Origin of the sequence: Streptomyces sp. NPDC001222, assembly GCF_042896945.1 — a bacterium.
Classification (GTDB): Bacteria; Actinomycetota; Actinomycetes; order Streptomycetales; family Streptomycetaceae; genus Streptomyces; species Streptomyces gibsoniae.
Genome location: NZ_JBIAXT010000028.1, coordinates 1 through 56,244, shown reverse-complemented (window position 1 = coordinate 56,244; position 56,244 = coordinate 1). Strand labels below are relative to the sequence as shown.

General features: G+C 68.3%; 57 protein-coding genes and 1 tRNA gene (1 of these 58 only partly in view). 10 read left to right on the top strand and 48 right to left on the bottom strand.

Translation table 11 applies throughout. From position 1 onward, the window contains the following. The 4 genes in view from ACFY2Z_RS30400 to ACFY2Z_RS30385 are tightly spaced (at most 50 nt apart) and all read right to left on the bottom strand, a layout consistent with a single transcriptional unit that may run on beyond the window. A protein-coding gene (locus ACFY2Z_RS30400) for a hypothetical protein (protein ID WP_390747278.1) crosses the window boundary here: on the bottom strand, positions 1–58 show its 5' portion. It extends 359 nt beyond the left edge of the window; 58 of the gene's 417 nt are visible here — the first part of the coding sequence; its start codon is at positions 56–58; the stop codon falls past the left edge of the window. A 50-nt stretch (positions 59–108) separates the two neighbouring features. Continuing rightward, on the bottom strand, positions 109–1,572 hold the full coding sequence (locus ACFY2Z_RS30395) for a sensor histidine kinase (RefSeq protein ID WP_390747277.1): 1,464 nt from the start codon (positions 1,570–1,572) through the stop codon (positions 109–111). Further along, entirely contained in the window at positions 1,569–2,267 is a 699-nt protein-coding gene (locus ACFY2Z_RS30390) for a response regulator transcription factor (protein ID WP_390747276.1), read from the bottom strand. Before ACFY2Z_RS30390 ends, ACFY2Z_RS30395 begins: the two co-directional genes overlap by 4 nt. Positions 2,268–2,277: 10 nt before the next feature. After that, entirely contained in the window at positions 2,278–2,859 is a 582-nt protein-coding gene (locus tag ACFY2Z_RS30385; RefSeq protein ID WP_390747275.1) for a hypothetical protein, read from the bottom strand. Positions 2,860–3,015: 156 nt separating this feature from the next. On the opposite strand from ACFY2Z_RS30385, the gene ACFY2Z_RS30380 reads away from it, so the two are divergent. The 3 genes from ACFY2Z_RS30380 to ACFY2Z_RS30370 all read left to right on the top strand — a co-directional run bounded on the left by ACFY2Z_RS30380 (position 3,016) and on the right by ACFY2Z_RS30370 (position 6,799). Then, positions 3,016–4,182: a sensor histidine kinase gene (locus ACFY2Z_RS30380; RefSeq protein WP_390747274.1), complete on the top strand. Its 1,167-nt coding sequence runs from the start codon at positions 3,016–3,018 to the stop codon at positions 4,180–4,182. Then, positions 4,179–4,820 (top strand): response regulator, encoded by a 642-nt coding sequence (locus tag ACFY2Z_RS30375; RefSeq protein WP_390747273.1) that lies wholly within the window; start codon positions 4,179–4,181, stop codon positions 4,818–4,820. The genes ACFY2Z_RS30380 and ACFY2Z_RS30375 overlap by 4 nt, the downstream gene beginning before the upstream one ends. Positions 4,821–4,963: 143 nt before the next feature. Beyond that, positions 4,964–6,799 (top strand): glycosyl hydrolase family 18 protein, encoded by a 1,836-nt coding sequence (locus ACFY2Z_RS30370; protein ID WP_390747272.1) that lies wholly within the window; start codon positions 4,964–4,966, stop codon positions 6,797–6,799. 76 nt (positions 6,800–6,875) lie between these two features. On the opposite strand, the gene ACFY2Z_RS30365 is transcribed toward ACFY2Z_RS30370, so the two are convergent. The 25 genes from ACFY2Z_RS30365 to ACFY2Z_RS30245 all read right to left on the bottom strand — a co-directional run bounded on the left by ACFY2Z_RS30365 (position 6,876) and on the right by ACFY2Z_RS30245 (position 33,510). Beyond that, complete coding sequence (locus ACFY2Z_RS30365; protein ID WP_311697345.1) at positions 6,876–7,322, bottom strand: DUF2550 domain-containing protein; 447 nt, start codon at positions 7,320–7,322, stop codon at positions 6,876–6,878. 129 nt (positions 7,323–7,451) lie between these two features. After that, entirely contained in the window at positions 7,452–7,826 is a 375-nt protein-coding gene (locus ACFY2Z_RS30360; RefSeq protein ID WP_311697346.1) for a F0F1 ATP synthase subunit epsilon, read from the bottom strand. Positions 7,827–7,957: 131 nt separating this feature from the next. Further along, a complete protein-coding gene (atpD, locus tag ACFY2Z_RS30355) occupies positions 7,958–9,394 on the bottom strand; it encodes a F0F1 ATP synthase subunit beta (RefSeq protein WP_390747271.1) in 1,437 nt (478 codons plus the stop codon). Positions 9,395–9,396: 2 nt separating this feature from the next. After that, positions 9,397–10,308, bottom strand: a complete 912-nt coding sequence (locus ACFY2Z_RS30350; RefSeq protein ID WP_390747270.1) for a F0F1 ATP synthase subunit gamma — start codon at positions 10,306–10,308, stop codon at positions 9,397–9,399. Positions 10,309–10,329: 21 nt separating this feature from the next. Then, a complete protein-coding gene (gene atpA, locus ACFY2Z_RS30345) occupies positions 10,330–11,922 on the bottom strand; it encodes a F0F1 ATP synthase subunit alpha (RefSeq protein WP_390747269.1) in 1,593 nt (530 codons plus the stop codon). Positions 11,923–12,037: 115 nt separating this feature from the next. Further along, the gene (locus tag ACFY2Z_RS30340; RefSeq protein WP_390747268.1) at positions 12,038–12,853 is read right to left on the bottom strand and encodes a F0F1 ATP synthase subunit delta; all 816 of its coding nucleotides are present in this window, start codon (positions 12,851–12,853) and stop codon (positions 12,038–12,040) included. Beyond that, positions 12,850–13,410: a F0F1 ATP synthase subunit B gene (locus ACFY2Z_RS30335; protein ID WP_390747267.1), complete on the bottom strand. Its 561-nt coding sequence runs from the start codon at positions 13,408–13,410 to the stop codon at positions 12,850–12,852. Before ACFY2Z_RS30335 ends, ACFY2Z_RS30340 begins: the two co-directional genes overlap by 4 nt. 39 nt (positions 13,411–13,449) lie before the next feature. Further along, a complete protein-coding gene (gene atpE, locus ACFY2Z_RS30330; protein ID WP_361772196.1) occupies positions 13,450–13,695 on the bottom strand; it encodes an ATP synthase F0 subunit C in 246 nt (81 codons plus the stop codon). Positions 13,696–13,774: 79 nt separating this feature from the next. Continuing rightward, positions 13,775–14,545 carry a F0F1 ATP synthase subunit A gene (gene atpB, locus ACFY2Z_RS30325; protein ID WP_390747326.1) on the bottom strand — a complete coding sequence of 257 codons (771 nt, stop codon included), beginning with the start codon at positions 14,543–14,545 and terminating at the stop codon, positions 13,775–13,777. A gap of 273 nt (positions 14,546–14,818) precedes the next feature. Next, positions 14,819–15,256, bottom strand: coding sequence for a hypothetical protein (locus tag ACFY2Z_RS30320; protein WP_390747266.1), 438 nt, complete (start codon positions 15,254–15,256; stop codon positions 14,819–14,821). 298 nt (positions 15,257–15,554) lie between these two features. Beyond that, positions 15,555–16,919, bottom strand: coding sequence for an MraY family glycosyltransferase (locus ACFY2Z_RS30315; RefSeq protein ID WP_390747265.1), 1,365 nt, complete (start codon positions 16,917–16,919; stop codon positions 15,555–15,557). Between the two features lie 127 nt (positions 16,920–17,046). Next, a complete protein-coding gene (glyA, locus tag ACFY2Z_RS30310; RefSeq protein ID WP_390747264.1) occupies positions 17,047–18,288 on the bottom strand; it encodes a serine hydroxymethyltransferase in 1,242 nt (413 codons plus the stop codon). Positions 18,289–18,420: 132 nt separating this feature from the next. Beyond that, the gene (locus tag ACFY2Z_RS30305; protein WP_311697356.1) at positions 18,421–19,122 is read right to left on the bottom strand and encodes a protein-tyrosine-phosphatase; all 702 of its coding nucleotides are present in this window, start codon (positions 19,120–19,122) and stop codon (positions 18,421–18,423) included. After that, positions 19,119–19,766 carry an L-threonylcarbamoyladenylate synthase gene (locus ACFY2Z_RS30300; RefSeq protein WP_390747263.1) on the bottom strand — a complete coding sequence of 216 codons (648 nt, stop codon included), beginning with the start codon at positions 19,764–19,766 and terminating at the stop codon, positions 19,119–19,121. Before ACFY2Z_RS30300 ends, ACFY2Z_RS30305 begins: the two co-directional genes overlap by 4 nt. A gap of 55 nt (positions 19,767–19,821) precedes the next feature. Further along, entirely contained in the window at positions 19,822–20,667 is an 846-nt protein-coding gene (prmC, locus tag ACFY2Z_RS30295) for a peptide chain release factor N(5)-glutamine methyltransferase (RefSeq protein WP_311697358.1), read from the bottom strand. 40 nt (positions 20,668–20,707) lie between these two features. After that, the gene (prfA, locus tag ACFY2Z_RS30290) at positions 20,708–21,775 is read right to left on the bottom strand and encodes a peptide chain release factor 1 (protein WP_390747262.1); all 1,068 of its coding nucleotides are present in this window, start codon (positions 21,773–21,775) and stop codon (positions 20,708–20,710) included. A gap of 140 nt (positions 21,776–21,915) precedes the next feature. Then, positions 21,916–22,137, bottom strand: a complete 222-nt coding sequence (rpmE, locus tag ACFY2Z_RS30285) for a 50S ribosomal protein L31 (RefSeq protein WP_103838593.1) — start codon at positions 22,135–22,137, stop codon at positions 21,916–21,918. Positions 22,138–22,316: 179 nt separating this feature from the next. Then, positions 22,317–23,447, bottom strand: coding sequence for an LCP family protein (locus tag ACFY2Z_RS30280; protein WP_390747261.1), 1,131 nt, complete (start codon positions 23,445–23,447; stop codon positions 22,317–22,319). A gap of 399 nt (positions 23,448–23,846) precedes the next feature. Next, complete coding sequence (gene rho, locus ACFY2Z_RS30275) at positions 23,847–25,826, bottom strand: transcription termination factor Rho (RefSeq protein WP_390747260.1); 1,980 nt, start codon at positions 25,824–25,826, stop codon at positions 23,847–23,849. Positions 25,827–26,236: 410 nt separating this feature from the next. After that, positions 26,237–27,154: a homoserine kinase gene (gene thrB / locus ACFY2Z_RS30270; protein WP_390747259.1), complete on the bottom strand. Its 918-nt coding sequence runs from the start codon at positions 27,152–27,154 to the stop codon at positions 26,237–26,239. A 242-nt stretch (positions 27,155–27,396) separates the two neighbouring features. Then, positions 27,397–28,455, bottom strand: coding sequence for a threonine synthase (gene thrC, locus ACFY2Z_RS30265; protein ID WP_390747258.1), 1,059 nt, complete (start codon positions 28,453–28,455; stop codon positions 27,397–27,399). Between the two features lie 6 nt (positions 28,456–28,461). Then, complete coding sequence (locus tag ACFY2Z_RS30260; RefSeq protein WP_390747257.1) at positions 28,462–29,754, bottom strand: homoserine dehydrogenase; 1,293 nt, start codon at positions 29,752–29,754, stop codon at positions 28,462–28,464. A 169-nt stretch (positions 29,755–29,923) separates the two neighbouring features. After that, positions 29,924–31,315: a diaminopimelate decarboxylase gene (lysA, locus tag ACFY2Z_RS30255; protein ID WP_390747256.1), complete on the bottom strand. Its 1,392-nt coding sequence runs from the start codon at positions 31,313–31,315 to the stop codon at positions 29,924–29,926. Between the two features lie 24 nt (positions 31,316–31,339). Continuing rightward, the gene (gene nrtL / locus ACFY2Z_RS30250) at positions 31,340–32,749 is read right to left on the bottom strand and encodes an ArgS-related anticodon-binding protein NrtL (protein ID WP_390747255.1); all 1,410 of its coding nucleotides are present in this window, start codon (positions 32,747–32,749) and stop codon (positions 31,340–31,342) included. Between the two features lie 128 nt (positions 32,750–32,877). Then, on the bottom strand, positions 32,878–33,510 hold the full coding sequence (locus ACFY2Z_RS30245) for a response regulator (protein ID WP_390747254.1): 633 nt from the start codon (positions 33,508–33,510) through the stop codon (positions 32,878–32,880). A 57-nt stretch (positions 33,511–33,567) separates the two neighbouring features. Here ACFY2Z_RS30245 and ACFY2Z_RS30240 point away from each other — a divergent pair. Beyond that, positions 33,568–33,639, top strand: a tRNA-Arg gene (locus tag ACFY2Z_RS30240). A gap of 229 nt (positions 33,640–33,868) precedes the next feature. Further along, entirely contained in the window at positions 33,869–34,336 is a 468-nt protein-coding gene (locus ACFY2Z_RS30235; RefSeq protein WP_390747253.1) for a hypothetical protein, read from the top strand. 77 nt (positions 34,337–34,413) lie between these two features. On the opposite strand, the gene ACFY2Z_RS30230 is transcribed toward ACFY2Z_RS30235, so the two are convergent. The 8 genes from ACFY2Z_RS30230 to ACFY2Z_RS30195 form a co-directional block, all read right to left on the bottom strand. After that, complete coding sequence (locus tag ACFY2Z_RS30230; RefSeq protein ID WP_390747252.1) at positions 34,414–35,793, bottom strand: tyrosine-type recombinase/integrase; 1,380 nt, start codon at positions 35,791–35,793, stop codon at positions 34,414–34,416. Next, positions 35,790–36,002: a helix-turn-helix transcriptional regulator gene (locus tag ACFY2Z_RS30225; protein WP_390747251.1), complete on the bottom strand. Its 213-nt coding sequence runs from the start codon at positions 36,000–36,002 to the stop codon at positions 35,790–35,792. The genes ACFY2Z_RS30230 and ACFY2Z_RS30225 overlap by 4 nt, the downstream gene beginning before the upstream one ends. Continuing rightward, positions 35,992–37,362 (bottom strand): replication initiator, encoded by a 1,371-nt coding sequence (locus ACFY2Z_RS30220; protein WP_390747250.1) that lies wholly within the window; start codon positions 37,360–37,362, stop codon positions 35,992–35,994. Before ACFY2Z_RS30220 ends, ACFY2Z_RS30225 begins: the two co-directional genes overlap by 11 nt. Next, entirely contained in the window at positions 37,359–37,619 is a 261-nt protein-coding gene (locus ACFY2Z_RS30215) for a hypothetical protein (RefSeq protein WP_390747249.1), read from the bottom strand. Before ACFY2Z_RS30215 ends, ACFY2Z_RS30220 begins: the two co-directional genes overlap by 4 nt. Before the next feature lie 104 nt (positions 37,620–37,723). Next, positions 37,724–38,068: a hypothetical protein gene (locus ACFY2Z_RS30210; protein ID WP_390747248.1), complete on the bottom strand. Its 345-nt coding sequence runs from the start codon at positions 38,066–38,068 to the stop codon at positions 37,724–37,726. 32 nt (positions 38,069–38,100) lie between these two features. Further along, on the bottom strand, positions 38,101–38,295 hold the full coding sequence (locus ACFY2Z_RS30205; RefSeq protein WP_208898814.1) for a hypothetical protein: 195 nt from the start codon (positions 38,293–38,295) through the stop codon (positions 38,101–38,103). A gap of 12 nt (positions 38,296–38,307) precedes the next feature. Next, a complete protein-coding gene (locus ACFY2Z_RS30200; RefSeq protein ID WP_390747247.1) occupies positions 38,308–39,630 on the bottom strand; it encodes an FtsK/SpoIIIE domain-containing protein in 1,323 nt (440 codons plus the stop codon). After that, positions 39,630–39,977 carry a hypothetical protein gene (locus ACFY2Z_RS30195; protein ID WP_189891650.1) on the bottom strand — a complete coding sequence of 116 codons (348 nt, stop codon included), beginning with the start codon at positions 39,975–39,977 and terminating at the stop codon, positions 39,630–39,632. The genes ACFY2Z_RS30200 and ACFY2Z_RS30195 overlap by 1 nt, the downstream gene beginning before the upstream one ends. A 201-nt stretch (positions 39,978–40,178) precedes the next feature. Here ACFY2Z_RS30195 and ACFY2Z_RS30190 point away from each other — a divergent pair, with 201 nt between their 5' ends. Both ACFY2Z_RS30190 and ACFY2Z_RS30185 read left to right on the top strand, forming a co-directional pair. Then, on the top strand, positions 40,179–40,919 hold the full coding sequence (locus tag ACFY2Z_RS30190) for a GntR family transcriptional regulator (RefSeq protein ID WP_306191880.1): 741 nt from the start codon (positions 40,179–40,181) through the stop codon (positions 40,917–40,919). Between the two features lie 538 nt (positions 40,920–41,457). Next, a complete protein-coding gene (locus tag ACFY2Z_RS30185) occupies positions 41,458–42,630 on the top strand; it encodes an ImmA/IrrE family metallo-endopeptidase (RefSeq protein WP_390747246.1) in 1,173 nt (390 codons plus the stop codon). Between the two features lie 11 nt (positions 42,631–42,641). Here the strand turns inward: ACFY2Z_RS30185 and ACFY2Z_RS30180 are convergent, their stop codons facing one another. From ACFY2Z_RS30180 to ACFY2Z_RS30170, 3 genes are all read right to left on the bottom strand, one after another. After that, entirely contained in the window at positions 42,642–43,211 is a 570-nt protein-coding gene (locus tag ACFY2Z_RS30180) for a hypothetical protein (RefSeq protein WP_390747245.1), read from the bottom strand. Positions 43,212–43,566: 355 nt separating this feature from the next. Then, positions 43,567–44,979 (bottom strand): PD-(D/E)XK nuclease family protein, encoded by a 1,413-nt coding sequence (locus tag ACFY2Z_RS30175; RefSeq protein ID WP_390747244.1) that lies wholly within the window; start codon positions 44,977–44,979, stop codon positions 43,567–43,569. Between the two features lie 430 nt (positions 44,980–45,409). Next, positions 45,410–45,646 (bottom strand): hypothetical protein, encoded by a 237-nt coding sequence (locus ACFY2Z_RS30170; RefSeq protein WP_390747243.1) that lies wholly within the window; start codon positions 45,644–45,646, stop codon positions 45,410–45,412. A gap of 259 nt (positions 45,647–45,905) precedes the next feature. On the opposite strand from ACFY2Z_RS30170, the gene ACFY2Z_RS30165 reads away from it, so the two are divergent. Further along, entirely contained in the window at positions 45,906–46,586 is a 681-nt protein-coding gene (locus tag ACFY2Z_RS30165) for a DUF488 family protein (protein WP_390747242.1), read from the top strand. Positions 46,587–46,671: 85 nt separating this feature from the next. Further along, the gene (locus tag ACFY2Z_RS30160; protein ID WP_390747241.1) at positions 46,672–47,490 is read left to right on the top strand and encodes a hypothetical protein; all 819 of its coding nucleotides are present in this window, start codon (positions 46,672–46,674) and stop codon (positions 47,488–47,490) included. 342 nt (positions 47,491–47,832) lie between these two features. Here ACFY2Z_RS30160 and ACFY2Z_RS30155 read toward each other — a convergent pair whose 3' ends face one another. The 4 genes from ACFY2Z_RS30155 to ACFY2Z_RS30140 all read right to left on the bottom strand — a co-directional run bounded on the left by ACFY2Z_RS30155 (position 47,833) and on the right by ACFY2Z_RS30140 (position 50,462). Beyond that, a complete protein-coding gene (locus tag ACFY2Z_RS30155; RefSeq protein ID WP_390747240.1) occupies positions 47,833–48,891 on the bottom strand; it encodes a hypothetical protein in 1,059 nt (352 codons plus the stop codon). 392 nt (positions 48,892–49,283) lie between these two features. Further along, the gene (locus ACFY2Z_RS30150; RefSeq protein WP_390747239.1) at positions 49,284–49,604 is read right to left on the bottom strand and encodes a hypothetical protein; all 321 of its coding nucleotides are present in this window, start codon (positions 49,602–49,604) and stop codon (positions 49,284–49,286) included. A 4-nt stretch (positions 49,605–49,608) separates the two neighbouring features. Beyond that, on the bottom strand, positions 49,609–49,935 hold the full coding sequence (locus ACFY2Z_RS30145; RefSeq protein ID WP_390747238.1) for a hypothetical protein: 327 nt from the start codon (positions 49,933–49,935) through the stop codon (positions 49,609–49,611). Next, the gene (locus ACFY2Z_RS30140; protein WP_390747237.1) at positions 49,935–50,462 is read right to left on the bottom strand and encodes a bifunctional DNA primase/polymerase; all 528 of its coding nucleotides are present in this window, start codon (positions 50,460–50,462) and stop codon (positions 49,935–49,937) included. The genes ACFY2Z_RS30145 and ACFY2Z_RS30140 overlap by 1 nt, the downstream gene beginning before the upstream one ends. A 415-nt stretch (positions 50,463–50,877) precedes the next feature. Between ACFY2Z_RS30140 and ACFY2Z_RS30135 the strand changes: the two genes are divergently transcribed. Next, complete coding sequence (locus tag ACFY2Z_RS30135; RefSeq protein WP_390747325.1) at positions 50,878–52,125, top strand: hypothetical protein; 1,248 nt, start codon at positions 50,878–50,880, stop codon at positions 52,123–52,125. A gap of 18 nt (positions 52,126–52,143) precedes the next feature. On the opposite strand, the gene ACFY2Z_RS30130 is transcribed toward ACFY2Z_RS30135, so the two are convergent. The 4 genes from ACFY2Z_RS30130 to ACFY2Z_RS30115 form a co-directional block, all read right to left on the bottom strand. Next, positions 52,144–53,073 carry a phosphotransferase family protein gene (locus ACFY2Z_RS30130; RefSeq protein ID WP_390747236.1) on the bottom strand — a complete coding sequence of 310 codons (930 nt, stop codon included), beginning with the start codon at positions 53,071–53,073 and terminating at the stop codon, positions 52,144–52,146. Between the two features lie 1,024 nt (positions 53,074–54,097). Beyond that, on the bottom strand, positions 54,098–54,526 hold the full coding sequence (locus ACFY2Z_RS30125; RefSeq protein WP_390747235.1) for an SMI1/KNR4 family protein: 429 nt from the start codon (positions 54,524–54,526) through the stop codon (positions 54,098–54,100). Between the two features lie 106 nt (positions 54,527–54,632). After that, positions 54,633–56,006 (bottom strand): tyrosine-type recombinase/integrase, encoded by a 1,374-nt coding sequence (locus tag ACFY2Z_RS30120; RefSeq protein ID WP_390747234.1) that lies wholly within the window; start codon positions 56,004–56,006, stop codon positions 54,633–54,635. Further along, on the bottom strand, positions 56,003–56,182 hold the full coding sequence (locus ACFY2Z_RS30115) for a helix-turn-helix transcriptional regulator (protein ID WP_390747324.1): 180 nt from the start codon (positions 56,180–56,182) through the stop codon (positions 56,003–56,005). The genes ACFY2Z_RS30120 and ACFY2Z_RS30115 overlap by 4 nt, the downstream gene beginning before the upstream one ends. Between the last annotated feature and the right edge of the window lie 62 nt (positions 56,183–56,244).

The window sequence follows — 56,244 nt, the reverse complement described above, 5'->3', positions numbered from 1 at the left end:
GCAGTGCGGCCGTGGCGAGCCCCGCGAGCAGGGTGCGCTGCCGTCGTCGTACGTTCATCGTCGCCTCCGTTCCCGGACGGGCCTGTCGTCCGTCCGTCACAACGGAGGCTAGGAAGCGTCTTTGTGGGAACTCTGTGACCGGTATGCCCCGGCTGTTCCGATCAGCCAGTCGCGCCGTCGGGGCAGGGCTCCACCCGCCCTCGGCAGCCGTATCTCGAACCGTGCCCCGGCACCCTCCGGCCCGTCCATGACCGCGACGCTCCCCCGGTGCAGAGCCGTCTGCTGGGCGACCAGGGTCAGACCGAGACCCGAGCCCGTGCTGTCCGGTCCCCGCCGGAACCGCTCGAAGACCCAGCCGCGGGCCTCGGGCGGAACGCCGGGCCCGTGGTCGTCCACCGTGATCACGACCTCGGCACCGTTCCCGGCCACCCCGACCGCCACGGTCGCCCGTCCCTGCGGATCCCGTCCGTGCGCCAGCGCGTTGACGAGCAGATTGTCCAGCAGCAACCTCAGTCCGGGTTCCCAGCCGGACACGGTGAGCCCCGGCTCGGCCCGCAGTGTGATCCGGGCCTCCGGAGCGCGGCGCCGGGCATCGGCGACCGCCGCGTCCGCGGCCTCCGCCACGTCCACGGTCCCGAACGCCTCCGCCTCCACCAGATCGCCGCGCCCCAGCTCACGCAGCATCATCAGCAGACCGAGCAGGCGGGCGTGCTCGCTGCGCAGATCGGCGAGGACCTCCGCGCGGTCCGGCTCGGGCAGAGCGGGATGGCCGGTGAGGATGTCCAGGTTGGTGCCCATGCTCATGAGCGGGGTGCGCAGTTCGTGCGAGGCGGCGGCGGAGAAGGAGCGGGCGGTCTCCAGGGCCTCGGCGGTGCGGGCGGCCTGTTCGTCGTAGCGGGCGAGGACCGTCCGCAGGGTGGCCGCGAGGTCGTCGACCTCCCGCACACCGGTTCGCTCGTCGTCCAGCCGGGCGGCGCTGGTCCGCGGGTCGAGACCCGCGGCTCGGCGGCCGAGGCGGCGCAGCGGGCCGGTGGCCCCGGTGGCGACGCCCCAGGCGAGCAGGCCGGAGAGCGGGGCGGCGAGCAGGGCGGTCAGGACCACCCGGCGTCGTACCAGCCGGAGTTGGGTGCGGTCGGCCGTGTCGGGCCGGAACACCCAGAGGGTGCCGGTGGCGCGGGGGCCCCGGATCGGCACGGCCAGGGCCCGCCAGCTGCGCCCGGCGTCCCGCACGGTGACCGGTCCGGCGGACCGCGCGGGCAGGGCGACCGAGGCATCGGGCTGGGGTCCGCCGCTGAAGGTCGCCGTGGGTCCGACGACCCGGACGCCGACGTCGAGCGCGGCGCTGTACAGCTGCCGTTCCCTGGTGTCGGCCGCGCGGGGCCGACCGGCGGCGGCCGCCCGGAGCAGGGAGCGCGCGTCCGGGGCCACGGCCGTGGCCCGCTGGCGCAGATGCTCGTCCTCCTCGTGGCGCAGGTCCTGGGCGACCAATCGCAGCAGCAGCCAGCCGGAGGCGAGCACGAGCAGCGGGACGGTGAGCCCCACGGCCAGTCCGATGCGGGTGGACAGTCTCATGACGGCTCCCCCCGCAGGACGAAGCCCACTCCTCGCACGGTGTGCACGAGCCGGGTGCCGCCGTCCGCCTCCAGCTTGCGTCGCAGATAGCTGACGAAGGTGTCGACGGCGTCGGTGCGCACCTCGAAGTCGTAGCCCCACACCCGGTCCAGGAGCTGGTCCCGGGTGAGGACGAGGCCGGCGTTGCGGGCGAGCACCTCCAGGAGCTCGAACTCGCGCCGGGTCAGCTCCAGCGGCCGGCCGGCCCGTTCGGCGGAGCGCGCCGCCGGGTCGATCACCAGGTCCGCGACCCGCAGCAGCTCACGGCCGGCCGGCGGCCTGCGGCGCAGCAGCGCGTGCAGCCGAAGCACGAGTTCCTGCAGGGCGAACGGCTTGACCAGGTAGTCGTCGCCGCCCGCCTGGAGTCCGGCGATGCGGTCGGCGGTCTCGTCGAGCGCGGAGAGCATGAGGACGGGCAGGTCCTGGCCCTCGTCGCGGAGCCGGGTGCACACCTCGATGCCGCTCATGCCGGGCATCGACACATCGAGGACGAGTACGTCGGGCGGGGCGTCGCCGATGGCGGCGAGCGCCTCCGCCCCGCTGCCGGCGGTGCGCACCGCGAAGCCGCTCAGCCGCAGCCCGCGTTCCAGGGAACGCCGGATGGCCGCGTCGTCGTCCACGACCAGGACGCCCCCAAGGCGTGCCGGATGGCTCATGCGCCCCTCCTCATCGTCCGGACAGGGTACGACCCTCCTCCGAACGGGGGGCAGCGGCGGCCGGCGCCTTCTTCGGCCAGAGCAGATATGTCAGGGCGATCAGCCCGTGGATCACGGTGATCCGCAGCGCCGTCCACTGCCAGGACCTCAGCGGGCCGACGGCGTCCGGGTCGCCCACGTACCAGACCGCCGCCTGGAGCAGGGCGGCGGCCACGGCCGCGGCCGACAGGGTGCGCAGCCACAGCCGGCCCTCGTGCCGGGCGCGCGGCATCCCGTAGCGGGGCGGTTTCGGCGGGCGCGGGGCACCGGCCAGGCGGTGCGCGGCGTGGCCGTCCAGGAGGCGGATCGTGCGGTGGCCGTACGCCACGGTGAAGCCGATGTACAGCGCCGCGAGGCCGTGCTTCCAGCCGGGCTCGGCGCCGCTCTTCAGATCGACGGCCGTCGCCACGAACAGCACGACCTCCAGCAGCGGTTCGCCCAGCAGCAACGCCACGCTCGTACGGCGCCACTTGAGCAGATAGCGGACGGCCAGACCGGCCGCCAACAGCACCCAGAACCCGGCCTCGCACGCCACGATCAACCCGACGATCACGGTTCGCTCCTCTCGATCCCCGTTCCCTCCAGGCTCCCGGCGAGCGGCGGCCGGGGCGTCGTCGGCGCTGACGAGGTGCGAGTACATCGAAAGATGCAGTCGAGGACCCTCCCGGGGACGCACGCGGACGGTCCGGGCGCCCTGTTGGATGGAGTCATGGCCCCTCGACTCCCCCGCCCCCACCATGACGATGTACGGATCGCGGTGGGCGGGCTGTCCGGCGGACTGCTGCTGTGGGCCCTCGGGCTCAGCCCCCGCGTGCTCTCCGACCCGGTGGTGCTGTGGCCGGCGTGGTGGGTGCTGCTGGTGCCGCTCGTCGTCACGGCCGGCTGCGAACTGCTGCGCCGCACCCGCCCGAAGGCCGCCCTGCTGATCGGCACGGCCGCGGTGTGCGCCGACACGGTGACCCGGGGAAACGTGGCCACCGTCGTGATGTTCACGGATCTGATGTACGCGGCCGTCCTCTACGGCACCCCGGCCTCCGCCCGACGGCTGCCCTGGGTCACCGGGCTGCTCACGGTGATCGGCGGGGTCCTGCCGCTGGCGCTGTGGCGCGACCCGCGGGGGCTGCTGATCGGCGTCGGGGTCGGGGTGGTCACCCTCGCGCCCGCCGCCACCGGCTGGGTGGTGCGCGACCACCGCGACGCCGCCGAGGCCGCCCGGCTGCGCGCCGAACAGACCGCGCTGCTCGCCGAGATGGACCGGTCCCAGGCGGTCATCGACGAACGGGCGCGGGTGGCCCGGGAGTTGCACGACATGGTCGCCAACCACCTCTCCGCGATCGCCATCCACTCCACGGCGGCGCTCTCCCTCGACGACCCGGAGACCTCCCGGGACGCGCTCGGCGTCATCCGGGAGAACAGCGTGGCGGGGCTCGCCGAGATGCGGCAGCTGATCGGCATCCTGCGCGCGGACGACCGGGCACCGGCCGCGACCCCCACCCTCGACGGCCTCGGCGCCATGGTGGAGAACGCCCGCACCAACGGGCTCGACGTCACGCTCGACACGCGGTGCGGTCAGGTGCCCGCGCCGGTGGAGCTGGCCGCGTACCGGATCGTGCAGGAGTCGCTGACCAACGCCCTCAAGCACGCCGGCCCGGGCCGGGTCACGGTGTGCCTCGCCCAGGACGACGACGCCCTCGCCGTCCGGGTGACCAGTCCCTACGGCCGCCCGGACGGGCCGCGCGCCCCCGGGTCCGGGTCCGGGCTCGTCGGGATGCGGGAGCGGGCCGCGCTGCTCGGCGGTACGTTCGACGCCGGTCCGGACGGGGCGCAGTGGTCCGTGCGCGCCGTCCTGCCCCTCACCCAAGGAGACCCCTCGTGATCCGTGTGCTCGTCGCCGAGGACCAGTCCGCCGTACGCGCCGGGCTGGTGCTCATCCTGCGCGGCGCCCCCGGCATCGAGGTGGTCGGGGAGGCGGCGGACGGCGAGGAGGCGGTGGCGCTCGCCCGGGAGCTGCGGCCGGATCTGGTGCTGATGGATGTGCAGATGCCGCGCCTGGACGGGGTGTCGGCGACCCGGCAGGTGGTCGGTGAGGGGCTCGCCGACGTCCTGGTGCTGACCACCTTCGACCTCGACACGTATGTGTTCGGGGCGCTACGGGCCGGGGCCGCCGGGTTTCTGCTGAAGAACGCGGAGGCCGCGGATCTGGTGGAGGCGGTCCGTACGGTGGCGCGCGGGGAGGGGCTGATCGCGCCGGCCGTGACCCGGCGGCTGATCGCGGAGTTCGCCGCGGGGCCGGTGCGGGAACCGCGGGCCGACGCGGCCGTGCTGGACGCGCTCACCCGGCGCGAGCGGGAGGTGCTGTCCTGTCTGGGCGAGGGGCTGTCCAACGCGGAGATCGCCACTCGGCTCGACATGGCGGAGGCCACCGTGAAGACCCATGTGAGCCGTCTCCTGCACAAGCTCCGGTTGCGCAGCCGGGTCCAAGCGGCCTTCCTCGCACAGGAGTTGGGGATCTAGCACCTCACCTGGGGCACTGGTCCAGACCTATTGACCTATGGTCCAGACCTTTCTATTCTCGCCGCACCGTGGGCTGGAGGCTCAGTCATGCCCACGACTCCCGCTGTGGCGCCCCTGGCGCACATCGACATAAGGAGGCGCGGATGCGCTTCAGACACCGAGCCGCGGCAGGGTTCGCAACCCTGTTGCTCCCGCTGGCCGGACTGGTCGGCCTCGCAAGCCCCGCCCCGGCCGCGGCGGACGCCGCGTCGGCCACCGCCACCTACGCCAAGACCCAGGACTGGGGCACCGGCTTCGAGGGCAAGTGGACCGTCAAGAACACCGGGACGAGCACGATCAGTGCATGGACCATCGAGTGGGACTTCCCCTCCGGCACGTCCGTGACCTCCGCCTGGGACGCGGACGTCACCAGCTCCGGCACCCACTGGACCGCCAAGAACAAGTCCTACAACGGCACCCTCGCGCCGGGCGCCTCCGTCTCCTTCGGCTTCAACGGCGCGGGCTCCGGCGCCCCCGCCAACTGCAAGCTCAACGGCGGCAGTTGTGACGGCGGCACCCTCCCCGGCGACAACCCGCCCTCCGCACCGGGCACCCCCACCGCGTCCGGCGTGAGCGACACCTCCGTGAAGCTGTCGTGGGCGGCGGCCACGGACGACAAGGGCGTCAAGAACTACGACGTGCTGCGCGACGGCGCCAAGGTCGCCACCGTGACGACGACCTCGTACACGGACACCGGTCTGACCGCCGGCACCGACTACGCGTACACCGTCCAGGCCCGGGACACCGCCGACCAGACCGGACCGGTCAGCGGCGCGGTCTCCGTGCACACCACCGGCGGCGGCACCAACCCGCCCCCGACGAACGGCTCCGCGGTCAAGCTCGGCTACTTCACCGAGTGGGGCATCTACGGCCGCAACTACAACGTCAAGAACCTGGTGACGTCCGGTTCCGCCGCGAAGATCACCCACATCAACTACGCCTTCGGCAATGTCACCGGCGGCAAGTGCGCGATCGGCGACTCCTACGCCGACTACGACAAGGCGTTCACCGCCGACCAGTCCGTCAGCGGTGTCGCCGACACCTGGGACCAGCCGCTGCGCGGCAACTTCAACCAGCTGCGCGAACTCAAGGCGAAGTACCCGAACCTCAAGGTGCTGTGGTCCTTCGGCGGCTGGACCTGGTCCGGCGGCTTCGCGGACGCCGCCAAGGATCCGGCGGGCTTCGCCCAGTCCTGCTACGACCTGGTGCACGACCCGCGCTGGGCCGATGTCTTCGACGGCATCGACATCGACTGGGAGTACCCGAACGCCTGCGGTCTGTCCTGTGACACCAGCGGGGCCGCCGCCTTCAAGAACGTGATGGGCGCGCTGCGCGCCAAGTTCGGCTCCTCCGCCCTGGTCACCGCGGCCGTCACCGCCGACGGCTCCGCCGGCGGCAAGATCGAGGCGGCCGACTACGCCGGGGCCTCGCAGTACATCAACTGGTACAACGTGATGACGTACGACTTCTTCGGCGCCTGGGACGCCCAGGGCCCCACGGCCCCGCACTCCCCGCTCACCTCGTACAGCGGCATCCCGCACGCCGGCTTCACCACGGCCGACGCGATCGCCAAGTACAAGGCGGCCGGCGTGCCCGCGAGCAAGCTGCTGGTCGGCATCGGCTTCTACGGCCGCGGCTGGACCGGCGTCACCCAGGACGCCCCGGGCGGCACGGCCACCGGCCCGGCGGCCGGCACCTATGAGCAGGGCATCGAGGACTACAAGGTGCTCAAGACGTCCTGCCCCGCCACCGGCACCGTCGCGGGCACGGCGTACGCGCACTGCGGCAGCAACTGGTGGTCCTACGACACCCCGGCCACCATCGGCTCCAAGATGGCCTGGGCCAAGTCCCAGGGCCTGGGCGGCGCCTTCTTCTGGGAGTTCAGCGGTGACACCGGCAACGGTGAGCTGGTGAGCGCCCTGAGCAACGGCCTGTCGTAACCCTTTTCGAAGGATTCAGGCCACAGTGACACTCCCTCGGACCTCGTCCGGGGGAGCCCCCAGCGAGTGAACGCGGCTACGCCACGTTCACTCGCTGGCCGGGAGGCGCGGCTTCCAGCCAGGCCAGGAACCCGGTCAGCGCGTCGTCGCTCATCGCCAGTTCCAGACGGGTGCCCCGATGGTGGCAGGCGAGGATCACCGCGTCGGAGAGCAGCGCCAGCTCCTCCTCACCCTCGGGTGCGCGTCGGCCGGCCACCTCGATCGCCGAGCGCTCCAGGACCCGGCGCGGGCGCGGCGCGTAGGAGAAGACCCGGAACCATTCGACACGGTCGCCGTTGTAGCGGGCGATGCCGTAACCCCAGCCCTTGCCGCTGGTGTCGGTCTCCTCCGGGACGTTCCATCGCAGGCTGCAGTCGAAGGTGCCGCCGGAGCGCTGGATGATGCGGCGTCTGAGGCCGAAGACGAACAGCCCCACCAGCACGAGTGCCACGACCAATCCGCACGCACTCAGAGCGAGGACCATCGACACCGACCTCCTCGTCTCCTAGGTAACGGAACGGAAAAAACACCCGGATTCGCCTCAGCCGCGGCTGGGACCGGATCGCTCCGGTCCCAGCCGCGGCTGAGTCATGTCATTACACAGTGTGCTGTGTCAGTGCCCCGACACCGCACGCAGTCGAACCTCCGCGCGGCGCTCGGCGGAGGCGTCGGCCTCCGTCTTCGCCCGCTCCAAGGCCCGCTCCGCGCGCTGGACGTCGATCTCGTCCGACAGCTCGGCGATCTCGGCCAGCAGGGAGAGCTTGTTGTCCGCGAACGAGATGAAACCGCCGTGCACCGCGGCGACGACCGTTCCACCATCACTCGTACGGATGGTCACCGGGCCCGACTCCAGCACACCGAGCAGCGGCTGGTGACCGGGCATGACGCCGATGTCGCCGGACGTGGTGCGCGCGACGACCAGGGTGGCCTCGCCGGACCAGACCTGGCGGTCGGCGGCGACCAGCTCGACGTGCAGCTCAGCAGCCAAGAGAGGCTCCTCGGGTCACCACCCGGCGGAACTGCCGGGTGTTGGGATGAATTCTAGTAGGCGTACGGAGGGGGACGGGACGCGGCCCGGGGTCCGGGTCGGTCTCGTCCCCCTCTGTCACGAGCGCGGGGTCAGGAGACGCCCAGCTCCTTCGCGTTCTTCTTCAGGTCGTCGATACCACCGCACATGAAGAACGCCTGCTCCGGGAAGTGGTCGTACTCGCCGTCGATGATCGCGTTGAAGGCCGCGATCGACTCGTCCAGCGGGACGTCCGACCCGTCGACGCCGGTGAACTGCTTGGCGACGTGGGTGTTCTGGGACAGGAAGCGCTCCACGCGACGGGCACGGTGGACAACGAGCTTGTCCTCCTCGCCCAGCTCGTCGATACCGAGGATCGCGATGATGTCCTGGAGGTCCTTGTACTTCTGCAGGACCGTCTTGACGCGCATGGCGGCGTCGTAGTGGTCCTGCGCGATGTAGCGCGGGTCCAGGATGCGGGACGTGGAGTCCAGCGGGTCCACGGCAGGGTAGATGCCCTTCTCCGAGATCGGACGGGACAGCACCGTCGTCGCGTCGAGGTGGGCGAAGGTGGTGGCCGGGGCCGGGTCGGTCAGGTCGTCGGCGGGGACGTAGATCGCCTGCATCGAGGTGATCGAGTGACCGCGGGTCGAGGTGATGCGCTCCTGGAGGAGACCCATCTCGTCGGCCAGGTTGGGCTGGTAACCCACCGCGGACGGCATACGGCCGAGCAGCGTGGAGACCTCGGAGCCGGCCTGCGTGAAGCGGAAGATGTTGTCGATGAAGAACAGCACGTCCTGCTTCTGGACGTCGCGGAAGTACTCCGCCATCGTCAGGCCCGCGAGGGCCACGCGCAGACGGGTGCCCGGGGGCTCGTCCATCTGGCCGAAGACCAGAGCGGTCTTGTCGATGACGCCCGAGTCGGACATCTCCTCGATCAGGTCGTTGCCCTCACGGGTGCGCTCGCCGACACCGGCGAACACGGAGACACCGTCGTGGTTGTTGGCGACACGGTAGATCATCTCCTGGATGAGCACCGTCTTGCCGACGCCGGCGCCGCCGAACAGACCGATCTTGCCGCCCTTGACGTACGGGGTCAGCAGGTCGATGACCTTGACGCCGGTCTCGAACATCTCGGTCTTGGACTCGAGCTGGTCGAAGTTCGGGGCCTTGCGGTGGATGGACCAGCGCTCGCCCTCGTACTTCTCGTCCACGTTCAGGACGTCACCGATGGTGTTGAACACCTTGCCCTTGGTGAAGTCGCCGACCGGGACGGTGATGCCGTCGCCGGTGTCGGTGACCGGGGACTGGCGGACCAGGCCGTCGGTGGGCTGCATCGAGATCGCGCGGACCAGGCCGTCGCCCAGGTGCTGGGCGACCTCGAGGGTCAGCGTCTTCTTCTGGCCGGCGTTGGCCGGGTCGGCCACCTCGACATGAAGGGCGTTGTACATGTCCGGCATCGCGTCGACGGGGAACTCCACGTCGACGACCGGGCCGATGACCCGCGCGACGCGGCCCGTCGCCGTGGCCGTCTCAACAGTGGTGGTCATGTTCAGTCACTCCCCGCGGTCGCGTCGGCCAGGGCGCTCGCGCCACCGACGATCTCGCTGATTTCCTGGGTGATTTCGGCCTGGCGGGCCGCGTTGGCAAGCCGGGTGAGGTTCTCGATGAGATCCCCGGCGTTGTCGGTGGCCGACTTCATCGCGCGCCGCGTGGCGGCGTGCTTCGAAGCAGCCGACTGGAGCAGCGCGTTGTAGATACGGCTCTCCACATAGCGCGGCAGCAGGGCGTCGAGGACGTCCTCCGCCGACGGCTCGAACTCGTAGAGCGGCAGGATCTCGCCCTTGGGCGCTTCCTCCGCCACCTCTTCGAGGCTGAGCGGCAGCAGGCGGGCGTCGACCGCCGTCTGCGTCATCATCGAGACGAACTCGGTGTAGACGATGTGGAGCTCGTCCACGCCGCCGTCCGCCGTCTCCTTCTCGATGGCCTCGATCAGCGGCGCCGCGACCTTCTTGGCGTCCGCGTACGTCGGCTCGTCCGTGAAGCCCGCCCACGATTCCGCGATCCTGCGCTCACGGAAGTTGTAGTGGGCGACACCGCGACGGCCGACGATGTACGTGTCGACCTGCTTGCCCTCGCGCTCCAGCCGCTCGGTCAGCTGCTCCGCCGCCTTGATCGCGTTGGAGTTGAAGGCACCGGCCAGACCGCGGTCGCTCGTCAGGAGCAGCACCGCGGACCGGGTCACCGTCTCGGCCTGCGTGGTCAGCGGGTGCTTGGTGTTCGAGCCGGTACCCACCGCCGTGACCGCGCGGGTGAGCTCGGTCGCGTACGGCGTGGAGGCCGCCACCTTGCGCTGCGCCTTGACGACGCGCGAGGCGGCGATCATCTCCATCGCCTTCGTGATCTTCTTGGTCGCGCTGACGGATCGGATGCGACGCTTGTAGACCCGGAGCTGGGCTCCCATGAGTCAGGTCCCTTCCTTACGTCACTTGGCGGCAGCGGCAGGAACGTCCTCGCCGAGCAGCTTGCCGTCCGAGGTCTCGAACTGCTTCTTGAACTCGGCGACGGCGTCGTCGATCGCCTGGATGGTGTCGTCCGACATCTTCGCGCCCTCCTTGATGGAGGTCATGAGGCCCTGGTACTTGCGGTGCAGGAAGTCCAGGAGCTCACGCTCGAAGCGGCGGATGTCGACGACCGGAACATCGTCCATACGGCCGTTGGTGCCGGCCCAGATGGAGACGACCTGGTCCTCGGTGGCCATCGGCTGGTACTGCGGCTGCTTCAGCAGCTCCACCATCCGCTGACCGCGCTCCAGCTGCGCCTTCGACGCGGCGTCCAGGTCGGAACCGAAGGCGGCGAACGCCTCCAGCTCACGGAACTGGGCGAGGTCCACGCGCAGACGGCCGGAGACCTGGCGCATCGCCTTGTGCTGGGCCGAGCCACCGACGCGGGAGACCGAGATACCGACGTTCAGAGCCGGGCGCTGGCCGGCGTTGAACAGGTCGGACTCCAGGAAGCACTGGCCGTCGGTGATGGAGATGACGTTGGTCGGGATGAACGCCGAGACGTCGTTGGCCTTGGTCTCGACGATCGGCAGACCGGTCATCGAGCCGGCACCCATGTCGTCGGAGAGCTTGGCGCAGCGCTCCAGCAGACGGGAGTGCAGGTAGAAGACGTCACCCGGGTAGGCCTCGCGGCCCGGCGGGCGGCGCAGCAGCAGGGACACGGCGCGGTAGGCGTCGGCCTGCTTCGAGAGGTCGTCGAAGATGATGAGGACGTGCTTGCCCTCGTACATCCACTGCTGGCCGATGGCCGAACCGGTGTACGGCGCCAGGTACTTGAAGCCGGCCGGGTCGGACGCCGGAGCGGCGACGATGGTCGTGTACTCGAGCGCGCCGGCGTCCTCCAGGGCACCGCGCACGGACGCGATGGTGGAGCCCTTCTGGCCGACGGCGACGTAGATGCAGCGGACCTGCTTCTTCGGGTCGCCGGTGCGCCAGTTGTCGCGCTGGTTGATGATCGTGTCGACGGCCAGGGCGGTCTTGCCGGTCTGGCGGTCACCGATGATCAGCTGACGCTGACCGCGGCCGACCGGGGTCATCGCGTCGACGGCCTTGTAGCCGGTCTCCATCGGCTCGTGCACCGACTTGCGCTGCATGACCGTGGGGGCCTGCAGCTCGAGGGCGCGGCGGCCGGACGTCTCGATCTCGCCGAGGCCGTCGATCGGGTTGCCGAGCGGGTCGACGACACGGCCGAGGTAGCCCTCGCCGACCGCGACCGAGAGCACCTCGCCGGTGCGGTGCACCGGCTGGCCCTCCTCGATGCCGCTGAACTCACCGAGGACGATGGCACCGATCTCGCGCTCCTCGAGGTTGAGGGCGAGGCCGAGGGTGCCGTCCTCGAACTTCAGCAGTTCGTTGGCCATGGCCGAGGGCAGGCCCTCGACCTTCGCGATGCCGTCGCCGGCAAGGGTGACCGTACCGACCTCCTCGCGCGAGGCCGCGTCCGGCTTGTACGACTGGACAAAGTTCTCCAGCGCGTCCCGGATCTCCTCCGGCCGGATCGTGAGCTCCGCCATCTGGGTTCCCTGCTCTCCTTGTTGGGCCCGAAGTTTCTGTGGGGGTCTGGGGGCGACCCCCAGGAATCCTCTGCACGGCCCAACGCGGGCCGTAGTACTGCGTATGGAGTTGCTGCTAGCTCGCCATGCGACGGCGGGCGTCCTCGAGCCGGTCCGCGACCGACCCGTTGATCACCTCGTCACCGACCTGCACCCGCATCCCGCCGACGACCTCGGGGTCCACGTCCAGGTTGAGGTGCATCTGGCGGCCGTAGAGCTTGGCCAGTGCGGCGCCGAGGCGCTGCTTCTGCGTGTCGCTCAGCGGGACCGCCGAGGTGACGACGGCGACCATCCGGTTGCGGCGCTCGGCCGCCAGCTTGGACAGGGACTCGATTCCCGACTCCAGGCTACGTCCCCGCGGCGCGGTCACAAGGCGCTGCACAAGACGCTCGGTGGTCACGTTCGCCCGGCCGCCGAGCAGCCGGTGCAGCAGCTCGGTCTTGGCCGTGGTGCCGGCCGCACGGTCCGTGAGCGCGGCGCGCAGCTCCGTGTTGGAGGAGATGATCCGGCCGAAGCGGAACAGCTCGTCCTCGACGTCGTCCAGCGCACCCGCCTTCTCGGCGCCGGTGAGGTCGGCGATGTTCGCCAGCTCCTCCAGCGCGTCCACCAGGTCACGCGGCTGCGACCAGCGCGAGCGCACCATGCCGGCGAGCAGATCCACGACCGGCCCGCTGACCTGGCTGCCCAGCAGACGCTGGACCAGCTCGGCCTTGGCCTCGGCGGACCGCGCCGGGTCGGTGAGGACCCGGCGCAGACCGGCCTCGCGGTCGAGCAGCGCGGTGACGGCGGCCAGCTCGTCGGCGAGCTGCGCCGCGTCCACGGACGTGGCGTCCGTCAGCGCGTCGAGACGCTCACGTGCGGCAGCCAGGGCCTCGCGGCTCGCTCCGTTCATCGCGCGGCCTCAGCCTTCGAAGCGGCCTCGTCGAGCCCGTCGAGGAAGCGGTCGATCACACGGCTCTGCCGGGCGTAGTCCTCGAGGGACTCGCCGACCAGCTTGCCCGCCAGCTCGGTGGCCAGCATGCCGACGTCCTGCCGCAGCGACTGCGCGGCGGCCTTGCGATCGGCCTCGATCTGCGCGTGGCCGGCGGCGATGATCTCCTCGCGCTGCCGCTGGCCTTCCGCGCGCATCTCGGCGATGAGCACGGCGCCCTGCTCCTGCGCCTCCTGGCGCAGCCGCGCGGCCTCGTGCCGGGCTTCGGCGAGCTGAGCCTTGTACTGCTCAAGCACGCTCTGGGCCTCGACCTTCATGGCGTCGGCCTCTTCGATACCGCCTTCGATCGCCGCGCGACGCTCCTCCAGAACCTTGTTGATGTTCGGAAGCAGCTTCTTCCAGAAGAAGAAGAACACGATGGCGAAGGCGATGGTGCCGATGAGCAGCTCGGGGCCGGCCGGGACGAGCGGGTTCTGCTCGGTCTCCTCGGCCGCCAGCTGCACCAGGTTGGCGATCACATCTGTGCCTTTCGTCGATACGTGTCGGTCAGGGGTTGATTACCGACCGAACACGAACGGCATAACGATGCCGATGAGGGCGAGTGCCTCACAGAAGGCGAAGCCCAGGATCTGGTTGGCGCGGATCAGACCGGCGGCCTCGGGCTGGCGAGCCAGGGCCTGGGTGCCGTTGCCGAAGATGATGCCGACGCCGATGCCGGGGCCGATGGCGGCGAGGCCGTAACCGATGGAGCCGACGGAGCCGTGGACACCGGTGGCAGCGGCGAGGGTCTCAAGAGCGGACATGCCGGTTCTTCCTTCTCTTTCATGGACCGGTGGGGGTTGGCCACCGGACGTCTGGGGGTGTGCGGGCAGGTGGTTCGACTCAGTGGTGCTCGGCGAGAGCGCCCTGAATGTAGGAGCAGGCAAGGAGCACGAAGACGTACGCCTGGACGGCCTGGATGAAGAGTTCGAAGATGATCATGGCGATGGTCATCACGAAGGAGACGCCGGCGGCCGGGATCATGTAGCTGTTCAGCAGGTACCAGGAGGCGACGGTGAACATCACCAGCATCAGGTGACCGGCGAACATGTTGGCGAACAGTCGCACCGCGTGGGTGAACGGGCGGACCAGCAGGTTCGAGAAGAACTCGATGACCATGACGAGCGGCAGGACCGCGCCGAGCGACTTGTCGTAGCCGGTGACGTTCTTGAAGAAGCCGACGAAGCCGTGCTTCTTGAAGGTCAGCGACACCCAGAGGATCCAGACGATCGCGGCGAGGACCGCCGGGAAGGCGATCACCGAGGAGACCGGGAACTGGGCCAGCGGGATCACCGACCAGACGTTCATGATCCAGACGAAGAAGAACAGCGAGACCATGAGCGGGACGTACTTCTCGCCCTCGCGCTTGCCGAGGGTCTCGTAGACGATCCCCCGGCGCACGAAGTCGTAGCCGGCCTCGGCCACCATCTGGAGCTTGCCCGGGACCACCTTGGCGTTGCCGAAGGCGGCCCAGAAGAACGCGACGACCAGCACGGTGGTGATGAGCGCGAGCAGCATCACCTTGTTGAACTCGAAGCCGCCCGCCGTGAACAGGGGCTTGAAGAGGAAGGAGTTCAGGCCCGGTGCCGGAAAGCCACAGCCGTTGTCGGACAGGATGCGGCAGCTCCAGTCAAAGGCGAGCTGGGTCTGGTCAGCACTCACCGCGGGCTCCTTCGGCATGACGCATGGGTACGGCAACCTCGTTGTGTCGGCGCGGCGCGCAGCCGCGGATCGGCACCGGACTGGTGTTACGGATGTGGGGGCGGCCTTCGGGCATCAAGCCTCGCGTTTGAGCAGGCGTCAGCTCAGATGCCCGCGCCCGCGATGCCGCAGTTGGCACCGGACGATAGCAGGATCTCTCACGCGTCTTTATCCCGGCCCTACCCCTCACGACGTGGACCCTGTCTTCTCGGGCTTCTCGCTCTTCTCGGAGTCCGGGTCGATGTAGAAGATCTTGGCCTTCATATGCGCGCGTGCCTGCGCCGCCATCCACACGACCGTCGCGATCACAAGTGCGAGCGCGAACGTCTTCGGATCGAAGAGAGAGGTGCCCTTGAAGAGAGCCACGAAGATCAGGAGCAGCAGGAGCTGAGCGACGTAGAGCATCAGCCCCATGGCCTGGAACAACTGCGGGAGCGTTTTTGCCGTCCACTGCAGTACGTAGAGCCCGACCCCCATGAAGACAAGGGCGAGCAGCGTGCCGACAGCCGCACCGAGCGCTCCCTTGCCCCCTGCGACCACGCCGCTCACGGCGACGGCGACCACGCCGACGGCCGCTGTGGGCACAGCGATCTGCAGAAGGTTCCGGGCGTCATTGGACGGCATGGCGGCAACTCCGCTTACTGAAGGGGGCAGGGTGTCGTCATGGACGAGCGTAGTCCCGGGGCGAGTGGGGACCTCACGCAGAGGGTCCTCAGCAGAGGGCCCTCCGGCTCTATCCCGGGGCTTCTCGTGAACCGTATCACAAACTATTTGATGCGGTCTTTACCAAGGGGTGTGCCCACCATCACACATGAGAGTGAAGCTGCGCGTCTGTGCGCGCGAGACACCCAGTTGTCTGGTATTGGGGTGCTATACACCCCCACGAGTTGGCAACGCACTCGTCAGATTCTTACTTTGCGCATCAGCGTGACGACTCGGCTTCGCGCCGCTCCGGACGCGTCCGGGCGCCCAGCGCGGTGGCTCCGTTGAGCGTCCTGGCGCCCGCGGCGACAGGCGTGCGGTGCGCCTCCCCGGCCACGGCCACCCCGTTCACCGGCTCCAGGCCCTCCAGGCCCTCTCCGCCGGCCCCGGCCGCCACCGGCCCGGCCTCGGCGCCGCGCCTGCGGCGGTAACGCGGCGGCACGAAGGCCTCGGCCCAGCGCGGGGCGCGCGGGGTGAACCTCGGCAGCAGGAGCAGCACCAGGCCCACCGCGCTCAGCGCCATGATGCCGAGCACGATCCACATGGACGCCGAGTTGACGGAGTACGCCAGGGCGCCGAAGGAGATGATCGCCGCCCAGAAGTACATGATCAGCACGGCCCGGCTGTGCGAGTGCCCGATGTCCAGCAGCCGGTGGTGCAGATGCCCGCGGTCCGCGGCGAACGGCGACTGGCCGCGCCAGGTGCGGCGCACGATCGCGAGGAAGAAGTCGGCGACCGGGACGGCGATGATCGTCAGCGGCAGCAGCAGCGGGATGTAGACCGGGACCGTCTGGTGCACCGTCGCCCGCTCGGAACCGGAGAAGAGGTTCATCGCGTCCGGGTCCACCTGGCCGGTGACCGAGATCGCGCCGGCCGCGAGCACCAGACCGATCAGCATCGAGCCCGAGTCGCCCATGAAGATCCGCGCCGGGTGCATGTTGTGCGGCAGGAAGCCCAGGCACATGCCCATCAGGACGGCCGCGAACAGGGTGGCGGGGGCGGCGGCCTCCAGGCCGTAGCCGTACCAGATGCGGTACGCGTACATGAAGAACGCGGCGGCCGCGATGCACACCATGCCGGCGGCGAGGCCGTCGAGGCCGTCGACGAAGTTCACCGCGTTGATGGTGATGACGACCAGCGCCACCGTCAGCAGGGTGCCCTGCCACTGCGTGAGCGCGACCAGTCCGACGCCCGGCACGGGTAGCCACAGGATCGTCAGACCCTGCATGACCATCACGCCCGCGGCGATCATCTGGCCGCCCAGCTTGATCAGGGCGTCGATCTCGAACTTGTCGTCCAGCACGCCGATCAGCCAGATGAGCGCGGCGCCGGAGAGCAGCGCCCGGGGCTCGTTCGACTTGGCGAAGACCTCGTTGAGGTTCTTGAGGTGGTCGGCGACCAGCAGACCCGCGCACAGCCCGAAGAACATGGCGATACCGCCGAGCCGGGGAGTCGGCTCCCGGTGCACGTCCCGGGCCCGGATCTCCGGCATGGCTCCGGCCACGATCGCGAACTTGCGTACCGGCCCTGTGAGCAGATACGTCACCGCGGCCGTGATGCAGAGCGTCAGCAGGTATTCACGCACGGGCTTCCCCACAGATCTCGCTGGACGTCCTCAGCCCCACACCCTAGCTTCGCGTGCATACGGTTGAGGACTCACGGGTAGCCACGATGGTTGCACGTGTGGCTGTGTACTCCGCTGCCTGTACCCCTCAGCGGCCGGGATACGGCGGAAATCCGTCGGTGAGCTCCCGCACTTCTTCACGCGCCCGCTTGGGCTCCGTCTCCTCGCGCAGCACGGCGCCGAAGAGGGCGGCGATCCGCGCCATCTCCGTCTCGCGCATGCCCTGCGTGGTGACGGCGGCGGTGCCCAGGCGCAGCCCCCGGACGTCCCCGTGGGGCAGCGCACAGGTGTCGAGGACCATACCGGCCGCCGCGAGCAGTCCCCGGGCGGTGTGGCCCTCCACGCCCAGCGGGGCGGGGTCGACGGTCAGCAGATGGGTGTCGGTGCCGCCGGTGGTCACATGCAGCCCCTGGGCGGCCAGGGCCGCCGCGAGCATCCGGGCGTTGGCCACCACCTGGTGGGCGTAGACCCCGAAGTCCGTGGTCGCCGCCTCCCCGAACGCGACGGCCTTCGCGGCGACGCTGTTCATCTGGGCGCCGCCCTGGGTGAACGGGAAGACGGCCCGGTCCACCCGTTCGGCCAGTTCGCTGCCGCACAGGATCATGCCGCCGCGCGGGCCGCGCAGCACCTTGTGGGTGGTGGCGCAGACGACGTCGGCGAACGGCACCGGGCTCGGAGCCGCTCCCCCGGCGACGAGCCCGATCGGGTGCGCCGCGTCGGCGATCAGATACGCCCCGACCTCGTCGGCGACCTCCCGGAAGAAGGCGTAGTCGACATGGCGCGGATAGGAGATGGACCCGCACACGATGGCCTTCGGCCGGTGCGTACGGGCCAGGGTGCGCACCTGCACATGGTCCATCAGCCCGGACTCCGCCTCGACGCCGTAGGCGACGAAGTCGAACCACCGGCCGGAGAAGTTCGCGGGCGAGCCGTGGGTGAGATGGCCGCCGTGCGGCAGTCCGAGGGCGAGGACGGTGTCGCCGGGCCTGAGCAGGGCGGCGTACGCGGCGAGCATCGCGGACGATCCCGAGTGCGACTGCACATTGGCGTGCTCGGCCCGGAACAGCGCCTTGGCCCGCTCCACGGCGAGGCGCTCGGCGACGTCGACCAGCTCGCAGCCGCCGTGGTAGCGGGCCCCCGGGTACCCCTCGGCGTACTTGTTGGCGAGCGGGGAGCCGAGGGCGGCGAGCACCGCCGGGGAGGTGAAGTTCTCGGCGGCGATGAGCTGCAGCGTCGTCGACTGCCGGGCGAGTTCCCCGAGGAGGATCTCGGCCATCTCGGGATCCTGCCGGCGCAGTACGTCGGCCTCGAGGGTGTGGGTGACCGCCATGGTGGTCTCCGGGGATCCAGGCGTCGGGGTGTACGTCCAATGTAGGCCCGCGCCCCTTGTGGCGCCCGGGCGCCACGTCCGCCGAGCCGTCCGGTGGACGGAAAACCCGGCAACGCTGTCACGGGCGCCGTGTCAGGCCCGTGCGGGCACTCCCGTCAGTGCGGTCACCACCGGGTCCAGGGCCTGGTGGATCTCGTCCCCGATCGAGCGGAAGAACGTCAGCGGCGCGCCGTACGGGTCGAACACCTCGTCGGCCTCCGCGGTCGGCGCCAGCAGCCACCCGCGCAGGGCCGCGGCGGCCCGCACCAGGGCCCGGGCACGGTCCACCATGCCGTCCTCCAGGGGAGGCAGCGTCGCGGGGTCTATCGCCCGTACGAGACGGGTGAACTCCTTCAGCGTGAACGTGCGCAGGCCCGCCGAGTGGCCCATGGAGATCACCTGGGCCCGGTGGTCACGGGTCGCGGTCAGGACCAGGTCGGCCCGGATGACGTGCTCGTCCAGGAGTTCCCGGCCGACGAAGCCGGAGGCGTCCGCGCCGAAGTCCGCGAGGACCGCCTCCGCGTTCGCCTCCATGGGGGCACCCTCGTGGCCCCAGGTGCCCGCGCTCTCCACGATGAGGCCGCCCATGACGCTCCCCGCGATGAGGCCGGGCGCGGGGCAGCCGAGCCGGTCCGCGAGGAAGTGCCGGGTCAGCCGCTCGGTGATCGGCGAGCGGCACACGTTGCCGGTGCTGACGTGGAGGATGCGGAAGGTGTCATCCGGAAGACCTGGCTCCGCCAGGCCTCCCGTCCCTCCCCCGCTGCCTATGCCACGCCCCGCGTCGGGCGGTGTCAATTCGCCACCTCGAGGTCGGGTACGACCTTGCGCAGCTCCTCCGCCGACAGCGCGCCCTGGCGCAGCAGCACCGGCACCTTGCCGGTGACGTCGACGATCGACGAGGGGATGTTGCCGGGCGTGGGACCGCCGTCGAGGTACACGGAGACCGAGTCGCCGAGCATCTCCTGCGCGGCGTCACACGTCTCCGGTGCGGGGTGGCCGGTGAGGTTCGCGGAGGAGACGGCCATCGGGCCGACCTCCGTCAGCAGTTCGATGGCGACCGGGTGCAGCGGCATGCGCACGGCGACGGTGCCACGGGTGTCCCCGAGGTCCCACTGAAGCGACGGCTGGTGCCGTGCGACGAGCGTGAGCGCGCCCGGCCAGAACGCGTCGACCAGTTCCCAGGCCATCTCGGAGAAGTCCGTGACAAGGCCGTGCAGGGTGTTCGGGGAGCCGATCAGGACAGGCGTGGGCATGTTGCGGCCCCGGCCCTTGGCCTGGAGCAGGTCGCTCACGGCCTCCGAGGAGAACGCGTCGGCGCCGATGCCGTACACGGTGTCGGTCGGCAGCACCACGAGTTCGCCACGGCGGACGGCGGACGCGGCCTCGCGCAGACCCGTCACGCGGTCGGTTGCGTCGTTGGTGTCGTATCGCCGTGCCATGTCTAGAAGACCTCCTCGTACACGTCCTGCTGAGGGAAGAGATGCTGGGGCGCGCTCACGGCAGTGCCTTGCGTGCGGTCGCGAAGCGCGGGCGGTTGTTGAGGTCCGGGTGGTCGGCCGCGTCGGCCCAGCCCCGCTCCTCGGTGAAGATCCACGGCACCTGGCCGCCCTGGGTGTCGGCGTGCTCGATGACGACGACGCCGCCGGGGCGCAGCAGCCGGTGCGCGGTGCGTTCCAGACCGCGGATGAGGTCGAGGCCGTCCTCGCCCGAGAACAGGGCCAGGTCCGGGTCGTAGTCCCGGGCCTCGGGAGCGACGTACTCCCACTCGGTCAGCGGGATGTACGGCGGGTTGGAGATCACGAGGTCGACCTGGCCGTCGAGGTCGGGGAAGGCCGTGCGGGCGTCGCCCTGGCGCAGGTCGACCCTGGACCCCTCGACGTTCTTGCGGGTCCACTCCAGGGCGTCCTCGGACAGCTCCACGGCGTGCACCCGCGAACGCGGCACCTCCTGCGCCAGGGCGAGCGCGATGGCGCCCGAACCGGTGCACAGGTCCACGATCAGCGGCTCGACGACGTCCATGGCCCGTACGGCGTCTATGGCCCAGCCGACGACCGACTCGGTCTCCGGGCGGGGCACGAACACGCCGGGGCCGACCTGGAGCTCCAGATAGCGGAAGTAGGCGCGCCCGGTGATGTGCTGGAGCGGTTCGCGGGCCTCGCGGCGGGCGATGACCTCCCAGTAGCGGGCGTCGAAGTCCGCGTCCTTGACGGAGTGCAGCTCGCCCCGCTTGACGCCGTGCACGAACGCGGCGAGCTCCTCCGCGTCATTGCGCGGCGAGGGCACGCCGGCGTCGGCCAGCCGCTGGGTGGCCTGGGCCACCTCTGCGAGCAGCAGGTTCACGCTGGTCCTCCGGGGCTGAGCGTTGTGCGGGTACGGGGGCTTACGCGGCCGCGAGCTTGGCGGCCGCGTCCGCGTCGACGCACGCCTGGATCACCGCGTCGAGGTCGCCGTCCAGGACCTGGTCCAGGTTGTACGCCTTGAAGCCGACCCGGTGGTCCGAGATGCGGTTCTCGGGGAAGTTGTACGTACGGATCTTCTCGGAGCGGTCGACGGTGCGGACCTGGCTGCGGCGGGCCGCGGCGGCCTCCTTCTCCGCCTCCTCCTGCGCCATGGCGAGCAGCCTGGAGCGCAGGATACGCATCGCCTGCTGCTTGTTCTGCAGCTGGCTCTTCTCGTTCTGGCAGGAGGCGACGACACCGGTCGGGATGTGCGTGATGCGCACGGCGGAGTCGGTCGTGTTGACGGACTGGCCGCCGGGGCCCGAGGAGCGGTACACGTCGATACGGAGGTCGTTCGGGTTGATCTCGACGTCGACCTCCTCCGCCTCCGGGGTGACCAGCACACCGGCCGCGGAGGTGTGGATACGGCCCTGGGACTCCGTCGCGGGCACGCGCTGCACGCGGTGCACCCCGCCCTCGTACTTCAGCCGGGCCCACACGCCCTGGCCGGGCTCCAGCTGGCCGCGGGCCTTCACGGCGACCTGGACGTCCTTGTAGCCGCCGAGCTCGGACTCGGTGGAGTCGATGATCTCGGTCTTCCAGCCGATGCGCTCGGCGTACCGCAGATACATGCGCAGCAGATCGCCGGCGAACAGGGCGGACTCGTCGCCGCCCGCGCCCGCCTTGATCTCCAGAATGACGTCCTTGTCGTCGCTGGGGTCGCGCGGGACGAGCAGGAAGCGCAGCTTCTCCGTCAGCTCCTCGCGCTGCCGCTCCAGGTCCTTGACCTCGGCGGCGAACTCCGGGTCGTCGGCGGCCAGTTCGCGGGCGGTCTCGATGTCGTCACCGGACTGCTTCCAGGAGCGGTACGTGGCGACGATCGGGCTCAGCTCGGCGTAGCGCTTGTTGAGCTTGCGCGCGTTCGCCTGATCCGCGTGGACCGACGGATCGGCGAGCTTCTTCTCCAGGTCGGCGTGTTCCCCGACCAGTTCCTCGACCGCCTCGAACATCTCCGGCTCCCTGAGTGTCCCCCGCCCGGGCGAGCGTGGGGGACGTACGTACGACAATGAGTGGGCTGCACCGCAAAGCGCCGGTCCCGGCGCCCCCGTGCTCGCGCACAGGAGCACCGGAGACCGGCGCTGTGGGCTCGCTACTTCTTGGCAGCGGCAGCCTTGCCGAAGCGGGCCTCGAAGCGGGCCACACGGCCACCGGTGTCGAGGATCTTCTGCTTGCCCGTGTAGAACGGGTGGCACTCGGAGCAGACCTCGGCCCGGATGGTGCCGGACTCGATGGTGCTACGGGTGGTGAACGACGCGCCACAGGTGCAGCTGACCTGCGTCTCGACGTACGCGGGGTGGATGTCGCGCTTCAAGGTGTCTCCTAGGTTTCGGGAGGGCGCCGGGTCGCAGCCGCGGGATGCGGAGGCGTGAACCGGGGCCGACGTACCAGTCTGCCAGGACTGGCCGCATCCCCCAAAACCGGGGGCACAAGTGATCTATTCCCCATGGCCTCGGAGGGCGCCGAGGGCCGTGGACGCGCGCCCGGACCCGGTCAGGACCTGACCACGCCCTTGGCCTGACCGCTGGCCGAGCCGTTGGTCACGCTCGCCGGAATCGGCCGGTCGTGCTTGAGGGCGTCCCACACCGTCTGGGCCTTGTCCTTCTCCAGCAGGACGCGGTTGGGGTTCGCCGGGTCGTACCGGACCGGCATCGTCACCATGTTCATGTGGGAGGAGCTGATGCCCTTCAGCCCGCTCGCGAAGGACGCCAGGTTCTTGACGGAGCCCAGGTCGGAGTCGGTGGTGACGGTCTTGGTCGCGGTGTCGGCGAGGTTCACCAGCTTGGTGGGGCTGGTCAGCACGCCGAGCTGCTTCACCTGGGCGACCAGGGCCTTGACGAAGGCCTGCTGGAGCTGGATGCGGCCGAGGTCGGAGCCGTCGCCGACGCCGTGCCGGGTGCGCACTAGGCCGAGCGCCTGCCGGCCGTCGAGGGTGTGCTCGCCGGCCTTCAGGTCGAGGTGGCTGTTCTGGTCGGCGATGTCCTTGGTGGTGGTCACCCGGACGCCGCCGAGACCGTCGACCAGCTTCTGGAACCCGGAGAAATCCACCTCGATGTAGTGGTCCATACGGACGCCGCTGAGCGACTCGACGGTCTTCACGGCGCAGGCGGCGCCCCCGGTGGAGTACGCGGAGTTGAACATCACCCCGGGGGCGGCCGGGTGCACGGTGCCCTTGCCGTCGGTGCACTCGGGGCGGTCGATGAGGGTGTCGCGCGGGATCGAGACGACCGCGGCCTTCTTGTGGCCCTTGTAGAGGTGCACGACCATCGCCGTGTCGGAGCGGGCGCTGCCGTCGTCGGTGCCGCCGCCCAGCTTCTTGTTGCCGCCGGAGCGGGTGTCCGAGCCGAGGACGAGGATGTTCTCGGAGCCGTTGTCGGCCTTCTTGGGCCGGTGGCCGCCGAGGGCCGCGTCGATGTCGACGGTCCTGAGGTTGCCGTTGAGCTTGAAGTAGAGGATGCCGGCGCCGGTGCCGCCCAGGACGAGAATGCCCCCGGCGGTCCAGGCCGCGACGAGCAGGGCCGTGCGCCCCTTTCCACGCGGCTTGCGGCGGCGCCCCCCGCGACGCGGGTCCGTCGCGGCGGTGCCCTCGTCGGCTATGGCGTCGGGTGTGCTCTCGGCGGGCATGTGCTCCCTCAGTCCTCGTCCGGTCGGGTACCCCCTGCGGTCAGGTCCAGGCCTGGCGGAGCGACCCTTTCCCGTCGCTCGGCTCACCCGAGTGGGGGACCCCCGTCGCTCCATCGTCACTCCGTTCGTCAGACGGAGAAACCGGGGCCAGGGTTGCACAACCCGGTCCGGTCGGTACGTACGTGGACGAACACGCAGGGTCACCACGAATCCTGGAAGAACGCTGCTCACCTGGGCATTTCCCCGGCGGTGCGCCGCCCGGGGTGGCCCCGGCCGCGGCCGGGGGCTGTGGCGAACGTCATCGACGACGGGCCACTGCGGGCAGGCGGACGACACCGCCCCGGACAACGCAAAGGGCCGCTCCCCTCGCAGGACGGGGGGAGCGGCCCTTCGACCAGATCAGTCGCCGTTCGGCGTCGGCGTCGTCTTCTGGATCTGCATCAGGAACTCGACGTTCGACTTCGTCTGCTTCATCTTGTCGAGGAGCAGCTCGATCGCCTGCTGCTGGTCGAGCGCGTGCAGCACCCGGCGCAGCTTCCAGACGACGTTGAGCTCCTCGGCGCCGAGCAGGATCTCTTCCTTACGGGTACCGGACGCGTCCACGTCCACCGCCGGGAAGATGCGCTTGTCGGCGAGCTTCCGGTCGAGCTTGAGCTCCATGTTGCCGGTGCCCTTGAACTCCTCGAAGATCACCTCGTCCATGCGCGAGCCGGTGTCGACCAGCGCGGTGGCGAGGATCGTCAGGGAGCCGCCGTCCTCGATGTTGCGCGCGGCGCCGAAGAAGCGCTTCGGCGGGTAGAGCGCGGTCGAGTCGACACCACCGGACAGGATGCGGCCGGAGGCGGGCGCGGCGAGGTTGTACGCACGGCCCAGACGCGTGATCGAGTCGAGCAGCACGACGACGTCGTGGCCCAGCTCCACCAGGCGCTTGGCGCGCTCGATGGCCAGCTCCGCGACCGTGGTGTGGTCCTCGGCCGGGCGGTCGAAGGTCGAGGAGATGACCTCGCCCTTGACCGACCGCTGCATGTCGGTGACCTCTTCCGGCCGCTCGTCGACGAGGACGACCATCAGGTGGCACTCGGGGTTGTTGTGCGTGATCGCGTTGGCGATCGCCTGCATGATCATGGTCTTGCCGGTCTTCGGTGGGGCCACGATCAGACCACGCTGGCCCTTACCGATGGGCGAGACGAGGTCGATGATGCGGGTGGTGAGGACGCCGGGGTCCGTCTCCAGACGGAGGCGGTCCTGCGGGTACAGCGGGGTGAGCTTGTTGAACTCCGGGCGGCCACGGCCGTGTTCGGGCGCCATGCCGTTGACGGAGTCCAGCCGGACCAGCGCGTTGAACTTCTCGCGCCGCTCGCCGTCCTTGGGCTGACGGACCGCTCCGGTGAGGTGGTCGCCCTTGCGCAGGCCGTTCTTGCGGACCTGGGCGAGGGAGACGTACACGTCGTTCGGCCCGGGCAGGTAGCCCGAGGTGCGGATGAACGCGTAGTTGTCGAGGATGTCCAGGATGCCCGCGACGGGGATCAGGACGTCGTCCTCGGTGACCTGCGGCTCGGCGATGTCGTCACGGCCGCGGCGGCCACGCCGGTCGCGGTAGCGCCCGCGACGGCCACGGCCGCGGCCGTCGAAGTCGTCCCCGTCCTCGTCGGCCCGCTGGCGGTCCTGGCGGCCGCCGCCCTGCTGCTGGCCCTGCTGCTGACGCTGCTGGCCGCCCTGGCCCTGCTGCTCGTCGCCCTTGCCGCGGCGGTCGCGGTCCCGGCCGCGCTCACGGCGGTCGCGACGGCGGCCCTCGCCACCGTCACCCTGCTGCTCGGACGCGGCAGACGACGCGGAGTCGGCGGCCTTGGGCTCGCCCTGCGCCTGCTGGGCCGGAGCCGGGGTCTCGGCCCTCGGCTCGCTCTTCGCCTCGGCGGCGACCGTCTCGGGGCTGCCGGCCTCGGCGGTGGCACGGCGCCGACGGCGCTCGGCCGGAGCACCGTCACCGGCTCCCTGGCCGGGAATCTCGATCTGCTGCGGGGCCACGGACTGCTCGGACTTGTCGGCCTTGGACTCGGCCGCCTCGTCGCCGGTACGGGTCCTGGAGGTGGCCCGGCGCTTCGGCTTGCTCTCGGCGGCGTCCTCGGCCTTGGCCGGGGCACCGCCTCCGGCCTGCGCCTCCTTGATGACCTCGATCAGCTGGCTCTTGCGCATCCGCGCGGTGCCCCTGATGCCGAGGCCGGATGCGACCTGCTGCAGTTCGGCCAGCACCATGCCCTCGAGGCCGGTACCGCGGCGCCGCCGGGAGCCGGCACCGGTGGCAGGCGCGGAGGCGTCCGTGGCGGGCGCGGCAGCGGTCTCCTCGACACGTGCGCCCATCAGATCGGTGGTGTCGCTCACGAAGGGTCCTTCCCTGGAGCGGACGTCGGCCTGTCTGGCTCGGCGACCGGTTGTGCTGTCCGGCTTCGGTCCGGTGTCTGTGGACCGTGCCGGGGCGGTGGTCCGCCAAAGCGGCGGAGGAAATATCTGGAGATTGGCGTTTCCCTGCACGCCGTGGCACCCGGTTTTGTGTCACGCGGCTCGGTCACGCCGATTCCGGAGCGTGCTCGGCAAACAGCTCAGTGTTCGCGTACGACATACCGCTCACGTACGTGATACGGAACACAGTGCGATTTGGGAAGCTCCCGGAAGAGAGGTTGTCCCGGACGGGGACACGAAGCACCTCGCCATGGCTGGGTCAGGTGCAGACTTGAGATTAACACTACCGGATCCAACAAACATTCCCCCTCTCCAAATCCGGCGACCGTGTGTCAGGGCGCAAGCGGCAACACGCTCGCTCCCCGGCTGTCGAGGTCCAGCCGGTTGGCGGCCCATCCCTCGCCCGCCAGGTCGGCCACCTTGTCGGCGCTCGCGTCGTCGGCCAGCGCCAGCACCGTGGGTCCCGCGCCGGAGATGACCGCGGGGATTCCGTCGGCGCGCAGCCGTTCCACGAGCGCGGCACTCTCGGGCATCGCCGGGGCCCGGTATTCCTGGTGGAGCCGGTCCTCGGTGGCGGGCAGCAGCAGCTCGGGACGCCTGGTCAACGCCTCGACGAGCAGGGCGGCGCGGCCCGCGTTGGCCGCAGCGTCGACGTGCGGCACGGAGCGCGGGAGCAGTCCGCGCGCGGTCTCCGTCAGCACCGGCTTTCCGGGCACGAAAACCACCGGAACGATGGAATCTGCGGGATCCAGGCGGATCGCCCGGGCGCCGCCGCGCTCCATCCAGGACAGGGTGAACCCGCCGAGGAGACACGCCGCGACATTGTCCGGGTGTCCCTCGATCTCGGTGGCGAGTTCCAGCAGTGCGGTGTCGTCGAGCCGGCTGTCGCCGCCTATGGTCACGGCGCGGGCGGCGACTATGCCGGCGCAGATGGCGGCGGAGGACGAACCGAGGCCACGGCCGTGCGGAACGCGGTTGGCGCAGACGATTTCCAGGCCGCGGGGCTGCCCGCCGAGGATGTCGAAGGCGGCGCGCAGAGCCCGTACGAGCAGATGGCTCTCGTCCCGCGGGAGCGTCTCGCTGCCCTCGCCGGCGATGTCGATGTGCAGCCCGGAGTCGGCCACCCGGACGACGACGTCGTCGTAGAGCCCCAGCGCGAGGCCCAGGGCGTCGAAGCCCGGGCCGAGGTTGGCGCTGGTGGCGGGGACGCGCACCCGGACGGGGGCGGCGCGGAACGCTGGACCGGCCATCGCTCGATGACTCTCCTTGAGCTGCGTGATGGTCGAATGAATTCGATGCGTACGGAAGACCCGGAGGCCGCAGAGACGACGCGGCACCGCGGCATATGCGGCGGGCGGGTTCAGTACAGCCTATCGAAGGAAGGTTCTGTGGCGACATAGGGCGCACAGGAGGCGCACGATGCGTGTCGTAAGCCCCCTGTGCCCCCTCTGCCGGTTGTCCTCATGGAGGTTGTCCCCCGAGGGCACCCGGGTTACGCGAGTCCGAGCCGCTCGGCCGCCGTAGCCGCGTCGACCGGCACCGTGACCGGCTGCGGGGCACCGGCGACGGCCCAGTCGGGGTCCTTGAGCCCGTTGCCGGTGACCGTGCACACGATCCGCTGGCCGGGGTCCACCCTGCCCTGCTCGGCGGCCTTCAGCAGACCGGCCACGGACGCGGCGGACGCGGGCTCCACGAACACGCCCTCCTGCGCGGCCAACAGCCGGTAGGCGCGCAGGATCTCACGGTCCGTCACCTCGTCGATGGCACCGCCCGACTCGTCCCGCGCCGCCAGGGCGTAACTCCAGGACGCGGGGTTGCCGATCCGGATGGCGGTGGCGATGGTCGAGGGGTCCTTGACCACCTCGCCGCGCACGATCGGGGCCGAACCGGAGGCCTGGAAGCCCCACATGCGCGGGGTACGGCCGGCGACGCCGTCGGCGGCGTACTCCTTGTAGCCCTTCCAGTAGGCGGTGATGTTGCCGGCGTTGCCGACCGGCAGGACATGGATGTCGGGGGCGTCGCCGAGCATGTCCACGATCTCGAAGGCCGCCGTCTTCTGACCCTCGATACGCACCGGATTGACCGAATTGACCAACGCCACCGGGTAGTTGTCGGACAGCTCCCGCGCCAGCGTGAGGCAGTCGTCGAAGTTGCCGTCGACCTGGAGGATCTTCGCCCCGTGCACCAGGGCCTGCCCCATCTTGCCGAGCGCGATCTTGCCCTGCGGCACCAGAACGGCCGACACCATCCCGGCGCGTACGGCGTAGGCGGCGGCCGAGGCGGAGGTGTTGCCGGTGGAGGCGCAGATGACCGCCTTGGCCCCCTCCTCCTTGGCCTTGCTGATGGCCATGGTCATACCGCGGTCCTTGAAGGACCCGGTGGGGTTGGCACCCTCCACCTTCAGGTGGACCTCGCAGCCCGTGCGCTCGGAGAGCACCTGCGCGGGCACGAGCGGCGTGCCGCCCTCACGGAGCGTGACGACCGGCGTGCTGTCCGACACAGGCAGCCGGTCCCGGTACTCCTCGATGATTCCGCGCCACTGGTGGGTCATTGCTGGTTACTCTCCTTCAACCCGCATGATGCTGGCGACACCCCGCACGGTGTCGAGCTTGCGCAGCGCCTCGACGGTCCCGCTGAGCGAGGCGTCGGACGCACGATGGGTGACGACGACGAGGGAGGCCTCCCCGTCCTTACCCTGCTGGCGAACCGTATCGATCGAGACGTCGTGCTCGGCGAAGACGGTGGCGACCTGGGCGAGAACACCCGGTTTGTCGGCGACGTCGAGGCTGATGTGGTAGCGCGTGACCACATCGCCCATCGGCGACACAGGCAGGGCGGCGTAGGCGGACTCGCCGGGCCCGGTGGCCCCGTTGAGCCGGTTGCGGCACACGGCCACCAGATCGCCGAGCACGGCGGAGGCGGTCGGGGCGCCGCCCGCGCCGGGGCCGTAGAACATGAGCTGCCCCGCGGCGTCCGACTCGACGAACACGGCGTTGTACGCACCGCGCACGGAGGCGAGCGGATGGGTCAGCGGAATCATGGCGGGGTGCACGCGCGCGGTGACCGAGCCCCCGTCCGCGGCCCGCTCGCAGATGGCGAGCAGCTTGATGGTGCAGCCCATCTCCTTCGCCGAGGCGAAGTCGGCGGCGGTGACCTCGGTCATGCCCTCGCGGTAGACGTCGTCGAGGCGCACGCGCGTGTGGAAGGCGATCCCGGCGAGGATGGCTGCCTTGGCGGCCGCGTCGAAGCCCTCGACGTCAGCGGTGGGGTCGGCCTCCGCGTATCCCAGCGCGGTGGCCTCGTCGAGCGCCTCCTGGTACCCGGCCCCCGTGGAGTCCATCTTGTCGAGGATGAAGTTCGTCGTCCCGTTGACGATCCCCAGCACCCGGTTGACCTTGTCGCCGGCGAGGGACTCGCGCAGCGGCCGGATCAGCGGGATGGCACCGGCGACGGCGGCCTCGTAGTAGAGGTCGCGGCCGTGCTCCTCCGCCACCGCGTGCAGGGCCGCCCCGTCCTGGGCGAGCAGCGCCTTGTTCGCGGACACGACCGAGGCGCCGTGCTCGAAGGCGGTGGTGATGAGGGTCCGGGCGGGCTCGATCCCCCCGATGACCTCGACGACGACATCGAGGTCACCCCGTTTGACGAGGGCGGTGGCGTCCGTGGTGACGAGCTCGGCGGGAATGCCCTCCCGCACCTTGGAGGGCCTGCGGACCGCGACCCCCGCCAGCTCGACGGGGGCCCCGATCCGGGCGGCGAGGTCGTCGGCGTGCGTCGTCATGATGCGCGCCACCTCTGAGCCGACAACCCCACAGCCCAGCAGCGCCACCTTCAGCGGACGCGTACGCATCATCCGACCTCGTTTCCTCATACGGTCTACGGTGGATCCAGTCTCACTCACCGGACGGGGCTTTCTGCCCTTTGTCCGGATCGTGAGACATCTATTTCATCTTGTCAGCGGCGCAGGACAGGAGATCTTCCGCCGATCCCCGGGGCCCGGCCCAGACCCTCCGGAACGGTCGTCATCCGACATCGAGACGGAGCAGGTCCTCCTCCGTCTCCCGGCGGACGATGACCCGGGCCTCCCCGTCGTTCACGGCGACGACGGGCGGCCGGAGGGCGTGGTTGTAGTTGCTGGCCATGGAACGGCAGTACGCGCCCGTGGCCGGTACGGCGATGAGGTCGCCCGGCGCGAGATCGGCGGGCAGAAACGCGTCCTTGACCACGATGTCCCCGCTCTCGCAGTGCTTGCCGACCACCCGGACCAGCATGGGCTCGGCGTCGGAGGTGCGGGAGACCAGGGCGACGCTGTACTCCGCGTCGTAGAGCGCGGTGCGGATGTTGTCCGACATGCCGCCGTCCACGGAGACGTACGTACGCAGCCCGTCGAGCGGCTTGATCGTGCCGACCTCGTACAGCGTGAACGCGGTCGGCCCGACGATGGCGCGCCCGGGCTCGACGGAGATCCGCGGGGTCCGCAGCCGCGCCGCGTCGCACTCACGGGAGACGATCTCGCTCAGCGCCTTGGCGATCTCGTGCGGCTCCCGCGGATCGTCGTCGCTCGTGTACGCGATCCCGAGCCCGCCGCCGAGGTCGATCTCGGGCAGCTCGATGCCGTGCTCGTCCCGGATGTCCTTCAGGAGCCCCACGACGCGGTGCGCAGCGACCTCGAAGCCCGACATGTCGAAGATCTGCGAACCGATGTGGCTGTGGATGCCGATGACCTCCAGCCCGTCGAGCTGAAGGGCACGACGCACGGCCTCGGCGGCCTGCCCGTCCGCCAGCGGGATCCCGAACTTCTGGTCCTCGTGGGCGGTGGCGATGAACTCGTGCGTGTGCGCCTCCACGCCGACGGTGACCCGGATCTGCACCCGCTGCCGCCGGCCCAGGGACGAGGCGATGTGGGCGACCCGCACGATCTCCTGGAAGGAGTCGAGCACGATCCGCCCGACACCGCTCTCGACGGCCCTGGTGATCTCCTCGGTGGACTTGTTGTTCCCGTGGAAGGCGATCCGCTCCGCGGGCATGCCCGCGGCGAGAGCGGTGGCCAACTCGCCCCCCGAGCACACGTCCAGGTTCAGCCCCTCCTCGTGCAGCCAGCGCACGACGGCACGGGACAGAAACGCCTTCCCCGCGTAGAACACGTCCGCGTCCGGCCCGAAGGCGGTACGCCAGGCGCGCGCCCGGGCCCGGAAGTCGGCCTCGTCCAGGAAGTAGGCGGGGGTGCCGAACTGCTCGGCAAGGGTCTTCACGTCGATCCCGCCCACCGTGGCGACGCCCTGGCCGTCACGGGTGACGGTCTGCGCCCACACCTTGGGATCGAGGACGTTGAGGTCGGCGGGCGGCGCGGAGTAGTGGCCCTCGGGCAGCACGTCGGCGTGGCGGGGCCCGGCGGGATGTGCGGAACGGCTCATGTCGGTCTGGGCTCTCTCGGGATCTCAGAGGTAGTCGGGTGCGCTGATGCCGAGCAGGGACAGGCCGCCGGCCAGCACCGTCCCGGCGGCTTCGGCAAGGGCGAGCCGGGCGCGGTGGGCGGCCGAGGGTTTCTCGTCGCCGAGCGGGAGCACGGTGTGCTGGAAGGCGAGCAGCCCGTCGGCGACGGCCACGAGCTGCCGGGCGAGCCGGTCGGGCGCACGGTGGGCCGCCGCCTGGGTGAGGGCGTGCGGATACGCACCGAGGGCGCGCGTCAACGGCGCCGCATCGGCTACGTCACCGGGCACCGCGCCGAACCCGAGCCGGCCGGCGTTGCGGCCGAGGGCACGGGCACGCGCATGGGCATACCGCACACGGAAGAGAGGATTGCTCTCTCGCTGCAGCAGATGATCGGCGGTGATCCGCGGCCGGTCGTGCGCCGCGGGGTGCAACAACGCCCATCGAGCGGCATCGGGTCCGAGCGGCGCGGGATCCTCCGGCGCGGGAACGGGCCGAAGATCGACGGCTTCCCCGGCCCGCACATGATGAACCTCGGCACGCCCACCCTGGGTGGCGATGATCCGCACCAGGGTGTCGGCGACGACCTCGGCACGAATGTCGTAGGGGATCCGGAGGGGGATGACCTGACCGATGAGGGTGGGGGTGTGGCCGTAAGGGAGGGCCGGCGTGGTGGGGGTTTGGGTGCCGGGGGTGTTTGCGGGGGTGGGGGTGTTTGGGGTGGTGGGGGGTGGGGTGCGGGGGGTGGTTTGCGCGTCGGCGCCGATGCCTGCGTCGACGTTGACACCTCGGTCGCCGTCGATACGGCCGTCGACGTTGACGCCTCCGTCGACGCTGACACCTCTGTCGGCATCGACACCAATCTCGCCCACGCCACGCACGCCGCCCCGGCCACTCATGTCACCCACGCCACCCACGCCGCCCGGGCCACTCATGTCACCCACGCCACCCACGCCGCCCGGGCCACTCATGTCACCCACGCCACCCACGCCGCCTGGGCCACTCATGTCACCCACGCCGCGCATGCCACCCACGCCAGCCACGCCACCCAAGTCACGCATGTCACGCATGTCACGCATCGCGACGTCGCCGGAGCGCTGGAGGATCTCCCGGACGAGAGCCGCGGTGGCGGTGGCCCGTTCGAGGTGGATGTTGAGAAAGCCCGGCCCGGTGATCTCGACATCGGCCACCCCGGCGGTCTCCCGGAGCAGGGGCCGAAGGATCTCGGCGACATCGAGGGGCGCACGCCCGGCAGGACGGGCCAGCTGAAGCGCGATGTTCGTGGCGTAGTCACCACGGCCCCCGGGCCCCGGCGGAGCGACCACGGCACGCGCCGGCACGGCCACCGTCAGCTCCCCGCCCTCCACAGCACGACGCACCGCGCACAGCACGGTACGGGAGAGCTCAACGGGGGTCACGGGACAAGGGTAGGCGAGGAGGGGGGTGGGTACGCGAACGGGTTTGGGCGAAGGTCCGGGATGTGGACGGGGCACGCTCCGGGCTCCCGGGCACGGCGAGGGCGTGCTCGATGCCTACGGGCGCCCACTCAGCTGCCGGCTGCCCCCAACTGCCCCAGAAATCCCACTGGCCCCATCTCCCCCGCCTGAGGATCACCACGGTCGGCGCCACTGCGGCAGCTGTCGCTGTTGTCGCTGTTGTCGCCGCCGAGGTCAGAGGAATAGTCGTAGGCACTCCCCGGCCCACGACGGCCCATCAGCTCCTTGACGAGCTGCACGAGTTCCAACGGCTCGAAGGGCTTGGCGAGGAACGCGTCGACACCGACATCGAGGCCACTCTCGACCTCGTGCTGGGTGCAGGCGCTGATGATGGCGACGGGCAGGGAGCGGGTGCGGGGGTCGGCACGAAGCCGGGCGACGGTCCGCAAACCGTCGAGCCGCGGCATGACGACGTCCAGGGTGACGAGATCGGGCCGCACCTGATGGACGACGTCCAGACACTCGGCACCGTCGGCCGCGGTCACGACCTCGAGACCCTCCAGCTCGAGGTTGACCCTGATCAGCTGCCGGATGACCTTGTTGTCGTCCACAACAAGAACCCGGCCGGACGCGCCTGACACAACTCGAGAGTAGGTCCGCCCAACCGGCCGCGTACGGGTTTTCCCCACTTCCACCCCGTCCGGGGGACCCCGCCCAACGGGACCACCAGGGAAACCGTTCATGACGACCCCGAAAGAGCTGGTAGGGTTCTACCCGTCGCCGCGAACACCGCGAGACACGCCCCCGTAGCTCAGGGGATAGAGCAACGGCCTCCGGAGCCGTGTGCGCAGGTTCGAATCCTGCCGGGGGCACTTCGTGTGAAGTGCCTAAAGACCCCGCGACCAGCGAACTAGCTGGATGCGGGGTCTTCTTGCATGCGCAAGCGGATGCGGTCAGACGCAGCCCCATGACAGTGATCACGTAATGACCGCGTAATGATCTTGGGGTACGTCTCTGCAGGTCACGCCAACTATCGAGAGCTTTCGGGCGAGTCTCATCAAACACCTGGGCACGCAGACGATCTTGTGATGTTCTGCTCCTGTGGATGGTGTCCTCTCGGCCTTAATCGCGATCGTCGGAACGCTGCTGGGCTCCGCTGTGACGCACGCATTCCAGCGCAAAGCGTCTGCACACGACCGAGTGTTCGCGGCTCAACAGCAACTCCGCGCGGATCGGATGACCGTGTACAGCGACTTCGCCGGAGCGCTGACAGAGTTCCGACGCAGCCAACAAGATCGCTGGCACCGCAAGAACGAGGACCCAGACGGCTCCGCGTTCATCGCAGCTCGCACAGAGGCCTACCGGCTCCGCGGGACCGCCCTCCACTCGCTGTTCCGAGTCCAGCTCATAGCGAGCACGCAGACGCTGATCGACACCGCGCAAAATGCCTACGACCTCACATCCAGCTTGCACAAGGCAAACGACAAGACAGAGCTGAGTGCCCTCGGAGCACAGGCACGAGAGGCCCTGGAGCAGTTCATCACCATCGCCTCTTCGGACGTGCAGTGACGCCGAGGGAGCCCCAGATCTCTCCGGGGCTCCCTCGGTGACTCGACCAGACCATGCAGTGGTCACATGGCTCGCATTTACACGTCCTCCTCCCCCAGCCCCTTCAAGATCCGGTCGTTCATTTCCTGCTCCTGGCCGTCGATGCACTTGGCGTAGATCTTCAGCAGGACGTCCACCGAGTGGCCGGCGCGAGCCGCCACCTCCGGAGCGGGTACGCCGGAATTGAGCCACTGGGAGACACCCGCGTGTCGGAGGTCGTACGGACGGGCCGCCAAGACGGAGGAGACCTGTTGGGGCGGGAACGCCAGCGCGCGGGCTTGCTTCCACGCACGGGAGTACGAGGACGCCGCTACGACGTTCCCCCGCTCACTGGCGAACAGCCGACCATCCTCCGCGGTGCCGAACTCCTTGATGTGCTCGCGGAGCATCCGTACCAGCGGAGGCGGAATTGGCACAATGCGAACCTCACCACTCGCCCGCTGCTTCAGGCCCCGCCGGTCGTGTGCTTCACCAGAGTCCGTCCACGCCTTCCCAGCAGTGGGCCGGGTCTCCGCCAGCTCGATACGGCCCCAACCCGACGGCGGAAGCGTGCAGTCGGAGCGTCGAAGGCCAAGGGCCTCCCCCGGCCGCATGGCCGCGTAGTACAGGCACCCGAAGAACGCCCGCAGCCGTCGGCCACTCGCCCGCTCATAGCCACCCACATACGTGATTGCGGTCAGCAGTTCCCGAGCCTGCCGAGGGTTGACCACCACCCGGCGGTCAACCTCCTGCAGCGCCCGTTTGCCCCGCTTGCGTCGGATCCGGCTCAGCGGGTTGGAGGGCAGGTGCTCCAGCTCCACGGCATATTCGAGAACGTTGAAGACCACGGCACGCCGCCGCCGGTACGTCTGCGTCGCCGCAGACTTGCCGTCCAGCCTCCGGCCCAGCGCGTCGATCAGGTCATGCACCCGGGTGATCTCTTGCAGCTCCGCCACCGGCAGCGACGCCTTCTCGATCCACTTCACCGCCGCCGCGATCTCCTCCGGCCGCTCCCGCTCTCGGCGAGGGACCGGCAGGACATACGAGCGCAGCGCCCGCCGCAGAACATCAGGACCAGGCCGCCCCCGTCCCGGTTTGACCAGGACGGGAACGACCGTCGCCAGTGCGTCCGTCACGCTGTCCCGTTGCTTGGCCGACGCCTCCGCCCACCGGGCATCCACGTACTTCACCGCCAGGTCCAGGAACGACAGGGCCGCTTTGCCACCGTGCAGCGAATCGGGCAGGCCGGTCACGGTGTCGAACGGCTCGCCCTTGTCCGCCGCCCTCAGGAGCTGAGACCGGAAGCGGTCAGCCAGTGCCTTGGTCTTGTAGGACTCGTGGAACGGCTGGCCGTCCACGGACCAGCGGACGAGATGGGTGGGCTTCTTCGCCGAGCGGTTGACACTGAGCTTCCAGACGACGACCTTGTACGACTTCACGACGCAGCCCCCTCTGCCCGCTTCTCCAACCACTCGTTGAGCACGTCCCGGCGGACCCTCAGCTCCCCGTTCGGCAGCCGGATGCAGGCCGGAGCGAGCCGCAGTTCCCGCCAGCGGTAGAAGGTCCGCCGGGAAATGCCGCCCAGTTCGTCGAGCACCTGCCGGACCGTGAGCAGTTCCGCCGGTTTCGCACGGCCGTCACGCGCCATGGAGACCACCGCCCTCCCGCACCGAGGCAGCCAGGAGAGCCGCTTCCGGCGAGTAGCCGCGCCCCGCGTACCGCCACTCGCCGACCGTGACCGTGGGATGGTCGGCCAGGCCGAGGGAGGCTTGTTGCTGCTCCGCGCGGTGGTCCGCACGGGCCTGTCGGAGGGCGGTCAGCGTGGTCGAGTAGCGGCGTGACTTGGTGGAGAAGTGGCCGCCGTACCCGAGCATGTGGGCCCAGCGTCGCAGCCCGAGCGGCCCGAACTCAGGCAGGCCGCCGAGCCACCAGCACGTACCGATCATCCGCAGCACATGCGCACGAACCGGCAGCATCACCATGTCTCGCGCGTGATGAATGCGACCGTCCACCGCACCGGCGGACTCTGCCCCCTTGGTGGCGTACTTGGCGATGTAGCCCGCCACAGCTCCCGCAGAGGCAGGCCGCTCCCCTACGTCCCGCCCGTACGAGGTGACCGGCCGTGCGTCGACCTGCGTGCCGAAGCGCAGCACCCGCGGACCGACCACATCCGCGCCCGGAGCGGCCAACCGCACCCGAACGACCACGGCCCGTACCGCGTCCACCAGGAGCCGGACGGTCGCCCAGTGGGGCGGAGCCGAGCCGGGCCCGTCCGGACCGTCGAGCCGGATCACGGCATGGAAGTGGACCAGGCCCCGCCGCTGGTACTCAGCGACCTTCGCGTACGAGAGCCTGGCAACCTCCCCGAACTCCGTACGGGACAGCCCGGCCCGCCGGGCGACCTCCCGCCGGAGCTCCAGCCCGAATCGGTGCCAGAGCCGACCGGCGAACGCGTGCCAGAGCACGGCCCCCGCGTAGTCGTAGCAGCGCGGACAGAGCGGTTCGCCGAGACGCGGATCATCCGCCGGGTGCCGCTCTCGACATCCGGCCGGAGTCCCATGCGGGCAGCACTCCCCCGCCCGACGAGGCCGGCAGGCCCGCACGCGCCCATCTCGCTCACGGCGCGTGTGGACCGGGCCGAAGCCGGGAGCGGTGAGCGTGGCGAACACCCGCGGGTGCCCACTCACCGACTCTGGAACGCTCTTGCCGCCGACGAGACCGGTGCGGATGAGGTGATACGTGTCCGCCCGGTACAGGCCCGAGCAGGCCGGGCAAACAGTCGCCCGCCGGTTGCCGCACCCGGTGAGCAGCCGACCGCCATAGGTGTCCGAACTGTAGGAGAGCAGGGCCGCACCGGTCCTCGTGTCGTAGACGGTTGCGGCACCGACCAGATGGATGGGGTTAGTGCACCCACCGAGGCGGACGATGTTCCGGCGCCAGGCGACGAAGTCCGGCTCCGCCGCCCTGGCGACCAGCGCGGCAGCACCCACCGCAAGCCGAGTGGTCATCGGCGACCACCCCCGCGCCCGAAGGCCTGCCCCATCACGGCCGCGATCCCCTCCGGCCGAGTCTTGGCGCTGAAGCGAAGCGTCGGGTCCGTGAGCCAGAGGGCGGCAGCGTGCGCGGGGCACAGGCGCTGCTCGGCTCCGTCGAGGCCGACCAGGACGATCTGTTCCCGTCCGTCGCAGGTCGAGACCTGCGCGTCACGCTGCCTGAGTTCACAGTCGCGCAGCGGGGATTTGCGCGAATGATGCGCGGTGGACAAAGTGTGAGTGCTCCTTTCACTGCTCACGTGGCGGATGGAGTGGGTTCCTGACGGGGTCGGGTTTGGCGACTTCGCGCCCCGTCGGGAGCCCGTCGTACGGGCAATCACTGCAGTTCCTGGCCGGCCGCGTGGTCCCAGGCAGCCTCCGAGGAGAACGCGACGGCGTCCAACTCGCCCGGCACCCCGGCGACGCCCAACGAGATCGGCCCGAAGTCACGGCGTGCGGTGAAGTAGCCGAGGCCGATGTCCTCCGCCAGGACGCGGAGCGGAGCAGCGACGGACTCCACGCCAGCTCGGCGAGCGGCAGGGTCAGCGGCGTCGACCAGGACGATGACGGACGCGTGACGCGGGACGACGACTGCCGGGTTGGCGGTCAGGAAGTCGACCAGCTCCCGCAGACCGGCCAGGAAAGCGGCGCGGTCACCGGAGCGGATGACGTAGTCGGACACGGAAAGTTCCCTTCTCTGGTGAGTGGGCGTGTTCAGAAGCGGAGATGGCCGAGGAAGCCGTTCACGCCGTCGAGGAGCGTCTGAACGAGCGGCGCGGCCAAGGTCCGAGAGAGCAGGAAGCCGAAGGCTCCGCAGATCAGCGCGTCGACCCACCGCAGGTAGCGAATGCGCAGGAGGAACCAGATCAGCAGCCCGAGCAGCAGAACGGCGGACATGGACACCAGCACGGCAGGCCCCTTTCACGGCGCTTCGACGTGCAGTTCGGAGAGGACCGGAGTCAGGTGCGCGTACTCGGCGGCAACGGCTTCCGCCTCCGACTCCGTGATCAGGTGGGACCGGGCGCGTTCCCAGCCGTCACCGGAGGCGAGAACAGCCGTACCGGCCTGTTCCGGGGTGATGGCCTGCGCCGCCTTCAGGGCATCGGGGTTGAGATCTCCGAGCGCCATTTCCGCCGTGCCGGGATCGGCCACCCGGTGGCACACTCGGCCGCCGAGCTGTGCCCGCAGGGCGGTGACGCCGGGCCCCAGGTCGGAGCCGACGCGTTGGCCGGCGACGACGAGGAAGACCCCGAGAGCCGCACCCAGTTGGGCCAGCCGGATCAGCGCCGTACCGGCAGCCTGCGCTTCGTCCTTCTCGTTCCGGCTCGCGACGAGGAACAGTTCCGCGATCTCGTCGACGATCACGACGACGGGGACCGGGCGTTCCTTGTCCGGCAGACCCCAGATGTTCCGGACGCGAGCCGCCCGGCAGACGGTCATGCGGTCTAGAGTCAGCTCCACGAGGGCAGCCAGCAGCCGGACGGCCTGCTCCCGGTTGGTCGCGAGGGCGGACAACCGCGGTTCGTAGAGGGACAGTTCCATGCCGCCCTTGCAGTCGATGCCGACCAGGGCGACGGGTTGCGGAGCGAGGCCCGCAACGAGTGCGTTGATGAGTGTGGACTTGCCGGAGCGGGTGGCCCCGACGATGAGCCAGTGCGGCACGCGTCGCAGGTCGAGCACCCACGCGGCTCCGGTCTCCAGCGCGCCCACGGTCACTCGGAGCAGATGGCCGGGCCCTCGCTGCTTCGGCACGCGTGGAGCAGCTAACGGATCAGCCGCCGACGCGACGACGCGTACGACTCCCGGCCTCCAGGAGGTCACCCGCACCGCGTGCACCTGCCAGCTCTCCGTCATGGCGGGCGCGGCCTTGACGAAGTCTTCCGGCACCTGCCCCGGCAACAGCCGCGCCAGCAGGACGAAGCCACCGGAGGTCGGGCGTATGAGGCTGCGACGCGGTACGCGCGGTTGTGGCGGAGGTGCTCCATTGCCGACGAGCCCGGACACGACCGTCAGCGCCGGCCGACGGCTCACGGCGAGTCCGCATCCAGCCATCAGGGGCCTCCAGGTGCGCACGACCCGGAGGGCCGCAGCCGGGTAGCCGAGTAACAGCCACCAGGTCACGGGGTAGCGGCGGCGCAGGGTCGGACCCGCAAGAAGCAGGCCCAGCACCAGCACTGCGGCCACCACCAGCACCCAGTTCGGCCCGGTCACACCGGCCGAAGTGGCGGAGGAGGCCAGGTTCATCACTGCCCGGCCCCCTTGCCCGCCGAGGCGGGAGCGCTGAGGGGCCGGATCTCCGCCGCCCGGAACGCGATGCCATGCCGCCCCTCGTTCTCCCACGGGGTGGCGACCAGGTCCCGCACAGTCACCGGCATGCCGAGCTGCACACCGGCCGGTTCACCGGCCACGCTCACGGTCACGACGTCGGCCGACGCACCGGCCATCAGGCACAGACCGACCTGGTACATGGTCTTGCCGGTCTCGCGGTCCACGCGAAGCTGACCGGTCTCACGGTTGGCGACCCGCGGAGCCGGGGGCACGGCGCAGATGATCCCCGTGAACTTCGCGGTGTCGATCGGAAGGCTTGCCACTGTTCGGATCTCCTCATCTCTGTCACCGAAGGCCTCTCCTTCGGGTTGCTAGACGACCCGTAGTACGGGTGCAGAACAAGAGTGGCCACCCGTAGTACGGGTTGTCAACCGACTCGCGATACGAGAAGCTGTCCACGAACGCGGACAGGGGCCTCTACGAGGACGGAACTGCCGCAGAGACCACGGCCATGGAGGGCCCGCATGCCGCCAAAGGGCACGCAGCCGAAGTACCGGCAGATCGCCGACTACCTGCGCGATGGCATCTTGGACGGCACGTTCCCGGCCGGCCAACCGCTCCCGTCAGAGGAGGCGTTGGCCAAGCAGTTCGGTGTGACGCGTCCCACGGTCCGCCAGGGTCTGAGCGAACTCCGGGCGTCCGGCCTCGTCGAGGCCATCATGGGCCGCGGCACCTTCGCCCGCTCTCCCCACAGCCGCCCCAGCCACACGCGCCCTCGCGGTGTACGTCGGACCACGGACGGCCGCTACGTCGAGGCAGACGGCATCACCTGGGCGGACGCCGAGCCCCCTGTAGCCACCCGCACCGACGCCCCACTTGCCCTCGCGGACCTACTCCGCATCCCGCCAGGCGAGCCGATGTTCACGTACGACGCCCTACAGACCGCGGACCACGGCCGCCTACGCCAACTCCATCGAACTTATGTCCCGTTCTCGGTGCTTATCGACACCAAGTACGAGGAAGAAGCCCCACCGCCGGCACCGGAGCTCTACGCTGCACTCGCCGACCTGGGCCACGAACTCCACTTCACGGAGTACGTCCGCACTCGAATGCCCCTGCCCGACCAGGCCCAAGCGCTACGGCTCGCCGACGGGGTACCGCTGCTCCACATCCTCCGCGTGACGCTCGCCGAGTCAGACAAGCCCCTCGCCCTGGAGGAGTTCCACCTCCCGGGCGACGAGTTGGAGCTGTCGTTCCGGCTGTAACACGGCCCAGGTTGGCTCAGACTTTCTCTACGTCATCAAGGCGGCTCGCTCCGCTCACCGCGCGCGTCCCGGCCCCCGGCCGGGCCTGCGCTCCTGTCTTCGCCCCGCTCCAGCCCGGCCGGTGCCCGTGCCGCGCTCCTGCGATCAGTTGCCTCACGTCAGAGATGGAGTACGTCGTGGCTGGGGCGGTCGGCTCCACGGCTTTAGGCAGCCACTTTGGCGCGAGCCTCGAAGATCATGGCCCCAACGTCGTGCTTTACCGGGCAGGTCCACAGACTGCCCGACGCGCCGGAAGCTTACGGGGCCATGATCACTCGCGCCAAAGCAGCTCCAGCCCAAAGCCGCTCCACCGACCTCCGCTGGCCGGTCACAGGCCGTCCACGTTCGGTCCACTGTCAGTGCCTGGCACTAGTGTTTGCCATATCAAGTCTGCAGACCAGTGCTGCTGCCTGTGTAGCCACAGAGCATCTGCCACACTGGGCGGTGGACGATGGGACCGCTGCAGCCGCCAGGCTGACGCAAGGCGGAAGGGGTGGTGATGGCTGCAACTGACACACGCGAAGAGCGCTTCAAGCACACCCTAAACACCCTCGTCAAACGCGAGGGCGTGACCTCCGAAACACTGCTCGACCTCCTTGGATCTAAGCGCACTTACATGGAGCTGATCTCAGGGACGCGACTCCCTTCAACCTATGAGGCAACGCTCCTAAGTGCCTTTTTCCAGGTACCTCCGGGCCTTTTCCTGCAAACGGAAAAGCCTACAATGGGCGTCAGTCTTCGCCTTGGCGGGATAGAGGGAATTCACGACGTTAGTGACGCCGTTTCACACGCGACACGACTTTTGGAAGTCGATCGCCTAACCCGCGAATGGGGCTTCGCACAACCGGTTACCGACGTCACCAGTTACGCCCCATCCCAAGTTTGGCACAATCGCCACGCAGGAGAACGGACGGCTGCCCGACTCCGCGGCTACCTGGGCATTGACGAGATTGATCCCATCGAGGATCTAACAGGGCTGATTGAAAGTCTAGGCTTTCCCGTAGAATATCGAGCCCTACCGGATCAAGTTCACGGAATGTCGGTTCCCGAAACATACGGGGGCACGATCGCATGGGTCATCATGATTAATTCCGATGACGTCTGGTCACGTCAGCGGTTTACTCTGGCGCACGAGCTTTGTCACGTGCTGCAAAATGACCCAGGCCAGGTCATTGTTGATCGAGCATCAATGCAGGACCTCCGCCCCGAGCGAATTGCCAACTCCTTCGCGCGACACCTGCTACTTCCAGAAGAAGCACTATTGAATAAGCTGGAGGAGTACGGCGACAATCTCACGGGGGCAAAAGCTGAGAAGTTTTTGGCCGACGTCATTTTGACGTACGGAGTGAGTCGAGACGCAGCGATAATCGCTCTTTCCGAGTTCGCGGAAGGCGCACTAGACGAGGATACCTTCCAGCATTGCCGTACGATCCCTGTCGGTGAACTAATGCGACGATCCGGGAATTCGAAGGCGTGGAACGAACTAAATAGTTCGCGCGGTCTCACATTCCCCTCAGAACGGCTTTCACAGCAAGTTCTTGACGCTTACAGCGAGCAACTTGTAAGCCTCCAAGCCGTGGCCGATGTGATCGCTGACGGATCTGTGGATGTCGCCAGCGTTCAACTGCGAGAGGCTGGCTGGGAGATCAACACGGCAGACCTAAACGGCTAGGCGTTACGCTGTCAGTCGCAGAGGCGGCACGAGCCGCCCTGCATGAGACAACTGAAAGACGCTTTATCCTTCGGTTGATGTCGCATCGGAACCGTGGCAAACTTCCGCGTTATCTGCGTGAAGGCGTCGAACAGCTGATCCGCGTTAACGTTCGCATCGTGACAAGCGAGTTCTGCGAGCAGGTGTCCAACATGCTTGAACGGGACAGCGTTTCGCTCGGCAACAGCCATCGCTCCGCCATCATTCGTCAGCAACAGCGTCCGGCGACCGAACGCGATTGTCCGTAGGGCACTTACAATGCTGTGTGCCTCGCCGGCATGCTTATGGGCGGAACCAACACGGTCAGTGTTTCTACCGGTTCGCTCCGCCGTAGCAGCGTCGATCTCCTTCAGTTGCCGCAGCACCTGGCCGATTTTGTCGGACGTGTTGAATGTGTCGTCTGAAGTTGGCAGAGGCAGCTCCTTGATGTCGCCGGCATCGAGGTGCCGAGCAATGGAGTCTGCCCCGGTGCAGAGCAACCGGGTATCGACAGTCCGCCGAGCTTCCGGAACGGAAGCCAACCTCCTGATCTCAGCTGCCACTGCCTCCGTAACTACCAGCGATGTGCCGTAGAGGCGCAGAACCTTGCTGAGCAGAGGCGGCCGAAGAGCCAGCGAACAGAGCGTCCCTGTATCACCCCAAGCGATGTCCACTGGCGTGTGCCGCCGCGGAAGGGTCGGGACGGGAGGACGGACGTGTGGGCGCGTCCTCGGCTGGAGACTCGGCCGCCGCAGGGCCATGCCCTTCGGGGACGGGCGCTCCAGATCGTCCAACTCCCCCTCCGGCGGCTCCTGGTGTGCTCCAACGAGATGTCAAAGCATCGCTCCCAGGGTAGCCCGCGCGGGGAGCGGATGCACACAGCTCCGGCGTAACCCCGCGGGCGACCAGACAGCGCAGTTACGGCATGCGTTCCCCGTCGTCAGTCTCCGCTTCCTCGATTCTGGCATCACCACACCACTGACGAACGGGACACCACCTGCAGTGCTCCCCGGGCGTGCTCGACCAAGTCGTGTCTCTGTGCCACCTTTTGGCGCGGAGACGGACCTCCGCCTTGGCCATACCGCGGAGGCCGCTATCGTTCAGATCCCATGCGTAGACTCGGCTCTCCGCTGACGCGAGCACTTCCAGCTCCAAGCGTGCTTTTTCACTCCTATATGGGCCCCTATAGCCGCTGGCCATCAAGTTAATTAGCCATGGCACCGCGAAGAATTGGTCAAATGCCGCTCGTTCATCTTGAGGAATCGAGCGAGTCGTTGTCTTGGTTTCCCTGATGACAAAAGTATCGTCAGCGTCTACGTACAGGAGGTCAGGTTTACTAACGATTACAACATCGGCACGAGCGTCGTACCCATAAATACCTATTTCGCTTCCGATTACGCGCGCCCCATCGCCGAGAGGGCAGGAGAGTGCATGCTGTGTGACGTACTCCCGCGCCTCCAAGTATTCCTCCTCGCTGAGGTGCTGAGGGAAATACTCATCTATGAAATCTAGATCGCTGGCGTCACACCCTCGGTTGTCCATGTGAGCTTTGGCCAACCAATCATGAACGTTGCGTCCACGCTCCGAGGAAGGCCCAGGATCCGAGTCCCCTGGCAGATTGCTATTAATGAGGTACCACTGAGACGGGCACGTTTCATATATTTCAAGGTCCCGGGCGCTTACAGAACGCGTCGCATGCCCTCGGCGGACCTGACCAAGGAACCCGTCCAGCTTTTCCAGAGTATCGCAGCAGCCAGCCATCTTGCATTTTCCGCAGTTGGACCCTGGCGTCACACTTTTGCTTTCAACAATCTTGTTCAGTGCTGGTACAACCTGCGAATCATACAGAGCCTTCGCGACGGCGGGGCTGTCATTGAACAAGACCTCCACGGAACCGTCGCTCAGACCAAGCTCGATAACTCGGATCCTTGTTACGTCCCCACGCGGACGAACCAAGCCGGCCACATGGGCGGCCGTTACAGTCCACCTATCTGGGTTCTCCGGTGCCTGTCTGGCGGTACCGAACCGCAGCTTGCGCACCTCACGCACGCCGCTATCGCTATCGTAAACCGGAGCCCAGACGTTCAGTTTTTGGCCTGGGAACCTGGGATCTGGAACAACTTCCGGATCACACATCCGGAGCTGAAGCGCTCCAAGTTCAGCCTTGCTCAAATCGTGACAGATCAAATAGTTCTCGACGGCTTGCGTTGCATACCGGAGAACGGCTGAATGCAGACCATACGGTGCAAGATTTTGGGAGACGAGCTGGCTAAGTTCATCCCAAGAGTCAATGCGTGGGTCATCTTGGAGCGCAATACTTACGTCGCGCACGACGCCGAGGACAAAAGGTTGGACTTCGTCCCGCCTGTAGGCCCAATCCAGGGGCTTCAGCTTGTGCCGAACCTTGTACGAGCCGTAAAGACCACAGCCCCGCAGCAAATTTTGCGCGTCCGAGGCACTTACGCGCAACAGATCCCCAGGACCAGAGGATCTTGGCCAAGCACCCTGACCAGCCATGACCCACCCCCTCACTGCTCAGAGTAAACGACATGCTACTTGTGTGATGGCAGAACAGGTCAACTCGCAGGCGACATGTGGGCGGCTGAGCAGGCACCCTTTCTTCAGCGGGCGACCACCTAACAACCGCTACGACAAGAGCCGACACGAGCCAGCAACCTCCGGCAGCTCTGCGGCACATCGTGGGCGCCCCAACAGCAACGAAAGCCCGGAAGCGATTAGGTCCTGCCAGAACCGTTCCAGATCATGCGGGGAGGGCGGGAACCAGGTCGCTGGCCAGTTGAGCCCTGTGGGCGGTTATCTGCAGGGGCAGCCAGGGCGACCCCATGGCGAACCCGGGCTTCGCAAGCTCATGACCCTCGAAGCCGTACTCACGCTCGATGCACGGGAACGCGCCGCCCGTCAGCCCCGGTTCGAACTCACAGAGGCCCGCCTGTGCCAGGCGGCGTGCGCTCTCCGCACCCAGCGGGTACACCCTCATTGGTGAGTGTCTAATTGCGTGACAACGCCGACGAACACCGGCGAACAACCGCGAACGTTCACGGACCATTAGCACAGGTGAGAGGCACTCCAACCCAAGGCAGAGCACCCAACCAAGTTGCTTCGGGACGAAGAGGTCGTACATCAAAACCGCCACCCCGACGGTGAACTACCAGGTCAGGGCCCTTCGGAATCCCGTCCTGTCGCTGATCAGCAACACACCATGCCCAGCCGCCTCAAAGCCCATTAGGATCACGACCATGGCAGGCCATTACTCGGAGCACCCCCACGACCACGCATGTGCGCTCGCCCGGCGGGTTCGAGCGTTGCGGGAGGCCCGCGGGTGGACGCGTGAACGGCTCGCCAAGGAGGCTTGCATCGCCGTCGGAACGCTTGCCCGTCTGGAGAGTGAGGGAGCGATCCAGCCAAGCTTCTTCACGGTCGGAGCGGTTGCCGAGGCTCTTGAGGTCTCCCTCGATGAGCTGTTCCGGGAGACCAGGGTGACCCCCGGCCTCTGGTCCGCTGGGTACGAAGGCCGAGACATCGACTCCTTCGTCACCTCGCTTCGGGCCAGTCGCATCGAAGTCGTGGCGGATGTACGGCTTACGCCAATCAGCCGCAAGAAGGGCTTCAGCAAGACCCGCCTCGGGGAGGCACTTGCCGAGGCCGGCATCGAGTACACGCACCTACGGAGCCTGGGAAATCCCAAGGACAACCGGGCACCGTTCTGGGACGGCCGCCTCGACGTGGGCCGAGCCCGGTTTCGCGGGCTGCTGCGGTCCGAGGAGGCGCAGACCGATCTTGAGCGCCTCGCGGAGCATGCCCGGCAGTCCCGGGTCGCGGTGCTGTGCTTCGAGAAGGATGAGAGCCGCTGCCACCGGCAGGTGGTTCTGGACATGGTCTGCGAACGGGCTGCGGTGCCCGTCATGCCTTTGGCCTGACTTCATCCTCATTCCTGTACGCGCCCTTGCCCCTGGCGCATGCCTCTTCTCCAATCGGATCGGGAGATCAGTGGAGGGGGCACCCATGGGATCGGGAAAGTGGCAACGCGCGCGGATCATGATCACGGTCAAGACCTATCCGGAACTGTCCGCGAAGTACCACGAGACGAGCTGCGTGGCTGGCATACGGCTCGACCAGGGGGCGCCCCAACATGTGCGACTCTTCCCGGTTCCGTTCCGGTTGCTGAACGAAGAAAGCCAGTTCGCCAAGTACTCGATCGTTGATGTTGACGTGCAGCGGCACCATGGGGACCGTCGTCCCGAGAGCTTGCGCCCTAATCTGCAGACTCTCAAGGTCATCGAGCGTCTCGGGACAGCGGACGGCTGGCGCGAACGCTTTTCGCATGTTCGGCCCCTCGTGGCGCCGTCCCTGTGCTCCATAAGGCGCGACCAGGAGGTGCGGGGTACATCGCTCGGCGTCTTCCGCCCGGCGGAGTTCACTGGCTTTCGCCTCGCCCCGGCCGAACCCTGGCCCGCTTCGAAGGCTGCCTTGGCAGATCAGTTGGATCTACTTGCGCAGGACCTTCGCCAACTGGAGTGGGTGCCGCTTGAGTTCCGGTACAGCTTCCGATGTGCGGAGCAGGAGTGCGGTGGTCATGACATGGGGCTGAGGGACTGGGAGGCGGGCGAGTCCTACCGTAAGTTTCTTCGTCAGTACGGGAAGGACGACGTGGAAGAGAAGCTTCGCGAGCGCTGGTTCGATCGGATGGTCACTCCGGAGAGGGCCGTGCACTGCTTCGTCGGAAACGTCGCGGCCCGCCCCAAGACTTTTCTACTGCTCGGCCTCTTCTACCCGCGACGGGATGTCGTCGAGAACTTCCAGGAAAGTCTGTTCGACCTATGAGGGTGGACACGGAGCGCGCGGTCCTCGGACCCTTCTCTGCGGTGGCGCGCTCCAGGTCAACCGCGAGACCATCGTGCCAGCGGGCGCACGCGGTTGCGCCGTTCTGACATCCACGAGTGACATCAACAGCTCCGGACGTCAGCACTCCTAGGCGGTCTGGCATGGCCAGCATGGCCGGGCAGCTCCCCAGCAGTACCGGGGAGCGATCGAACTCCTAGAGCGGGTGTCGCAGGTTCGAATCCTGCCGGGGGCGCAGGCAGAAGGACCATCCTAGGAGGGGTTCCTCCCAGACTGGCGCTTCGTCATGTTTGGGGATGTGCCACACGCACGCTAACCAACCGATCAAAGAGACACGTGCTGGCGGCCAATCTCACCGAGTGCTTGATCGACGATGGACAGAATCAGCGGAGTGGCCGCGGATGGGAAGTACTCCCGTCCTCGCACAGGCTTCAGGCCCTCGTCGGCGAGGGCCAACCGAACGCCGGCTTCCAAGTCGGGCGCGAGATCACCCGGAAGGTCCCGGATGACACGAAGCTCGGCAGTGAAGCCATCCTTCGCATGAGTCCGCAGCCTGGGACGAGGATCTCCCGAAGTGATTCCGAACTTCACGTGGTTCGCGCTCTCTACGACGTAGAACACGTCCCACGTCTTGCCCGCACAATGTCGACAGATTCCTTGCCCTTGCTTGACGCCGCTGGGGATGGTTCTGGTTCGATGACCTTCGCGGCAGATCAGTCGATGTGCGGTTCCGTCGCCCAGCCACGCCGGCTCCACGACGTGGCCGCCGAGCTCCGCCACTCGAGCCTTGAACCACTCCCAACATGCGACAGGGTCGATGCCTACGCACCTAAGGCATCGGCCCGAACCGGTGCGAATATTGTTCGGCGTGGGACTAAATGGATGGCCATTTCTACAGATGATGCGGTGGGGCTTTGCCTTCCCCAGCCACCCCGGCTCCACGACGGTTCCGCCGAGTTCCGTCACCCGGGTCTTGAACGCCGCCCAGGCCGTAGCCGGATCATTGCCGGAGCACACTGAGCAGATGCCCCCACCGTCGCGTACATAGCCAGGCCGAGGGTTGCACGGATGCCCCTCCGAGCAGATAACCCGGTGGCGCTCATCCTTCCCGAGCCACTGCGGCTCGACTACGGTTCCGCCGAGCTCCTTCACTCGGGCCTTGAACGCTGCCCAGGCTGTGGCCGGATCACTGCCGGAACAAGGTCGGCACATGCCCTGTCCCTGTTGCACTCTGTTCGGGATTGCTTCGGTCTCGTGCCCTTTCGGGCATCGGACTCGGTGTTTGGCGGCGCTGCCGAGCCACTTCGGCTCCAGCACCTCGCCGCCCAGTTCCTTCACACGGGCTTTGAACTGCGCCCAGGCTCTTGTTGGTGTTCCCCCCATGCGGTCAGTCTGCCATCCCTGCGGTGACGGCGGCTGCGATGTAGCCGAACCTCATCTGGACCCAACCCTCACCCAAGAGACAGAGCACAGCAAGCAGCCTGCTGAGACGTTCGGGAGGAAGTGGTCGTGCCAGACGCGTGCCAGATCCTGCGGGCAACCACGGGGAATCATGGAACTCGCCCGTCATACTCCCACGGCCCTCCGCCGCAGGTCATGACCGCAGCAAGCTCTAGATCACCTTAGCTTCCCAAGCTGATGTCACGCGTTGGCCTGCCGTTCGTCCGGGCTGCGGCGCTGGGGCGCCGGTCCCGGCCGAGCGGCAGGCCAACCGAAGTCACTGACTGACTGTGGAAGAGGATCAGTTCGCGGCCGACCGAAAGTCCGTGAGCGGTTCAGGCCGCAGGCGTCTCGTGCTGGCTGCTCGGGTGCGCTTCAGCCGCCTTGCTGCCCATCTCCGCGTCCAGTCCAGCAGTGATCAGCTTCGCCAGCAGTTCGGCCGCTTCGGGGCGAACGGTGCCGAGCTGCACCAACCCGTCGCCGAAGACGTTCACGTCAGCTACCAGGCCGGGAAGGTCGGAGTCCAGTCCGAGGAGAACGAGTTGATCGGCCAAGGTGCCGGCGCTTCGTCGTGCGCGCGCCCAGCCACGGACGTAGGCTACGCCGGGAACCAAGTCCTCCGCTCGCTTGGCCACCACTCCTCGCTGGTCGGTCATAGTCCTAGATCCTTCCCTTGCCCTCTTCGCTGGTGGCCGGTGCATGCTCGTGCTCGTCGCCGTCACGGTCGCGGCGGAATCCGCTGGCCATTGCCAGGCGCAGGAGTTCCGCGAGGCGCTCAGCCGTGTCTGGGGAAACCCGGCCCAACTCGACGAGACCGTGCCCGAAGGCGTTCAAGTCCGCACGCAGATACGGGAAGTCCTTCTCCAGACCGGCCCGCACCAGGGCGTCCCGCAGGGCCGTCGTCGCGTTCCGTGCCGCGTACCACCCCTCGCTGTCGAGAGGCGACCACGTGGCAGCGTCGTGTCCGTCGGTCGGCTCATGCGGCATCAGTGGTCGGTCTCCTCGGGAAGGGCGGCGACCGCGGCGTAGGGGGTCGGGTACTGCTCGTCGAAGCGGTCGATCCTTGCCAGCAGCTCAGCGGAAGCCACCAGCGCCGTCGCGAGGGCGACCGGGCGCAGGGGATTGGCTTCCGGCCGGCGCGTAGGCGGGCGAAGCCACTGGTACCGGTCATCGAACAGCGGAATGGGGCCGGGGACGACCACGGCCGAGCCCTCATCGAGGTACCGGTACGTCGGAGGAGTCGAGGCTTCGCGTTCGAGGTAGTGCGTGAAGGACTCGCGGCTCCGGGAGCTGAGGAAGAAGCCGACTCGCTGTGCCTTGCGGTCGATGGCCGTAGGCCCGAACGGCATTCCACTGCGCAGGAGCCGGTCGTACATCTCCATGCCGAGGCGCTGGTCCACGCTCAAGACGTCGAAAAGGCGGCCAGTCGGCAGCAACGCGGGCATCCGCGGATCGTCCGCCCACACCTGCCGGCACTCGACCGGGTTGTCCGCCGCCGCAGACAGCCATTCCATGCCCCGCCTGGTCATCCTGTACACGTCGTCTCACCCTCACTCGGACCACCGTGCGGCCCCGATGCCGCAGTAGGACCAGACTCCGCGCTCAGTACCTGACCAGGGCAGATGACGAGAGGTGACGGGGGATGACGCGTCCACGCAGGTCATGTCATCCCCCGTCACCGACGTTCCGACAGAGGATCTTCGGTTACTGCCTGCAATATGCCGTCACCAGCGCGTACATTCGATCAGGCAAGCTGAGTTGCCACACCGGCGCATGCGCGCGGGAGTGAAGGGGCACGACTCGATGAAGCCGATCAGCGTCCGCTTACGTGAAGCCCGCATCAGCCGAGGCTGGAGCCAGCCAAGGCTGGTGAGGGAGCTGCGCCAGGCAGCAGCTCAGCGCGGTCATCAGCTTCCTTCGGACGCCAGTGTGAAGCGGCGTATCGCGAGTTGGGAGAACGGCCACAGCACGCCGGACGACTTCTACGGCCCGTTGCTGTGTGATGCCTTCGCCGCAAGCGCTGCAGAACTCGGGCTGAAACATGGAGAGCTGAAAGACGCTCCGGTACTGGACGCCGCGTACCCCGCCAGCCCGGACGACGCCATTCAGACGGTCAGCCAGCTGTGGCGAGCAGACCTCAACCAGTACGACCCACTGCTCACGGCGGAACCGTCCGAGCCCGCGTGGAACGAGGCGTCCCTTCGGTGGTTGGTCGCGCCCGAGCCGGGCATCCCTCGCCCTCGCTCCGAGGGAATGCGAGTCGGTCTCGGCGACGTGACAGCCGTGAAGACCACAGCCGACATGTTCGCACGGCTCGACGACCAGTTCGGCGGAGAACATGCGCGGCACTCGGTCATCCAGTACCTCAACAACGACGTGACCCCGCTTCTGCGAGGCCGCTACACCGAGCAGGTAGGCCGAGCCCTGTTCTCCACCGTGGCGGAAGCCACGCTCCTTGCCGGTTGGATGTCTTACGACGCTTGCCGCCACGGGCTCGCCCAGAGGTACTTCCTCCAGGCGCTCCGCCTTGCCCAGGACGCCAACGACCGCAGGTTCGCAGGCAGCGTCCTGTCTGCGATGAGCCACCAGGCGACCTTCTTGGGTCGGTACACCGAGGCCGCCACTCTCGCCCGTGCAGCGCTCATGGGCATTTCACCGGTGGCCACGCCAACGTTGCGGGCTCAGTTCCACGCGATGGAGGCCCGCGCCCTTGCCCGTACCGGAGACGTCGCCGGGTGTGAGGCCGCCCTGAGTGCCGCCACGAAAGCGCTGGAGAGCCGGAATCGCGACGACGAGCCTGAGTGGATCACCTACTTCGACGAAGCTGAACTTGCCGCCGAGGCCGCCCACTGCTTCCGCGACGTCAACAGTGCCCGGCAGGCCGTCGCTTACGCCGAAAACGCTATGAGCGGTACGCACGTGCGGAGCGACTTCTTCGCCACCATGGTTCTGGCCGACGCACACCTACGCGCCGGAGACATCGAGGAGGCGTGTCGGGTGGCGCTCGATGCTCTTGACCTGGGCGAGCAACTCAAGTCGGCACGGTGCGTCAGTTACCTCACCGAGTTCCGGCAGAACCTCACAGCAGCCGGCGACAGTGCGGACGTACAGGCCTTCACCGAGCAGGTCAGAGAGCACAGGCTGTGGGTAGCGTCTGGCGCCCTCGTCGGTGTCTGAGCGCAGGTCTCCACGCGCTCAGAACGGGCCCCACTCGTCTCGGCCCTCCCCCGTGCGGAGGGAACGCACTCGCCGAGCGAATTCGGCGGCAGACCGCTCGCTCGTCGTGACCTGGTGGCCGAGCCAGGCGACCATCATCAGCTCACGTAGGTCGGCGAGCGTTTCGTAGCCGGGCCAGTTCATCAGGTCGAAACCGTACCGGTGCACGAATTCGGCGTACTCCGCCTTTGTGTGCCAGCCGTACCGGTCGTAGAAGATCGCCGTCTGGATCAGGTCCCACTCGCGCGGGGCGAGGGCGAAGCCGTCCAAATCGATGAGCACAGCGTGCCCGTCCCTGTGGCGGAGGATGTTCCCGATGCTGGCGTCACCGTGGATCAGGCCGAAGGGGAGGACGAAGTCCAGGCGGTCGTAATCCTTGGCGAGGGCCGCCGCTCGCTCGTCCAGGAACGTCCGGTCCTCCCCCGAGATGCCGCCCAGGCCGTCGAGAGACGCCGCCAGCTTGGCCAGCGGGTCGAAGTACGGCAGGCCCAGAGATTCGGGTTCCTCAAGCCAGTGCAAACGGCGTAGGAGGTCGGCCAGCTCGCCGACCGTCGCGTACTCCTCGCGATCCTGGACGCTCTCCCAGAAGGTGACCACCAGTCCGCCGACGACGAGCGGCTGCACGACCGACGCTGGCACGCGCATGGACGGGAAGTCCTCGGTCTCAAGCCACCGGGCCACGCCCACAGCCCGTTCCATCTCGGCGAGCACCGATGGATCACGCGCGATGCGCACGATGATCGGTAAGGACGTCAGTCGGTAGACCGCGTTCGACCCCAGTCGCAGCAGTTCGGCGCCGCCGGAGTCGATTCCAGCCCTCGCGCACGCATCCCGGAGGACGGGCTCCAGACCCTCCGCCGTGAACTCCGCGCCGCCGCCGTCCGGTGTCCCGCTGCTGCCCGAGATCATGCTTCGACCATACGGGCCGGACCGACCGCCCGACAGGCCGCCTGCGTAATAGGGGCGTAATGATCTTGATTGGCGCCCGCCCTGTCGGAGCCTCCGTCGCAGGTCAGGGCACCAATACCCTCACGGTCTCACCTGGGCTCCGGAGCCGTGTGCGCAGGTTCGAATCCTGCCGGGGGCACCCTGTATGAGGTGCCCAAAGACCCCGTCACCAGCGGAAACGCTGCGGCCGGGGTCTTCGCGTTTGTGCAGCCGTATGCGGCCCGGAGCGGCCCTATGACGCCGTCTGTGGACTATTCGTGGACAGGATCTTGGGGCATCGGCCCAGCTCAGCCCGCAGAAATGACGCGCCCCGAACGTTGATGAGGCTCCCCGAATCTGGCTCTGGCCGGAGTTTCATGAAAGGCCAGGCCGTCGGAACGGGGGCCCTTGGGATCGAGCGCCCCCCCAGGCCGCTACCCGGCAGCCACAACCTGGCCGGCCGTGACCTGAGGAGGGTTGGGGAGCAATGACGCGAGGTTGTCCCTCACGAAGTCCGCCGCCCTCCTGACCGACTCTTCGGCCCCGGCTTGGTCTTCATAGACGCTGGTAGAGACCATCACTCCATCCCCGGCGTCAACCCAGTAGTAACCCACGAATCCAGGGACTTGGCGGAGGAGAGGCACGAATCCCTCGTCCACTCGCCGTCCCGCCTCGGCAGGGTCAGTCACCCCTTCGTAACGCCGAACTATCGCGTACATAGCTGATCTCCTCATGAATCCCGAGGTCACCTTGCACGAAGCGACATACCCCCGCCGCGCGTCTCTCCCTCGCGGAACGTCCGCAAGTGACTCGGACAGGCGCATCGGTGATCCAAACCGGCATCTGCTGTGGCCAGGGCTGGGGCGACACTGGGCGTCACGGAACTCCGGTCAGAGCCCCGAATCTCCCGCGCCGTAACCAGAGGGGCGTCCTCGATCTTGGGGCATCTGCCCAGGTCAGCCCCGGCGATTGAATAGCGCCCCGGACGACTCCAGGGGCCTGGCGCCTAGCGGTACCAGTCTCCGCTGTCCCGCAGAGCCCGCTCCAGGTACTGGCGCAGCCCACCCGTCACCATGAACCGGCTATCGGTCTCGTGGTCCCAGACGAAGACCTCGTCCCGCTCTGGGGTACGAACAAAGCAGAACTGATCTCCACCCGCGTTGTCACCGAAGAACATCAACGGCTCGAAGGGCATGTACAGGTCGGCGAAGTCAGGAGCGCTTCGAAACGCCGCGTTGTCCCTCGCGACCTGCCCGGCGCTCCAGATCAAGTCGACCCCGTCATGAGCTACGCCATCGCACTCCCGGAGCAACGCGACTAGTTCAGCGGGAAGCCGCTGCCCCAGCGCTCGTTCTGCCGCGGCCAAGGAGATGTCGTCGACGGGGGCACCGAGATCGGCGTCAGGAGCCAGCTCCAGAATCAGTTCGCGCCACATGCCAGGAGTCTTTCAAACAGCAAGGCCGGCAATGGGTCGGGGCTCATCAGCCGATGGCCGATGAGCCCCTGTTGTGGCCAGGACGAGCCCTTAGCGCCCTCCCTGATCACTCGTACTCGCGCAACAGCTCTTCGATCTTGCGGTTGACGATCTCCTGCCGACCGTCGATGCACTTGGCGTAACGACCCAGCAGCACCTCAACACTGTTGCCCGCACGTTCGGCCACTTCGGTTGGGTCCACTCCGGAGTTGAGCCACGTCGACAGCGCCGAGTGTCGGAGGTCGTACGGCCGGGCAGCGAGGGGTGAGGCGACTGCGGCCGGCGGGAGCGCCAGCGCCCGCGCCTCCTGCCAGACGCGGTAGTACGTGGACGAACCGACCACTCCCCCGCGCTCGTTCGTGAACAGCAGCCCGTCGTCCGCGGCCCCGAACGTGGCCAGGTGCTCCCGGAGGATCGTGACGAGCTGAGGCGGGATCGGCACGAGCCGGACCTCCTCCACAGGCCGGTTCTTGAGTCCGCGGTCGTCATGCGTCTCTCCGGTGTCGGTCCACAGTTTGCCGACGCTGGGACGGGTGCGGTTCAGCATCGCCGTTCCCCAGCCGTCTTCGGGCAGCTTCAGGTCTGCCACCGAGAGGCCGACGGCTTCGGCCGGGCGTAAAGCGCCGTAGTACATGCAGGCGAAGAGCCCGACGAGTCGACGACCGCGAGCACGACCATAACCGCCGACGTAAGAGACCGCAGTCAGCAGGGCGCGAGCCTGTTCCGGATTCGCCACCACACGGGGATCGACTTCATTGGCAACCTTCGGCTTTTTCCAACGAACCGCCGTGATCGGGTTCTCTTGGAACTCCCCTAGATCCACCGCGTAATGCATCGCGTTAACGAGCGTGCGTCGCTTGCGCCGTACAGTTTCCGCCGCGGCCGCCGTTCCGTCTAGCTTGAGTTTCAGCGAGTCCAGGACCGCCCTGCCGATCGCTGCGTCGGCAAGGTCTGCAAGCGGACGCGAAGCCTTGGCCACCCAGTGCAGAGCGTTCGCCACCTCGGTCGGCAACTCACGATCCTCAGGGCCTGGAAGGACGAAGGCCCAGTTGCGAAGCGCCTTCCTCAGTAGTTCTTCAGCCGGACGCCCAGGGCGCTCGTCGAGGAGGGCCACCGTCACAGCGGTCAGTGCCTCGTTGATCCCGTTGCGCGTATTCGGCGCGGCGTGCGGCCACTTCATTGCGAGGTACTTCAAGGAAAACGCGTACCAGGTCATCGAAGCCGCCTTCTCGATCATCGAGTCGGGCAGCCCCGTTACCGTGTCGAACTCTTCGCCGGCATGGGTGGCACGGAGGAGCTTGGAACGGTAGTGGTCGGCCAATCCCTTGGTACGGAACTGCTCCGAGAACACGTTCCCAGCTACGGTCCACCTGACGTCATAGGACGACTTCTTGGTGTTCCTCTTCCGGACGCCCCAGACCTTTACATCGAGAGACTTCACGCCGCCGCCTCCAGTTGCCGCAACCACGCGGTGAAGTCGCTCCGCCAGACTCGCAGCTCACCATTGGGCAGCTTGAACGCGGTCGGCCCGAGATCGAGCGCTCGCCATCGGTAGAAGGTCCGCCGAGAAACGCCGCCCAACTCGGGTCTGACACGAAAATGAAGTGCGCTGCCCAGGTCAGGCGGCTTGGATCGGTTCGAAGCGGAGCGTCAGGCCGAGGCTATTGGCCTCCTTGATC

Excerpts from the sequence above, each read along its gene's own strand:
- atpE (WP_361772196.1), bottom strand. The coding sequence starts at position 13,695 with ATGTCCGCTCTTGAGACCCTCGCCGCTGCCACCGGTGTCCACGGCTCC.
- ACFY2Z_RS30150 (WP_390747239.1), bottom strand. The coding sequence starts at position 49,604 with ATGACCGACCAGCGAGGAGTGGTGGCCAAGCGAGCGGAGGACTTGGTT.
- ACFY2Z_RS30370 (WP_390747272.1), top strand. The coding sequence starts at position 4,964 with ATGCGCTTCAGACACCGAGCCGCGGCAGGGTTCGCAACCCTGTTGCTC.
- ACFY2Z_RS30170 (WP_390747243.1), bottom strand. The coding sequence starts at position 45,646 with ATGAGGGTGTACCCGCTGGGTGCGGAGAGCGCACGCCGCCTGGCACAG.
- ACFY2Z_RS30280 (WP_390747261.1), bottom strand. The coding sequence starts at position 23,447 with ATGCCCGCCGAGAGCACACCCGACGCCATAGCCGACGAGGGCACCGCC.
- prfA (WP_390747262.1), bottom strand. The coding sequence starts at position 21,775 with ATGTTCGAGGCGGTCGAGGAACTGGTCGGGGAACACGCCGACCTGGAG.
- ACFY2Z_RS30380 (WP_390747274.1), top strand. The coding sequence starts at position 3,016 with ATGGCCCCTCGACTCCCCCGCCCCCACCATGACGATGTACGGATCGCG.
- thrC (WP_390747258.1), bottom strand. The coding sequence starts at position 28,455 with ATGACCCACCAGTGGCGCGGAATCATCGAGGAGTACCGGGACCGGCTG.
- ACFY2Z_RS30300 (WP_390747263.1), bottom strand. The coding sequence starts at position 19,766 with ATGGCACGGCGATACGACACCAACGACGCAACCGACCGCGTGACGGGT.
- ACFY2Z_RS30395 (WP_390747277.1), bottom strand. The coding sequence starts at position 1,572 with ATGAGACTGTCCACCCGCATCGGACTGGCCGTGGGGCTCACCGTCCCG.
- ACFY2Z_RS30185 (WP_390747246.1), top strand. The coding sequence starts at position 41,458 with ATGGCTGCAACTGACACACGCGAAGAGCGCTTCAAGCACACCCTAAAC.
- ACFY2Z_RS30225 (WP_390747251.1), bottom strand. The coding sequence starts at position 36,002 with ATGGCGCGTGACGGCCGTGCGAAACCGGCGGAACTGCTCACGGTCCGG.
- atpD (WP_390747271.1), bottom strand. The coding sequence starts at position 9,394 with ATGACCACCACTGTTGAGACGGCCACGGCGACGGGCCGCGTCGCGCGG.
- ACFY2Z_RS30365 (WP_311697345.1), bottom strand. The coding sequence starts at position 7,322 with ATGGTCCTCGCTCTGAGTGCGTGCGGATTGGTCGTGGCACTCGTGCTG.
- ACFY2Z_RS30125 (WP_390747235.1), bottom strand. The coding sequence starts at position 54,526 with ATGTGGCGCGAACTGATTCTGGAGCTGGCTCCTGACGCCGATCTCGGT.
- ACFY2Z_RS30260 (WP_390747257.1), bottom strand. The coding sequence starts at position 29,754 with ATGATGCGTACGCGTCCGCTGAAGGTGGCGCTGCTGGGCTGTGGGGTT.
- ACFY2Z_RS30190 (WP_306191880.1), top strand. The coding sequence starts at position 40,179 with ATGCCGCCAAAGGGCACGCAGCCGAAGTACCGGCAGATCGCCGACTAC.
- ACFY2Z_RS30340 (WP_390747268.1), bottom strand. The coding sequence starts at position 12,853 with ATGAACGGAGCGAGCCGCGAGGCCCTGGCTGCCGCACGTGAGCGTCTC.
- lysA (WP_390747256.1), bottom strand. The coding sequence starts at position 31,315 with ATGAGCCGTTCCGCACATCCCGCCGGGCCCCGCCACGCCGACGTGCTG.
- glyA (WP_390747264.1), bottom strand. The coding sequence starts at position 18,288 with ATGGCGGTCACCCACACCCTCGAGGCCGACGTACTGCGCCGGCAGGAT.
- ACFY2Z_RS30200 (WP_390747247.1), bottom strand. The coding sequence starts at position 39,630 with ATGAACCTGGCCTCCTCCGCCACTTCGGCCGGTGTGACCGGGCCGAAC.
- ACFY2Z_RS30130 (WP_390747236.1), bottom strand. The coding sequence starts at position 53,073 with ATGATCTCGGGCAGCAGCGGGACACCGGACGGCGGCGGCGCGGAGTTC.
- ACFY2Z_RS30220 (WP_390747250.1), bottom strand. The coding sequence starts at position 37,362 with ATGACCACTCGGCTTGCGGTGGGTGCTGCCGCGCTGGTCGCCAGGGCG.
- ACFY2Z_RS30350 (WP_390747270.1), bottom strand. The coding sequence starts at position 10,308 with ATGGGAGCCCAGCTCCGGGTCTACAAGCGTCGCATCCGATCCGTCAGC.
- ACFY2Z_RS30245 (WP_390747254.1), bottom strand. The coding sequence starts at position 33,510 with ATGAACGGTTTCCCTGGTGGTCCCGTTGGGCGGGGTCCCCCGGACGGG.
- ACFY2Z_RS30390 (WP_390747276.1), bottom strand. The coding sequence starts at position 2,267 with ATGAGCCATCCGGCACGCCTTGGGGGCGTCCTGGTCGTGGACGACGAC.
- atpA (WP_390747269.1), bottom strand. The coding sequence starts at position 11,922 with ATGGCGGAGCTCACGATCCGGCCGGAGGAGATCCGGGACGCGCTGGAG.
- ACFY2Z_RS30155 (WP_390747240.1), bottom strand. The coding sequence starts at position 48,891 with ATGGGGGGAACACCAACAAGAGCCTGGGCGCAGTTCAAAGCCCGTGTG.
- ACFY2Z_RS30160 (WP_390747241.1), top strand. The coding sequence starts at position 46,672 with ATGGGATCGGGAAAGTGGCAACGCGCGCGGATCATGATCACGGTCAAG.
- ACFY2Z_RS30165 (WP_390747242.1), top strand. The coding sequence starts at position 45,906 with ATGGCAGGCCATTACTCGGAGCACCCCCACGACCACGCATGTGCGCTC.
- thrB (WP_390747259.1), bottom strand. The coding sequence starts at position 27,154 with ATGGCCGGTCCAGCGTTCCGCGCCGCCCCCGTCCGGGTGCGCGTCCCC.
- ACFY2Z_RS30320 (WP_390747266.1), bottom strand. The coding sequence starts at position 15,256 with ATGCCGTCCAATGACGCCCGGAACCTTCTGCAGATCGCTGTGCCCACA.
- ACFY2Z_RS30145 (WP_390747238.1), bottom strand. The coding sequence starts at position 49,935 with ATGCCGCATGAGCCGACCGACGGACACGACGCTGCCACGTGGTCGCCT.
- ACFY2Z_RS30140 (WP_390747237.1), bottom strand. The coding sequence starts at position 50,462 with ATGGAATGGCTGTCTGCGGCGGCGGACAACCCGGTCGAGTGCCGGCAG.